General features: G+C 51.8%; 57 protein-coding genes and 9 tRNA genes (2 of these 66 only partly in view). 50 read left to right on the forward strand and 16 right to left on the reverse strand.

The genetic code is table 11. The features are described from left to right. Window positions 1-241, forward strand: partial view of a two-component system sensor histidine kinase KdpD gene (gene kdpD / locus FDW88_RS09125; RefSeq protein ID WP_137362425.1) — the final stretch only. 2,444 nt of this gene lie to the left of the window's left edge; only the last 241 of its 2,685 coding nucleotides appear in the window; the start codon falls outside the window, past its left edge; it ends in the stop codon at window positions 239-241. Continuing rightward, window positions 238-915, forward strand: coding sequence for a two-component system response regulator KdpE (kdpE, locus tag FDW88_RS09130; RefSeq protein WP_115259071.1), 678 nt, complete (start codon window positions 238-240; stop codon window positions 913-915). Before kdpD ends, kdpE begins: the two co-directional genes overlap by 4 nt. A 98-nt stretch (window positions 916-1,013) precedes the next feature. Here kdpE and pgm read toward each other — a convergent pair whose 3' ends face one another. Next, a complete protein-coding gene (gene pgm, locus FDW88_RS09135) occupies window positions 1,014-2,654 on the reverse strand; it encodes a phosphoglucomutase (alpha-D-glucose-1,6-bisphosphate-dependent) (RefSeq protein ID WP_115259072.1) in 1,641 nt (546 codons plus the stop codon). A gap of 24 nt (window positions 2,655-2,678) precedes the next feature. Continuing rightward, complete coding sequence (seqA, locus tag FDW88_RS09140) at window positions 2,679-3,221, reverse strand: replication initiation negative regulator SeqA (protein WP_096757864.1); 543 nt, start codon at window positions 3,219-3,221, stop codon at window positions 2,679-2,681. A gap of 195 nt (window positions 3,222-3,416) precedes the next feature. Between seqA and ybfF the strand changes: the two genes are divergently transcribed. From ybfF to fur, 5 genes are all read left to right on the forward strand, one after another. After that, window positions 3,417-4,190 carry an esterase gene (gene ybfF / locus FDW88_RS09145; protein WP_117342239.1) on the forward strand — a complete coding sequence of 258 codons (774 nt, stop codon included), beginning with the start codon at window positions 3,417-3,419 and terminating at the stop codon, window positions 4,188-4,190. 128 nt (window positions 4,191-4,318) lie between these two features. Beyond that, window positions 4,319-4,606, forward strand: a complete 288-nt coding sequence (gene ybfE / locus FDW88_RS09150; RefSeq protein WP_096757867.1) for a LexA regulated protein — start codon at window positions 4,319-4,321, stop codon at window positions 4,604-4,606. A gap of 280 nt (window positions 4,607-4,886) precedes the next feature. After that, window positions 4,887-5,417: a flavodoxin FldA gene (fldA, locus tag FDW88_RS09155; RefSeq protein ID WP_167456047.1), complete on the forward strand. Its 531-nt coding sequence runs from the start codon at window positions 4,887-4,889 to the stop codon at window positions 5,415-5,417. Between the two features lie 210 nt (window positions 5,418-5,627). Next, the gene (locus FDW88_RS09160) at window positions 5,628-5,714 is read left to right on the forward strand and encodes a ryhB-regulated fur leader peptide (RefSeq protein WP_117342237.1); all 87 of its coding nucleotides are present in this window, start codon (window positions 5,628-5,630) and stop codon (window positions 5,712-5,714) included. Then, complete coding sequence (gene fur / locus FDW88_RS09165) at window positions 5,707-6,153, forward strand: ferric iron uptake transcriptional regulator (protein ID WP_096757870.1); 447 nt, start codon at window positions 5,707-5,709, stop codon at window positions 6,151-6,153. The genes FDW88_RS09160 and fur overlap by 8 nt, the downstream gene beginning before the upstream one ends. Window positions 6,154-6,255: 102 nt before the next feature. Here the strand turns inward: fur and chiQ are convergent, their stop codons facing one another. The 4 genes from chiQ to nagE form a co-directional block, all read right to left on the reverse strand. After that, window positions 6,256-6,588, reverse strand: coding sequence for a ChiQ/YbfN family lipoprotein (gene chiQ, locus FDW88_RS09170; RefSeq protein ID WP_096757871.1), 333 nt, complete (start codon window positions 6,586-6,588; stop codon window positions 6,256-6,258). Window positions 6,589-6,637: 49 nt separating this feature from the next. Continuing rightward, window positions 6,638-8,044 (reverse strand): chitoporin, encoded by a 1,407-nt coding sequence (chiP, locus tag FDW88_RS09175; RefSeq protein WP_135912391.1) that lies wholly within the window; start codon window positions 8,042-8,044, stop codon window positions 6,638-6,640. A gap of 560 nt (window positions 8,045-8,604) precedes the next feature. Next, the gene (gene glnS, locus FDW88_RS09180) at window positions 8,605-10,272 is read right to left on the reverse strand and encodes a glutamine--tRNA ligase (RefSeq protein ID WP_117342232.1); all 1,668 of its coding nucleotides are present in this window, start codon (window positions 10,270-10,272) and stop codon (window positions 8,605-8,607) included. 212 nt (window positions 10,273-10,484) lie between these two features. After that, window positions 10,485-12,431 carry a PTS N-acetyl glucosamine transporter subunit IIABC gene (gene nagE / locus FDW88_RS09185; protein ID WP_115259089.1) on the reverse strand — a complete coding sequence of 649 codons (1,947 nt, stop codon included), beginning with the start codon at window positions 12,429-12,431 and terminating at the stop codon, window positions 10,485-10,487. A gap of 344 nt (window positions 12,432-12,775) precedes the next feature. On the opposite strand from nagE, the gene nagB reads away from it, so the two are divergent. The 14 genes from nagB to FDW88_RS09255 all read left to right on the forward strand — a co-directional run bounded on the left by nagB (window position 12,776) and on the right by FDW88_RS09255 (window position 19,936). Then, complete coding sequence (gene nagB / locus FDW88_RS09190; RefSeq protein ID WP_003022803.1) at window positions 12,776-13,576, forward strand: glucosamine-6-phosphate deaminase; 801 nt, start codon at window positions 12,776-12,778, stop codon at window positions 13,574-13,576. Between the two features lie 61 nt (window positions 13,577-13,637). Continuing rightward, the gene (nagA, locus tag FDW88_RS09195) at window positions 13,638-14,786 is read left to right on the forward strand and encodes an N-acetylglucosamine-6-phosphate deacetylase (protein WP_117342230.1); all 1,149 of its coding nucleotides are present in this window, start codon (window positions 13,638-13,640) and stop codon (window positions 14,784-14,786) included. Between the two features lie 8 nt (window positions 14,787-14,794). After that, a complete protein-coding gene (locus FDW88_RS09200) occupies window positions 14,795-16,015 on the forward strand; it encodes an N-acetylglucosamine repressor (RefSeq protein WP_115259091.1) in 1,221 nt (406 codons plus the stop codon). Window positions 16,016-16,118: 103 nt separating this feature from the next. Next, complete coding sequence (gene nagD, locus FDW88_RS09205) at window positions 16,119-16,871, forward strand: ribonucleotide monophosphatase NagD (RefSeq protein ID WP_096757877.1); 753 nt, start codon at window positions 16,119-16,121, stop codon at window positions 16,869-16,871. Window positions 16,872-17,124: 253 nt separating this feature from the next. Next, the gene (gene asnB / locus FDW88_RS09210; RefSeq protein WP_096757878.1) at window positions 17,125-18,789 is read left to right on the forward strand and encodes an asparagine synthase B; all 1,665 of its coding nucleotides are present in this window, start codon (window positions 17,125-17,127) and stop codon (window positions 18,787-18,789) included. Window positions 18,790-19,012: 223 nt separating this feature from the next. Continuing rightward, a tRNA-Met gene (locus FDW88_RS09215) sits at window positions 19,013-19,089 on the forward strand. An 8-nt stretch (window positions 19,090-19,097) separates the two neighbouring features. Continuing rightward, window positions 19,098-19,182, forward strand: a tRNA-Leu gene (locus FDW88_RS09220). Between the two features lie 23 nt (window positions 19,183-19,205). Continuing rightward, a tRNA-Gln gene (locus tag FDW88_RS09225) sits at window positions 19,206-19,280 on the forward strand. Between the two features lie 36 nt (window positions 19,281-19,316). Then, a tRNA-Gln gene (locus tag FDW88_RS09230) sits at window positions 19,317-19,391 on the forward strand. 21 nt (window positions 19,392-19,412) lie between these two features. Beyond that, window positions 19,413-19,489: transfer RNA gene (locus FDW88_RS09235), tRNA-Met, on the forward strand. Between the two features lie 44 nt (window positions 19,490-19,533). Further along, window positions 19,534-19,608: transfer RNA gene (locus tag FDW88_RS09240), tRNA-Gln, on the forward strand. Window positions 19,609-19,644: 36 nt separating this feature from the next. After that, window positions 19,645-19,719, forward strand: a tRNA-Gln gene (locus FDW88_RS09245). A 21-nt stretch (window positions 19,720-19,740) separates the two neighbouring features. Beyond that, window positions 19,741-19,817 (forward strand) — tRNA-Met (locus FDW88_RS09250). A 44-nt stretch (window positions 19,818-19,861) separates the two neighbouring features. Next, window positions 19,862-19,936, forward strand: a tRNA-Gln gene (locus FDW88_RS09255). Between the two features lie 120 nt (window positions 19,937-20,056). Here the strand turns inward: FDW88_RS09255 and ubiF are convergent. Further along, window positions 20,057-21,232 carry a 3-demethoxyubiquinol 3-hydroxylase gene (gene ubiF / locus FDW88_RS09260; RefSeq protein ID WP_115259092.1) on the reverse strand — a complete coding sequence of 392 codons (1,176 nt, stop codon included), beginning with the start codon at window positions 21,230-21,232 and terminating at the stop codon, window positions 20,057-20,059. A gap of 145 nt (window positions 21,233-21,377) precedes the next feature. Between ubiF and miaB the strand changes: the two genes are divergently transcribed. From miaB to lnt, 5 genes are all read left to right on the forward strand, one after another. Next, the gene (gene miaB, locus FDW88_RS09265) at window positions 21,378-22,808 is read left to right on the forward strand and encodes a tRNA (N6-isopentenyl adenosine(37)-C2)-methylthiotransferase MiaB (protein WP_096757880.1); all 1,431 of its coding nucleotides are present in this window, start codon (window positions 21,378-21,380) and stop codon (window positions 22,806-22,808) included. 254 nt (window positions 22,809-23,062) lie between these two features. After that, complete coding sequence (locus tag FDW88_RS09270; protein WP_167456046.1) at window positions 23,063-24,109, forward strand: PhoH family protein; 1,047 nt, start codon at window positions 23,063-23,065, stop codon at window positions 24,107-24,109. Next, complete coding sequence (gene ybeY / locus FDW88_RS09275) at window positions 24,106-24,573, forward strand: rRNA maturation RNase YbeY (RefSeq protein ID WP_137362426.1); 468 nt, start codon at window positions 24,106-24,108, stop codon at window positions 24,571-24,573. The genes FDW88_RS09270 and ybeY overlap by 4 nt, the downstream gene beginning before the upstream one ends. Before the next feature lie 98 nt (window positions 24,574-24,671). After that, the gene (corC, locus tag FDW88_RS09280) at window positions 24,672-25,550 is read left to right on the forward strand and encodes a CNNM family magnesium/cobalt transport protein CorC (RefSeq protein ID WP_096757884.1); all 879 of its coding nucleotides are present in this window, start codon (window positions 24,672-24,674) and stop codon (window positions 25,548-25,550) included. Window positions 25,551-25,574: 24 nt separating this feature from the next. Further along, complete coding sequence (lnt, locus tag FDW88_RS09285) at window positions 25,575-27,113, forward strand: apolipoprotein N-acyltransferase (RefSeq protein ID WP_137362427.1); 1,539 nt, start codon at window positions 25,575-25,577, stop codon at window positions 27,111-27,113. Between the two features lie 34 nt (window positions 27,114-27,147). Here lnt and FDW88_RS22445 read toward each other — a convergent pair whose 3' ends face one another. Continuing rightward, a complete protein-coding gene (locus FDW88_RS22445; RefSeq protein WP_170974161.1) occupies window positions 27,148-27,489 on the reverse strand; it encodes a hypothetical protein in 342 nt (113 codons plus the stop codon). Here FDW88_RS22445 and gltI point away from each other — a divergent pair. From gltI to rihA, 5 genes are all read left to right on the forward strand, one after another. Then, window positions 27,484-28,392: a glutamate/aspartate ABC transporter substrate-binding protein GltI gene (gene gltI, locus FDW88_RS09290; RefSeq protein ID WP_096757887.1), complete on the forward strand. Its 909-nt coding sequence runs from the start codon at window positions 27,484-27,486 to the stop codon at window positions 28,390-28,392. The genes FDW88_RS22445 and gltI overlap by 6 nt on opposite strands. Before the next feature lie 158 nt (window positions 28,393-28,550). Continuing rightward, a complete protein-coding gene (gene gltJ, locus FDW88_RS09295) occupies window positions 28,551-29,291 on the forward strand; it encodes a glutamate/aspartate ABC transporter permease GltJ (RefSeq protein ID WP_096757888.1) in 741 nt (246 codons plus the stop codon). After that, a complete protein-coding gene (gene gltK / locus FDW88_RS09300; RefSeq protein WP_137362428.1) occupies window positions 29,291-29,965 on the forward strand; it encodes a glutamate/aspartate ABC transporter permease GltK in 675 nt (224 codons plus the stop codon). The genes gltJ and gltK overlap by 1 nt, the downstream gene beginning before the upstream one ends. Further along, entirely contained in the window at window positions 29,965-30,690 is a 726-nt protein-coding gene (gltL, locus tag FDW88_RS09305) for a glutamate/aspartate ABC transporter ATP-binding protein GltL (RefSeq protein ID WP_096757890.1), read from the forward strand. Before gltK ends, gltL begins: the two co-directional genes overlap by 1 nt. 116 nt (window positions 30,691-30,806) lie before the next feature. Continuing rightward, window positions 30,807-31,742 (forward strand): pyrimidine-specific ribonucleoside hydrolase RihA, encoded by a 936-nt coding sequence (gene rihA / locus FDW88_RS09310; protein WP_137362429.1) that lies wholly within the window; start codon window positions 30,807-30,809, stop codon window positions 31,740-31,742. 60 nt (window positions 31,743-31,802) lie between these two features. On the opposite strand, the gene FDW88_RS09315 is transcribed toward rihA, so the two are convergent. After that, on the reverse strand, window positions 31,803-32,285 hold the full coding sequence (locus FDW88_RS09315; RefSeq protein WP_115259097.1) for a zinc ribbon-containing protein: 483 nt from the start codon (window positions 32,283-32,285) through the stop codon (window positions 31,803-31,805). Window positions 32,286-32,520: 235 nt separating this feature from the next. Between FDW88_RS09315 and leuS the strand changes: the two genes are divergently transcribed. From leuS to nadD, 4 genes are read left to right on the forward strand one after another with little or no spacing between them, the layout of a single operon-like run. Continuing rightward, entirely contained in the window at window positions 32,521-35,103 is a 2,583-nt protein-coding gene (leuS, locus tag FDW88_RS09320; RefSeq protein WP_115259098.1) for a leucine--tRNA ligase, read from the forward strand. A gap of 14 nt (window positions 35,104-35,117) precedes the next feature. Then, a complete protein-coding gene (gene lptE / locus FDW88_RS09325) occupies window positions 35,118-35,711 on the forward strand; it encodes an LPS assembly lipoprotein LptE (RefSeq protein WP_135912395.1) in 594 nt (197 codons plus the stop codon). Then, window positions 35,711-36,742 (forward strand): DNA polymerase III subunit delta, encoded by a 1,032-nt coding sequence (holA, locus tag FDW88_RS09330; protein WP_137362430.1) that lies wholly within the window; start codon window positions 35,711-35,713, stop codon window positions 36,740-36,742. Before lptE ends, holA begins: the two co-directional genes overlap by 1 nt. A 1-nt stretch (window position 36,743) precedes the next feature. After that, a complete protein-coding gene (gene nadD / locus FDW88_RS09335; RefSeq protein WP_115259978.1) occupies window positions 36,744-37,385 on the forward strand; it encodes a nicotinate-nucleotide adenylyltransferase in 642 nt (213 codons plus the stop codon). Here nadD and cobD read toward each other — a convergent pair. Then, entirely contained in the window at window positions 37,360-38,454 is a 1,095-nt protein-coding gene (gene cobD / locus FDW88_RS09340; RefSeq protein ID WP_137362431.1) for a threonine-phosphate decarboxylase CobD, read from the reverse strand. The two genes, nadD and cobD, sit on opposite strands and share 26 nt — an antisense overlap. A gap of 96 nt (window positions 38,455-38,550) precedes the next feature. On the opposite strand from cobD, the gene FDW88_RS09345 reads away from it, so the two are divergent. The 10 genes from FDW88_RS09345 to lipA all read left to right on the forward strand — a co-directional run bounded on the left by FDW88_RS09345 (window position 38,551) and on the right by lipA (window position 48,007). Next, window positions 38,551-39,162 (forward strand): adenosylcobalamin/alpha-ribazole phosphatase, encoded by a 612-nt coding sequence (locus tag FDW88_RS09345; RefSeq protein WP_117342222.1) that lies wholly within the window; start codon window positions 38,551-38,553, stop codon window positions 39,160-39,162. A gap of 254 nt (window positions 39,163-39,416) precedes the next feature. Further along, a complete protein-coding gene (gene rsfS, locus FDW88_RS09350) occupies window positions 39,417-39,734 on the forward strand; it encodes a ribosome silencing factor (RefSeq protein ID WP_096757898.1) in 318 nt (105 codons plus the stop codon). A 3-nt stretch (window positions 39,735-39,737) separates the two neighbouring features. Continuing rightward, window positions 39,738-40,205, forward strand: a complete 468-nt coding sequence (gene rlmH / locus FDW88_RS09355) for a 23S rRNA (pseudouridine(1915)-N(3))-methyltransferase RlmH (protein WP_003022725.1) — start codon at window positions 39,738-39,740, stop codon at window positions 40,203-40,205. Window positions 40,206-40,235: 30 nt separating this feature from the next. Beyond that, window positions 40,236-42,137, forward strand: coding sequence for a peptidoglycan DD-transpeptidase MrdA (gene mrdA / locus FDW88_RS09360; protein WP_135912397.1), 1,902 nt, complete (start codon window positions 40,236-40,238; stop codon window positions 42,135-42,137). A gap of 2 nt (window positions 42,138-42,139) precedes the next feature. Further along, on the forward strand, window positions 42,140-43,252 hold the full coding sequence (gene mrdB / locus FDW88_RS09365) for a peptidoglycan glycosyltransferase MrdB (protein WP_096757900.1): 1,113 nt from the start codon (window positions 42,140-42,142) through the stop codon (window positions 43,250-43,252). A 10-nt stretch (window positions 43,253-43,262) separates the two neighbouring features. Next, a complete protein-coding gene (gene rlpA / locus FDW88_RS09370) occupies window positions 43,263-44,354 on the forward strand; it encodes an endolytic peptidoglycan transglycosylase RlpA (RefSeq protein ID WP_137362432.1) in 1,092 nt (363 codons plus the stop codon). 142 nt (window positions 44,355-44,496) lie between these two features. Further along, entirely contained in the window at window positions 44,497-45,708 is a 1,212-nt protein-coding gene (gene dacA, locus FDW88_RS09375; protein WP_096757902.1) for a D-alanyl-D-alanine carboxypeptidase DacA, read from the forward strand. 106 nt (window positions 45,709-45,814) lie between these two features. Beyond that, window positions 45,815-46,078, forward strand: coding sequence for a DUF493 family protein YbeD (gene ybeD / locus FDW88_RS09380; RefSeq protein WP_003022706.1), 264 nt, complete (start codon window positions 45,815-45,817; stop codon window positions 46,076-46,078). Window positions 46,079-46,194: 116 nt separating this feature from the next. Continuing rightward, window positions 46,195-46,836 carry a lipoyl(octanoyl) transferase LipB gene (lipB, locus tag FDW88_RS09385; RefSeq protein WP_137362433.1) on the forward strand — a complete coding sequence of 214 codons (642 nt, stop codon included), beginning with the start codon at window positions 46,195-46,197 and terminating at the stop codon, window positions 46,834-46,836. A gap of 205 nt (window positions 46,837-47,041) precedes the next feature. Continuing rightward, window positions 47,042-48,007: a lipoyl synthase gene (gene lipA / locus FDW88_RS09390; protein ID WP_049269752.1), complete on the forward strand. Its 966-nt coding sequence runs from the start codon at window positions 47,042-47,044 to the stop codon at window positions 48,005-48,007. Between the two features lie 97 nt (window positions 48,008-48,104). Here lipA and tatE read toward each other — a convergent pair whose 3' ends face one another. Both tatE and FDW88_RS09400 read right to left on the reverse strand, forming a co-directional pair. After that, window positions 48,105-48,308: a twin-arginine translocase subunit TatE gene (gene tatE / locus FDW88_RS09395; protein WP_045441030.1), complete on the reverse strand. Its 204-nt coding sequence runs from the start codon at window positions 48,306-48,308 to the stop codon at window positions 48,105-48,107. Window positions 48,309-48,436: 128 nt separating this feature from the next. After that, a complete protein-coding gene (locus FDW88_RS09400) occupies window positions 48,437-49,225 on the reverse strand; it encodes a deaminated glutathione amidase (protein ID WP_135912399.1) in 789 nt (262 codons plus the stop codon). A 90-nt stretch (window positions 49,226-49,315) separates the two neighbouring features. Between FDW88_RS09400 and crcB the strand changes: the two genes are divergently transcribed. After that, entirely contained in the window at window positions 49,316-49,699 is a 384-nt protein-coding gene (gene crcB / locus FDW88_RS09405; protein WP_096757905.1) for a fluoride efflux transporter CrcB, read from the forward strand. Window positions 49,700-49,750: 51 nt separating this feature from the next. Here crcB and cspE read toward each other — a convergent pair whose 3' ends face one another. Both cspE and pagP read right to left on the reverse strand, forming a co-directional pair. Continuing rightward, window positions 49,751-49,960, reverse strand: a complete 210-nt coding sequence (gene cspE, locus FDW88_RS09410) for a transcription antiterminator/RNA stability regulator CspE (protein WP_000034826.1) — start codon at window positions 49,958-49,960, stop codon at window positions 49,751-49,753. A 188-nt stretch (window positions 49,961-50,148) separates the two neighbouring features. Continuing rightward, window positions 50,149-50,712, reverse strand: coding sequence for a lipid IV(A) palmitoyltransferase PagP (gene pagP, locus FDW88_RS09415; protein WP_117342216.1), 564 nt, complete (start codon window positions 50,710-50,712; stop codon window positions 50,149-50,151). Between the two features lie 461 nt (window positions 50,713-51,173). Here pagP and dcuC point away from each other — a divergent pair, with 461 nt between their 5' ends. Next, a complete protein-coding gene (gene dcuC, locus FDW88_RS09420) occupies window positions 51,174-52,556 on the forward strand; it encodes an anaerobic C4-dicarboxylate transporter DcuC (protein ID WP_137362434.1) in 1,383 nt (460 codons plus the stop codon). A 148-nt stretch (window positions 52,557-52,704) separates the two neighbouring features. Here dcuC and dpiA read toward each other — a convergent pair whose 3' ends face one another. Both dpiA and dpiB read right to left on the reverse strand, forming a co-directional pair. Then, window positions 52,705-53,385: a two-component response regulator DpiA gene (gene dpiA / locus FDW88_RS09425; protein WP_096757908.1), complete on the reverse strand. Its 681-nt coding sequence runs from the start codon at window positions 53,383-53,385 to the stop codon at window positions 52,705-52,707. Then, window positions 53,354-55,015: a sensor histidine kinase DpiB gene (gene dpiB / locus FDW88_RS09430; RefSeq protein WP_137362435.1), complete on the reverse strand. Its 1,662-nt coding sequence runs from the start codon at window positions 55,013-55,015 to the stop codon at window positions 53,354-53,356. Before dpiB ends, dpiA begins: the two co-directional genes overlap by 32 nt. A 387-nt stretch (window positions 55,016-55,402) precedes the next feature. Between dpiB and citC the strand changes: the two genes are divergently transcribed. The 3 genes in view from citC to FDW88_RS09445 are tightly spaced (each overlapping or abutting the next) and all read left to right on the forward strand, a layout consistent with a single transcriptional unit that may run on beyond the window. Further along, window positions 55,403-56,479 carry a [citrate (pro-3S)-lyase] ligase gene (gene citC, locus FDW88_RS09435; protein ID WP_115259108.1) on the forward strand — a complete coding sequence of 359 codons (1,077 nt, stop codon included), beginning with the start codon at window positions 55,403-55,405 and terminating at the stop codon, window positions 56,477-56,479. After that, a complete protein-coding gene (gene citD / locus FDW88_RS09440) occupies window positions 56,476-56,772 on the forward strand; it encodes a citrate lyase acyl carrier protein (protein WP_096757911.1) in 297 nt (98 codons plus the stop codon). Before citC ends, citD begins: the two co-directional genes overlap by 4 nt. Further along, window positions 56,769-57,478, forward strand: partial view of an aldolase/citrate lyase family protein gene (locus tag FDW88_RS09445; RefSeq protein WP_096757912.1) — the 5' portion only. 199 nt of this gene lie beyond the right edge of the window; the window shows 710 of its 909 coding nt (coding positions 1-710); it begins with the start codon at window positions 56,769-56,771; its stop codon lies off the right edge, out of view. Before citD ends, FDW88_RS09445 begins: the two co-directional genes overlap by 4 nt.

The raw sequence follows: 57,478 nt of genomic DNA on the forward strand, positions 1-57,478 counted from the left end.
GGATAACGGCCCCGGCATTCCAGCGGGCCTGGAGCACGCTATTTTCGACAAGTTCTCCCGGGGAAACAAAGAATCCTCTGTACCGGGCGTAGGGCTGGGACTGGCTATTTGTCAGGCGATTGTGAACGTACACGGCGGGACGATTACCGCCCACAATCGACCGCAGGGTGGTGCATGCTTCCGTGTTACACTCCCGCAGGAAACGCCCCCTGAACTTGAAGATTTTCATGAGGATATGTGACAAACGTACTGATTGTTGAAGATGAACAGGCCATTCGCCGCTTTCTGCGCACCGCGCTGGAAGCCGATGGCCTGCGCGTTTACGAAGCAGAAACGCTGCAACGTGGCCTGCTGGAAGCGGCCACGCGAAAACCCGATCTCATCATTCTCGATCTCGGCCTGCCGGACGGTGACGGCATCGATTTTATTCGCGACCTGCGACAATGGAGTGCCATCCCGGTGATTGTGCTTTCTGCCCGCAGTGAGGAGAGCGACAAAATCGCCGCGCTGGACGCCGGCGCCGATGATTATCTCAGCAAACCGTTTGGTATTGGCGAGCTGCAGGCGCGTTTACGCGTGGCCTTACGCCGCCACGCAACCGGGCAAACGCCCGAACCGGTGGTTCAATTCTCAAACATTAAAGTGGATATTGCCGCGCGGCTGGTACACCGTGGTGAAGAGGAAATACATCTGACGCCGATTGAGTTTCGTCTGCTGGCGGTCCTGCTGAACAACGCGGGTAAAGTGCTCACCCAACGCCAGTTGTTAAACCAGGTATGGGGACCCAATGCCGTCGAACACAGCCACTACCTGCGAATCTATATGGGGCACTTGCGCCAGAAGCTCGAGCTGGACCCGGCCCGTCCACGTCACTTTATTACCGAAACCGGGATTGGTTATCGGTTTATGCCGTGAACAGATGCTGAATAAAAAAGCCGGATCAGCATATAAGCTATCCGGCTTTTATAATTCATGCCGGATGGCGACGCGAGCATCGTCATCCGGTCTACGCCTTATGCGTTTTTCAGCACTTCGCTGACAATCTCAACCGCTTCTTTCTCAATCTGCTGGCGATGCTCAGCGCCGAGGAAGCTTTCACAGTAAATCTTGTAGGCATCCTCGGTACCGGACGGGCGTGCGGCAAACCAGCCGTTGTCGGTCATCACCTTCAGACCGCCAATGGAGGCACCGTTACCTGGTGCAGCGGTCAGACGTGCAGTGATCGGGTCACCGGCAAGCGTACTGGCGCTAACCATTTCCGGAGACAGTTTAGACAGCGCAGCTTTCTGCGCAGACGTCGCGGGAGCCTGTAAACGGTTGTAGCTTGGCGCACCAAAGCGCGCGGCCAGTTCATTATAGTGTTCCTGAGGATTTTTACCGGTAACCGCGGTAATTTCCGCCGCCAGCAGGCACATGATGATCCCGTCTTTGTCCGTCGACCATGGCGTACCGTCGAAACGCAGGAATGACGCGCCCGCGCTCTCTTCACCGCCAAAGCCAAAGCTGCCGTCAAACAGACCGTCAACGAACCATTTAAAGCCAACCGGCACTTCCACCAGCTTGCGACCCAGGTCATTCACCACGCGGTCAATCATCGCGGAGGACACCAGCGTTTTACCGACAGCAACCTCTTTGCCCCACTGCGGACGATGCTGGAACAGGTAGTTGATTGCCACCGCCAGATAATGGTTCGGGTTCATCAACCCAGCCGGGGTAACAATGCCGTGACGGTCGTAGTCCGGATCGTTGGCAAACGCCAGATCGAACTTATCACGCAGCGCCAACAGACCCGCCATGGCACACTCAGAGGAGCAGTCCATACGGATGGCGCCATCTTTGTCGAGATGCATAAAGCGGAAGGTCTGATCAACCTGATCGTTAACGATGGTCAGATTCAGTTTGTAGTGCTCAGCAATACGCTTCCAGTATTCGATACCGGAGCCACCCAGCGGATCAACACCCAGCGTCAGGCCCGCTTTCTGGATCGCGGCCATATCGACGATGTCTGCCAATCCTTCAACGAACGGTTGCACCAGATCCTGTTCTTTCACGTGACCCGACGCCAGCGCCGCATCCAGTGAAATACGTTTCACGCCGTTAAGGCCATCGGCCAGTAGTGCATTGGCCCTGTCTTCCACCACTTTAGTGACGTTAGTATCTGCCGGACCACCGTTTGGCGGGTTGTATTTAATCCCGCCATCTTCCGGCGGGTTATGGGACGGTGTGATCACAATACCGTCAGCCAACGGGCCGCCTTTTTTGTTGTGGACCAGGATAGCGTTAGACACGGCGGGCGTTGGCGTATAGCCGTTATTTTCCTGCACGATGACATCAACACCGTTTGCCGCCAGCACTTCCAGTACAGAGATAAATGCCGGTTCAGACAGCGCGTGAGTGTCCTTGCCCACATAACAAGGGCCAGTAATTCCGTTTTTCGCACGTTCTTCAGCAATCGCTTGAGCGATAGCCAGAATGTGCGGTTCGTTAAAACTGTGACGACCTGCACTGCCGCGATGCCCGGACGTACCGAACTTAACGGCGTGCTCTGCATTCCCTGCTTCTGGTTTCAGTACATAGTACTGTGCCGTCAGTTGGGCGACGTTAATCAAATCACTCTGTTGTGCAGGTTGACCTGCACGATTGTGGATTGCCATTGCCTGGTCCTTCTAATGCAAGGATTAAATTGTTCCGCAAACCTTTTCAATCAATTCCGCAGGGAATTGCATTGACTGCATGATGTGTTCAACCATGCTGCATTTACGGCCGGTATTCGTGTTGGTGATCACCCAATACGGCGTGCCTGGCACGTGTTTCGGCTTGGTTTGATTACCATTTTTCAGCAGCGTCTGTTCATCCGCTGCAAAATACACGCGCGTGCGACCATGCAACGATTCTGTTGCCTCGGCAAACGCGTGTTGATCCAGTGAATAGAGTGTAGACAGCACCAGCATAAAGCGATTCACTGCTTTTTTCTGTTCCGCATATTCATCGGAAAGCAGCAGTTCACGCATGGCGCGCACTTTGTCTTTTACAGGGTTGACCGGCTTGGCTTCCACGACAGGTTGCACGGCGCGGACGTCTTTCACCACCGGCGTGGCAGGCTGTGATGCGGCGGAAAACTTCAACATACGCCGTAAAATGTCGGATGCGCTCTCGCCGATATGCTTGGTATGGCTGGCAATATAGCTATAGAGTTCATCATCAACTTCAATCGTTTTCATCTTAATCCAGTGCGGTGTTTAGCTGAATACAAGTTGTTGGGACTGTACACGCGTAGTGTAAAGGCAAATCCCAACAGCGGATAGCGTCAAGCCCGATGGCCGGAAAAACTCGGAGTAACCGTAGTTGTTGCAGCCGTGTGGCAGAATGGTCAACATGATACCCTAACCCGCTAGCGTGAAAAAAAGAACTTTGCCATGAAATTGAATATCCGAGCGCAATCTGCACAAAACCTGCACAATAATTCTCCCATCGTCCTGGTGCACGGGCTGTTTGGCAGCCTGGACAATCTGGGCATACTGGCCCGCTCTCTGGTTGTCGATCACAATATCATCCAGGTTGATATGCGAAATCATGGCCTCTCACCCCGTTCTCCGGAGATGAACTACCCGGCGATGGCGCAAGATCTGCTGGATACGTTGGATGCCCAACAGATAGAAAAAGCCACCTTTATTGGCCATTCAATGGGGGGCAAAGCCGTGATGGCGCTAACCGCCCTGGCACCGGAACGTATCGATAAGCTGGTGGCTATCGATATTGCCCCGGTTGATTACCAGGTCCGCCGTCACGATGAGATATTTGCGGCGATTAATGCGGTGACGGATACAGAAGCCGCGTCGCGCCAGCAGGCGGCTAGCGTGATGCGCCAACATCTTAAAGAAGAAGGCGTGATCCAGTTTCTGCTGAAATCATTTATAGACGGTGAATGGCGCTTTAACGTCCCGGTATTGTGGGATCAGTATCCGCATATTGTCGGCTGGGAAACCATTCCGGCCTGGGATCACCCGGCGCTGTTCATCCCTGGGGGGAACTCACCGTACGTTACTGAAGCGTATCGAGCCCCATTGCTGGCGCAATTTCCCCAGGCACGGGCACATGTCATTGCCGGCGCGGGCCATTGGGTGCATGCAGAAAAACCCGAAGCCGTGCTGCGCGCCATCCGTCGTTATCTGACAGAACAGGCTAACTGATTAAAAACTCAGCGTCCGCGCGCGATTACGTGCGTGGGCGTTGGCGCGCCTCCCCTGCTGATGTATGATGGCGCGCTATCCATCCGGGCAGACGCCTGGCTGATTGTTTCCCCGAAGTCACCAAGATCATGGCCAAAGAACAAACGGACCGTACGACATTAGATCTGTTCGCGCAGGAGCGTCGCCCGGGACGACCCAAAACCAATCCGCTTTCGCGTGATGAACAGTTACGTATTAACAAACGTAATCAGCTTAAACGCGACAAAGTTCGTGGGCTTAAGCGTGTCGAACTGAAACTGAACGCCGACGCCGTTGACGCGCTGAATGAGCTGGCTGATGCGCGTAATATGAGCCGCAGTGAACTCATTGAAGAGATGCTGATGATCCAACTCGCCACATTGCGTGGTCAGGCATAGTCTGAAATTCTGCTCTATACCCTAAATAATTCGAGTTGCATCAAGGCGGCGACGCAGCGAATCTCCAGGAGTGTACATAAGTACGTGACTGGGGTGAGCGAGGAAAGCCAACGCACATGCAGCTTGAAGTATGACGGGTATAAATCATAAATCGTGTAGCACAGAGTGCAGTCCAGCGTGTTTGCTGTTTCCGCATGCCTGACTGTTCTGCTATGATTGCCCTTATCCGTGGGCAATGCGCCACCACCATTTCAATAAGTTTCAAGAGGTTATTTTACTCATGGCAATCACTGGCATCTTTTTCGGCAGCGACACCGGTAATACCGAAAACATCGCAAAAATGATTCAAAAACAGCTTGGTAAAGACGTTGCCGATGTACATGACATTGCAAAAAGCAGCAAAGAAGACCTGGAAGGGTATGACATTCTGCTGCTCGGCATCCCGACCTGGTACTACGGCGAAGCGCAGTGTGACTGGGACGACTTCTTCCCGACCCTCGAAGACATTGATTTTAACGGTAAACTGGTTGCTTTGTTTGGCTGTGGCGATCAGGAAGATTACGCAGAATATTTCTGCGATGCGTTAGGCACGATTCGCGACATCATCGAACCGCGCGGCGCAACCATCGTCGGTCACTGGCCAACGGCGGGTTACCACTTTGAAGCATCCAAAGGTTTGGCTGACGACGACCACTTTGTCGGCCTGGCTATCGATGAAGATCGCCAGCCTGAACTGACCGCAGAACGCGTTGAAAAATGGGTTAAGCAGATTTCAGCGGAACTGCATCTCGACGAGATTATTAACGCCTAATTTTGTGCGGCGCAGATCTTCATCTGTGCCGCATCAATAGATAAAACCAATCAAAATAATTGCTACAAATTTGTAACTTTCTCGCCTGACCCTGTACAATGGCTGGATGCCAATCGGGTATTGCACAGTGTGTTTGTTGGCGATACCACGTTTTGATTAACAATATTTGCCAGAGGCTTGCAGTTTTCATTTAGGCGTGGCAGTTCTATAATGATACGCATTATCTCAAGTGCATTTTCTGTCACTTCTTTTAATGAAGTGAACCGTTTAGCTACAGGACAGATTCCGCATGACTGACAACAATACCGCATTAAAGAAGGCTGGCCTGAAAGTAACGCTTCCTCGTTTAAAAATTCTGGAAGTTCTTCAGGGACCGGATAACCATCACGTCAGTGCGGAAGACTTATATAAACGCCTGATCGACATGGGTGAAGAGATTGGTCTGGCGACCGTGTATCGCGTACTGAACCAGTTTGATGATGCCGGTATCGTGACCCGCCATAATTTCGAAGGGGGCAAATCCGTCTTCGAACTGACTCAACAGCATCATCACGATCACCTGATTTGCCTCGACTGTGGCAAAGTGGTCGAATTCAGCGATGACTCTATCGAAGCGCGCCAGCGTGAGATTGCCACTAAACATGGTATTCGTTTAACGAACCATAGCCTCTATCTTTACGGCCACTGCGCTGAAGGCGATTGCCGCGAAGATGAGCATGCGCACGACGGCAAATAATGTGACGCTTTCTGAAAAGCCAACCTTGAGGTTGGCTTTTTTTATGCTCATAAAAAAGACCCGCTGTACTTGCGAGTCCTTTTACCTAACGATGTTGAAATTTTACTGCGCTGTGTTCTTGCTGCGGATTTCCTGCCATACCTTGTCGCAATCGGCCGAAACGGCCTGATCGTTGCCCGTACGCGTCGCCTGGATACACTGCTGATAATCCAGTACGCGAACACTTTCTTCATTGGCAAACTGCTGGTGCTGCTTTTCTTTCTTCAGCACGTTTAACACGCTTTGGCAGGCCTCGATTTTCTCTGGCGATCCCTGTGCGGTGTTGATGCAGGCGCTGTAGGCTTCTTTCAAACGGCTGTCTTCTTTTGGCGCCGGAGATTGTGCGCAGGCCACCAGCCCAGATGCCATGACGGCGATGAGTATCAGTTTTTTCATAGAACAGTCCTCAACGTTGCGGCAGGCACCTGGCCTGCTGCGGTTGGCATTAGAAGATGGTGAATGGTGCAATCACGATGAACTTCACGTCGCGCTCATCCTGGAAGATGTTGCCGTAACCACCACTCCAGCTTGGGATGTCTGAATGGTTGTCGTATTGGGTGAAGTGCAGTTTAAACATCGTGCCTTTCGCACGACCGTCCTGCAGGGTGTAGACCGCATCCAGGCTGTAAGACGATTCTTCGATGGTACGATTTTTGTCGTAGTATGCATCCGGGTTAGTCTGCCAGGTCGATGGCTTAGCATCCCAGGCGTAAACATAGGAGGCACCCACAGCCCAACCCGGCAGGTTCCAGTTTTTCAGGTCATACATTGCGCCAAAGAAAACCGCTTTTTCGCCGTTGGCGTTGAAGTCAGAGCGGTTATCCCACCACACGTCCAGACGACCGTTTGAGGAGGCATAAGTTGGCGTCATACGCTGCAGGAAATAGCCCTGCTGTCCGTCCGCTTTCACCCAGGTACCTTCCAGACGCAGATCAACCACTTCTGCCACTTTGTAGCCAAAGGTCAGCGCCTGCAGCCAGGCGGTACCGTCATAAATGTTGTTAACGGTACGGTCATCAACCTTATCGCGTGCGCCGTAGAACTGATAGCTGGTGGTGAATGGATTGCCGCCTAAATCAAATTTGTAACTGGCTTTCGCGAAGTATTGATCGACATAGCCTTCGGACTGACCAAATGCCGCTTCCAGCAACAGGTTGTTTTTGAAGTCATATTTCGCGCCGACCGAATGAAGGTAATCTACCTTGGTCTTTTTATCGGCCTGATAGAATTTATCGACTTCGATGTGCCACGGTGCTTTATATTCGTTAGCCCACATGTAGGAGAAGCTCAGCGCACCGGCATCACCATAGTCAAAGTTAGCACCGGCTTCAGCACCCTGATAAGTACCCGGCATAAAGCTCCAGTGCGGAGCCAGCAACGTCTGCCCGGTGGGTTGAATATAACCAGCGCGCGCCCAGGTTGGGCCGTATTTGAATTTAGCTGCTGCTTTATAAAGGCTAATCCCGCTCTTATCGCCGGAGTAATCTTCGTCATAGCCTTTATTTTTGGAAGAGAATGCGATTTCGTTTGGATGACCGCTTTCGCTACTTTCGTTCATTTCAATAGCGGTAAATGCAGCGATATCAATACCAAACATATCAGCCGCGTAACCGGACTGGAAGTCGAGGTTGGCGTTCCAGGTGGAGTGCGAAAGGTTGGTTTTGTATTTGTCATGATCGGTCACATCTTTACGGTCACGCTCACGCTGCCAGTAATAGATGCCGCCGGTTAAGGTTGAGTCATCAATAAATCCTTCGGCATGTACCTGGGGAGCGACAACAAAACCCGACATTGCTGTGATACCGGCGATAGCCAGCGCCAGCGTACTACGTTTGCCACTAAACGTACGCATATGTTAATCCTCTTTGACGTATAACCCTTCGTCTTTCAAGCCGCATCTGCGTTGGCGTTCCTCGCTCATCCCAGTCACGTACTGATGTACGCTCTTGGGAATTCGCTGCGTCGCCGCCTTGATGCAACTCGAAATCCATTGGGTATAAAATGCTGCCGGTAAAAGCGGTCAGCGAAAAAACAAAAAGTAAAAAAAGTAGCGCTGAGAAAACCTCATTGACTACAATGAATAGACTATTTTTCGCGACGCGAATTATCAATCTCTTTTTGTAACCAGTATGTAAGAATATGAGCAACCGCACATATTTGATTGCTTTCTGTTACATTTTCATGTGCAGATATAAAAACGTTGAAAAATGAAAAAAATGCTTGTTTTCCATATGGATGAAAGCGGTTACAGTCAGAGTCGTCCTCGGGCATAAGGTTTTGATAGGTAATTAACTAATTCTCAGGACACGACGTAATAATAATTAATTCGCTCTGCAAACAGAGCCAGTAATGCAGGATGTCGAGATAAAAAAAACGCCGCAGAGCGCGGCGTTTGACAGGGGGTATTGCAGCTTACTCGCCCACTTTAGCCCACGTATCACGCAGACCCACAGTACGGTTAAACACCAGCTTATCCGCCGTTGTATAGCGGCTATCGAGGCAGAAGTACCCTTCACGTTCAAACTGGAAGGCTTTACCCGCAACGGCAGCCTGCAGCGATGGTTCGCCATAGCCCTGTTTGATAACCAGTGAATCCGGGTTAATAACGGACAGGAAGTCATCCGCCGCCCCTGGGTTCGGCACGCTGAACAGACGATCGTACAGACGGATTTCAATTGGCAGTGCATGTGCCGCACTGACCCAATGAATAACGCCTTTGACTTTACGCCCATCGGCCGGATCTTTGCTCAGCGTGTCAGCGTCATAGGTGCAGAAAATAGTGGTGATATTGCCTTCTGCGTCTTTCTCAACACGCTCGGCTTTAACAACATACGCGTTGCGCAGACGCACTTCTTTGCCCATCACCAGACGCTTGTACTGCTTGTTGGCTTCTTCGCGGAAATCTGCGCGATCGATCCAAATCTCACCGCTGAACGGCACTTCACGGCTGCCCATTTCCGGTTTATTCGGATGGTTCGGCATAGTAACCAGTTCGCTTTCACCCTGCGGATAGTTTTCGATAACCAGTTTCACTGGATCGATAACCGCCATCGCGCGCGGTGCGTTTTCGTTGAGATCTTCACGAATACAGGATTCCAGAGAGGCGATCTCAATGGTGTTATCCTGCTTGGTCACGCCAATACGTTTACAGAACTCACGGATAGCGGCAGCAGTATAACCACGGCGACGCAGGCCAGAGATAGTCGGCATACGCGGATCGTCCCAGCCTTCAACGTGCTTGTCGGTGACCAGCAGGTTCAGCTTACGCTTGGACATCACGGTATATTCCAGATTCAGGCGCGAGAATTCGTACTGGCGCGGGTGAACCGGAATGGTGATGTTGTCCAGTACCCAATCGTACAGACGACGGTTGTCCTGGAACTCCAGCGTACACAGGGAATGCGTGATGCCTTCCAGCGCATCGCTGATGCAGTGGGTAAAGTCGTACATCGGGTAGATGCACCACTTATTACCGGTCTGGTGGTGCTCGGCAAATTTAATGCGGTACAGCACCGGGTCGCGCATGACGATAAACGGCGAGGCCATATCGATTTTCGCGCGCAGGCAGGCTTTCCCTTCTTCAAAACCACCGGTACGCATTTTTTCGAACAGCGCGAGGTTCTCTTCAACGCTACGATCGCGGTACGGGCTGTTTTTACCAGGCTGCGTCAAGGTGCCACGGTATTCACGGATCTCGTCAGCTGACAGTTCGTCGACGTACGCCAGGCCTTTGTTGATAAGCTCTACCGCATAGGCATGCAGCTGGTCGAAGTAATCCGACGAGTAGCGAATATCGCCAGTCCAGTGGAAACCTAACCATTCAACGTCATTTTTGATGGATTCAACGTACTCGATGTCTTCTTTAACCGGGTTCGTATCATCAAAACGCAGGTTGCACTGGCCCTGGTAATCTTGCGCAATACCAAAGTTCAGACAAATGGATTTCGCGTGGCCAATGTGCAGATAGCCATTTGGCTCCGGCGGAAAACGGGTATGGATAGTGGTGTGCTTACCACTGGCCAGATCTTCATCGATGATCTGACGAATAAAGTTACTCGGGCGGGCTTCAGCCTCACTCATCGTGGATTCCTCAAAGCGTAAACAACGTATAACGGCGTATGATCTTATAAGCAGGACTGACTGACAACCTTTAGTTACGCAAAATACGTATCAGACAGTCATTATGCGGGCATTTGCTGCAAAAAAAAGCGGCGGAGATTGCTCCCCGCCGCTGGTGACGCATTTCATGTTGCCGGATGGCAGCGCTTACGCCTTCTCCGGCCTACGCGCGATTACTTACTTTTAATCTCGTACAGTGGCGTTTGACCGGCAACCACATGGCCTTCGGCTTTAATCACCAGGCCACCGAAGTCATCGCTGTTACTGCAGACAACCGGGCTAATCATTGAACGAGCATTGGCGTTCAGGTATTCCAGATCCATTTCCAGGATTGGCTGACCTGCTTTGACTTCTGCACCTTCTTCCACCAGACGCGTAAAGCCTTTACCTTCCAGCGCCACGGTATCGATACCCATGTGGACCACGATCTCCGCGCCTTTCAGCGTTTCCAGGCAGAACGCATGGTTGGTATTGAAGATTTTCACAATGGTACCCGCTGCCGGAGAAACCACGATTTTGTCGGTTGGTTTCACCGCCACGCCGTCGCCGACCGCTTTGCTGGCGAAGGCTTCATCAGGCACCTGCTCCAGCGCAACCACGTCACCGGTAATCGGAGAAACCAGCGCTTCAACGGTGACAGCATTCGCCACAGCCTGCGGTTTTGCAACCGGGGCTGCTGCAGGCGCGCTGTCAGCAGACGCTGCGGCAACTGGACCACGTGCGACAACTTTCTTCATTTCGTCGCCAATAGATTCCGCTTTCGCACCGACGATAACCTGAATAGTCTGCTTGTTCAGCTTAACCACACCGGAAGCACCCAGGCGTTTACACATTGCATCGCTCACTTTCGCGGAGTCGACAACGGTCAGACGCAGGCGAGTGATACAGGCATCAATGGCTTTCAGGTTATCGGTACCGCCAACCGCAGCAATGTAGCTGGTGGCCAGTTGTGCTAAACCTTCTTCGGTGTTGCTGTTGGCTTCGTCAGTAACAATTTCATCGTCTTTATCTTCGCGGCCCGGCGTTTTCAGGTTAAACATACGAATAACCGCGCTGAACAACACAAAATAGATGACGAAGAACACCAGCCCCATCGCGACCAGCATCCAGACGTTCTTACTTGCAGCCGGCAAGTTGTACATCAACACGTAGTCGATAGCACCTGCTGAGAAGGAGAAGCCCGCGTGGATCCCCAGTAATGTCGCAACGAACAGGCTGATACCCGTTAACAATGCGTGCAGGAGATACAGCAATGGTGCCAGGAACATGAACAGGAATTCCAGCGGCTCGGTCACACCGGTCAGGAACGCGGTGATGGCCACGGACAACAGCATACCGCCAACCATCGGACGACGCGCTTTCGGAGCGGCAAAGTACATTGCCAGTGCCGCACCCGGCAGACCAAACATCATGATCGGGAAGAAGCCGGACATGAACATACCTGCAGTGCCGTCACCCGCGTAGAAGCGGTTGATGTCACCGTGGAAGACCGCACCTGCCGCGTTGGTGAATTCACCAATCTGGAACCAGGCGATGGTGTTCAGAACCTGATGCAGACCGGTTGGGATCAGCAGACGGTTGATGAAACCAAAAATACCGGAACCCAGCGCGCCAGCGCCCACGATCCACTCACCACCCGCATGGATGGCATTTTGTACCGGCGGCCATACGTAGCCGAAGATAGCCGCCAGAACCAGACAGAAGAAACCGGTGGCGATTGGCACAAAGCGTTTACCGCCGAAGAAGCTCAGGAAGTCAGGCAGTTTGATGCCAGACCAGCGGTTATACACGGCACCGCCGACCAGACCGGTAATGATACCTGCCAGCACACCCATATTGATCGCCGGGTTAATGGTAACCATTGCTTTGGTCAATATGAAATAACCCACTGCACCTGCCAACGCTGCCGCACCCGCACTGTCTTTAGACCAGCTGGATGCCACACCGATGGCAAATATTAACGCGAGGTTATCAAAGATGGCCCCACCCGCTTGCGCGATGAAGGCGACGTTAAGCAAATCTGGTTGGCCAAATCGCAGCAACAGTGCCGCGACAGGCAGCACAGCGATGGGGAGCTGTAACGCCCTACCCAGCCGCTGGAAAAAACCTAAAATATTCATTTTATTCCCCCTACGAGACCCCGATTAGGCTCCTTTGAAGCCATATTTTTATTGTGCGACCAATTCTGACAGCAAGATATTCTGGAACAACGATATTAACCATTCATCTACATTCAGAGTGTGTGGAAAATTAATTCGTATCGCAAATTAAAAGCGTGTTTTTTGTGATTACAGTCACCAAATATCGTTATTAACCCTCCCTTCCACTGGCTAACTACGAAAACTTATTTTATCATTCAAAAAATCGAAACGGATTGATCCTTACCGATGCAAAACCAGGTTACGCTTAATACTGCATAGCGACTCAATCCGCCAACTGCTTACATTGACTACTGAGGTGAAGAATGAGACTGATCCCCCTGAATACCGCTGAACAAGTCGGCAAATGGGCTGCTCGCCATATCGTTAACCGTATCAACGCGTTCAAACCAACGGCAGATCGTCCGTTCGTTCTGGGCCTGCCGACTGGCGGCACCCCACTGACAGCCTATAAAGCATTAGTCGAAATGCACAAAGCGGGCCAGGTTAGCTTCAAACATGTTGTCACATTTAATATGGACGAGTATGTTGGCCTGCCGAAAGAGCATCCAGAAAGCTACCACAGCTTCATGCATCGCAACTTCTTTGATCATGTTGATATTCCAGCAGAAAACATCAACCTCCTCAATGGTAACGCACCAGATATCGATGCAGAATGCCGTCAGTATGAAGAAAAAATCCGTTCCTACGGTAAAATCCACCTGTTTATGGGGGGTGTAGGCAACGACGGGCACATCGCATTTAACGAACCGGCGTCGTCTTTAGCCTCTCGTACGCGTATCAAAACGCTGACCCACGACACACGCGTGGCGAACTCTCGTTTCTTTGACGGTGACGTAAGCCAGGTGCCGAAATATGCGCTGACCGTTGGCGTGGGTACACTGCTTGATGCCGAAGAAGTGATGATTCTGGTGCTGGGCCACCAAAAAGCGCAGGCTCTGCAGGCTGCCGTTGAAGGTAACGTCAACCATATGTGGACCATCAGCTGCCTGCAGCTGCATCCAAAAGCCGTTGTGGTTTGCGATGAACCTTCCACAATGGAACTGAAAGTGAAGACGCTGAAATACTTTAACGAGTTAGAAGCCGAAAATATTAAAGGTCTGTAATGCTGTTTCCGCCCAGCCGAAAGCGTTGCAGGGCGGCATTTTTTTGAAATCGGGGGTCGGAATGTATGCTTTAACCCAGGGCCGGATCTTTACCGGTCACGAAATTCTTGATGACCATGCGATTGTCGTCGCTGATGGCCTGATAGCCAGCGTTTGCCCACTGGCTGAATTACCGCCGGAGATTGAACAACGCTCATTGAATGGGGCCATTCTTTCCCCCGGTTTTATTGATGTGCAGTTAAACGGCTGCGGCGGCGTGCAGTTCAACGATACGGCAGAAGCTGTGACCGTTGAAACACTGGAAATCATGCAGAAAGCCAACGAGAAATCGGGCTGCACTAACTACCTGCCTACGCTTATCACCACCAGCGATGAGTTGATGAAACAAGGCGTTCGCGTGATGCGTGAATACCTGGCAAAACACCCGAATCAGGCATTAGGACTTCACCTTGAAGGCCCATGGCTGAATCTGGTGAAAAAAGGTACCCATAACCCAAGTTTTGTTCGTCAGCCTGACGCTGCGCTGGTCGACTTCCTGTGCGATAATGCCGATGTGATCACCAAAGTCACGCTGGCACCAGAAATGGTTCCTGCTGACGTGATCATCCGACTGGTCAATGCCGGTATTGTCGTTTCAGCGGGTCACTCAAACGCGACGGTAAAAGAAGCCAAAATCGGTTTCCGTGCGGGCATTACCTTTGCAACACACCTGTTCAACGCCATGCCTTACATTACTGGCCGCGAACCGGGTCTGGCTGGTGCCATCCTTGATGAAGCCGATATTTATTGCGGTATCATCGCCGATGGTCTGCACGTCGATTACGTTAACATCCGTAACGCTAAACGCCTGAAAGGTGACAAGCTGTGCCTGGTGACCGACGCCACCGCGCCGGCGGGTGCAAATATTGAACAGTTCATTTTCGCTGGTAAAACAATATACTACCGCAATGGACTGTGTGTGGATGAGAATGGCACCCTGAGCGGCTCGTCATTAACCATGATTGAAGGTGTACGTAATCTGGTTGAACATTGCGGCATTGCGCTGGATGAAGTGCTGCGTATGGCAACACTTTACCCCGCTCGCGCCATCGGCGTGGACAAGCAACTCGGCAGTATCGCCCCAGGCAAAGTCGCCAACCTGACCGCGTTCACACACGACTTTAAAATCATCAAGACCATCGTTAATGGCAACGAGGTCATTACAGAGTAAGAGAAAGAATGACACCAGGCGGACAAGCTCAAATAGGTAATGTTGATCTCGTAAAACAGCTTAACAGCGCGGCAGTTTATCGCCTGATTGACCAGCATGGGCCAATCTCGCGCATCCAGATTGCCGAACAGAGCCAGCTTGCTCCCGCCAGCGTAACTAAAATTACGCGCCAGCTTATTGAACGCGGGCTGATCAAAGAAGTGGATCAGCAGGCCTCCACCGGGGGCCGCCGCGCTATCTCTATCGTCACTGAAACACGCAACTTCCACGCCATTGGCGTACGTCTTGGCCGTCATGACACTACGCTAACGCTGTACGATATGAGCAGCAAAGCCGTCGCTGAGGAGCACTACCCCTTGCCCGAGCGCACCCAGGAAACGCTGGAACATGCGCTACTCAATACCATTGCCACCTTTATGGACAGCTGCCAACGGAAAGTCCGTGAGCTAATTGCCATCTCCGTTATTCTACCAGGCCTGGTTGACCCGGAAAGTGGCGTCATTCGCTATATGCCGCATATTCAGGTCGAAAACTGGGGGCTGGTCGAGGCGCTGGAAAAACGGTTCCAGGTGACCTGCTTTGTTGGTCACGATATCCGTAGTCTGGCACTTGCCGAGCACTATTTCGGGGCAAGTCAGGACTGCGAAGACTCCATTCTGGTGCGAGTGCATCGCGGAACCGGTGCCGGGATCATCTCCAATGGCCGCATTTTTATTGGCCGTAACGGCAACGTTGGCGAGATTGGCCATATTCAGGTAGAGCCGTTGGGCGAGCGCTGCCACTGCGGTAACTTTGGTTGTCTGGAAACTATCGCGGCCAACGCGTCCATCGAGCATCGCGTGCAAAACTTACTCAAGCAAGGTTATCCAAGTCGGCTAACGCTTGATGATTGCAGTATCAAATCGATCTGTAAGGCTGCCAACAAAGGCGATAACCTGGCATCGGAAGTGATTGAGCACGTGGGCCGCCACCTGGGTAAAACTATCGCTATAGCCATCAACCTGTTTAACCCACAAAAAATCGTTATTGCTGGTGAGATTACAGAGGCAGATAAGGTCCTGCTGCCAGCGATCGAAAGCTGCATTAATGCTCAAGCGTTGAAGGCATTTCGCCACAATTTGCCCGTGGTTCGCTCCACGCTGGACCACCGTTCCGCCATTGGCGCATTTGCGCTGGTGAAACGCGCCATGCTCAACGGAACGTTGCTACAACGTTTGCTGGAAAGCTAATACACCTCACTCTTCAAGCTGCCTCTGTATCGCTGAGGCAACTCGAATAATTGAGTGTATTTTATGTATAGTAACGCCTTCTTATTTTGATGTCGGATTGTCCATGGCCATTAAGAATGTAATTTGTGATATCGACGGCGTGCTGATGCACGACAATGTTGCCGTACCGGGTGCGGCAGAATTTTTGACCGGCGTGATGGAGAAAGGCTTGCCGTTAGTCCTGTTGACTAACTACCCTTCGCAGACCGGACAGGATCTGGCAAACCGCTTTGCCACCGCAGGTGTCAATGTTCCTGACAGCGTGTTTTATACCTCCGCCATGGCTACCGCCGATTTCCTGCGTCGCCAGGAAGGAAAAAAAGCCTATGTTGTCGGTGAAGGCGCACTGATCCACGAACTGTACAAAGCGGGCTTTACCATTACCGACGTTAACCCCGATTTTGTGATCGTCGGTGAGACGCGTTCCTACAACTGGGACATGATGCATAAAGCGGCATACTTTGTGGCCAATGGCGCACGTTTCATTGCCACCAACCCGGATACGCACGGTCGCGGTTTTTATCCTGCCTGTGGTGCGCTGTGCGCCGGTATTGAGAAGATTTCAGGCCGTGAGCCCTTCTACGTAGGTAAACCCAGCCCGTGGATTATCCGCGCGGCACTCAACAAAATGCAGGCGCACTCGGAAGAGACCGTCATTGTTGGCGACAACCTGCGTACCGATATTCTGGCTGGCTTCCAGGCCGGTCTTGAAACTATCCTGGTGCTGTCTGGCATTTCCACCCTTGATGATATCGACAGCATGCCGTTCCGACCAAGCTGGATCTACCCGTCCGTTGCCGAGATAGATGTTATTTAAGCAACGCTGTGCCGGATAACCCTAAGAACACGTTAACCGGCACACTAAATAACCCCATCTAATGAAACCGCCATTTTTCTGACGATTCATCAATAAATACGCTCATTACATACTCTTTTTTCACTATTCAACAATCATCATTGAGTTTTTTCTTTTCTCCTCACCAAACTCCTTGCGCCCCCTGCGGCTTTACGGCATTTTCTTTATTAAGCAAACATAAAAAGCATCACGCAACGGGTTAACGGAGAAGGTTATGTGTTCTATTTTTGGCGTATTTGATATTAAAACCGACGCAGTTGAGCTGCGTAAAAAAGCCCTCGAGCTGTCTCGTCTGATGCGCCACCGCGGCCCGGACTGGTCGGGTATTTACGCCAGTGATAACGCGATCCTGGCACATGAACGTCTGTCCATTGTCGACGTTAACGCCGGTGCTCAACCGCTTTACAACGTGAAAAAGACGCATATCCTGGCGGTAAACGGCGAGATTTATAACCATCAGGCGTTACGTGCTGAATACGGCGATCGCTATCAGTTCCAGACCGGTTCCGACTGCGAAGTTATCCTCGCGCTGTACCAGGAGAAAGGGCCTGAATTCCTTGACGACCTGCAGGGCATGTTCGCCTTCGCACTGTACGACAGCGAGCAGGATGCGTATCTGATCGGCCGCGATCACATTGGGATTATCCCTCTGTACATGGGTCATGATGAACACGGCAACTTGTACGTGGCGTCTGAGATGAAAGCGCTGGTTCCTGTTTGCCGCACCATTAAAGAATTCCCGGCCGGTAGCTACCTGTGGAGCAAAGACGGGGAAATCCGTCAGTACTATCAGCGCGACTGGTTCGAATACGATGCCGTAAAAGACAATGTGACGGATAAAGACGAACTGCGTCAGGCGCTGGAAGATGCGGTTAAAAGCCATCTGATGTCAGATGTGCCTTATGGTGTGCTGCTATCTGGTGGCCTGGATTCGTCCGTGATTTCCGCTATCACCAAAAAATATGCAGCGCGCCGTGTTGAAGATCAAGAGCGCAGTGAAGCCTGGTGGCCGCAACTGCACTCCTTCGCCGTGGGCCTGAAAGGCGCACCGGATCTGAAAGCCGCTCAGGAAGTCGCCAACCACCTGGGGACCGTACACCACGAGATCCATTTCACCGTACAGGAAGGCCTGGATGCCATCCGCGATGTGATTTATCACATTGAAACCTATGACGTCACCACCATTCGCGCCTCAACACCGATGTACTTAATGTCAAGAAAAATCAAAGCGATGGGCATTAAAATGGTGCTGTCAGGCGAAGGTTCTGATGAAGTATTTGGCGGCTATCTTTATTTTCACAAAGCGCCGGACGCAAAAGAACTGCACGAAGAAACGGTACGTAAACTGCAGGCACTGCATATGTTCGACTGCGCCCGAGCCAACAAAGCCATGTCGGCCTGGGGCGTTGAAGCCCGCGTACCGTTCCTCGACAAGAAATTCCTCGATGTCGCGATGCGCATCAACCCACAGGATAAAATGTGCGGTAACGGAAAGATGGAAAAACATGTCCTGCGTGAATGTTTTGAATCCTACCTGCCAGCCAGCATTGCATGGCGTCAGAAGGAGCAGTTCTCTGACGGCGTCGGTTATAGCTGGATTGACACGCTGAAAGAAGTGGCGGCAGAGCACGTTTCCGATCAACAACTGGAAACCGCCAGCTTCCGCTTCCCGTACAACACACCATCGTCTAAAGAAGCGTATTTGTACCGTGAGATTTTTGAAGAGCTGTTCCCGGTAGCCAGCGCCGCCGAGTGTGTGCCTGGTGGCCCGTCCGTCGCCTGTTCTTCTGCCAAAGCCATCGAATGGGACGAAGCGTTCAAAACCATGAACGATCCATCAGGCCGTGCGGTTGGCGTGCACCAGTCGGCTTATAAGTAAGCCCATCATCCACTAAGAGCCCTGAGGGGCTCTTTTTTTATGTCGGTTTTACGTGCGGAAAAACAATTAATAACGAATAATTGCCGAATATTGCGTCACGCTGTTCGCAACCTAACCAAACAGTCACATTCCAGCTATTTTCAATGAAAAAGGGGTTGACGCTTCAAGGCTCAATACGCATAATGCGCCCCGCAACGCCGATAAGGTAACGCGAAAAAAAGATGGCTACGTAGCTCAGCTGGTTAGAGCACATCACTCATAATGATGGGGTCACAGGTTCGAATCCCGTCGTAGCCACCATCTTTTTTGCGGGAGTGGCGAAATTGGTAGACGCACCAGATTTAGGTTCTGGCGCCGCAAGGTGTGCGAGTTCAAGTCTCGCCTCCCGCACCATTCACCCGTAAGCGTTGCACGGATGGGGTATCGCCAAGCGGTAAGGCACCGGTTTTTGATACCGGCATTCCCTGGTTCGAATCCAGGTACCCCAGCCACTTTTCTTCGATATAGCGGTTCACCGCAACGGTCATTGGGGTATCGCCAAGCGGTAAGGCACCGGTTTTTGATACCGGCATTCCCTGGTTCGAATCCAGGTACCCCAGCCATCGAAGAATATGATAGTATTTGGCTACGTAGCTCAGTTGGTTAGAGCACATCACTCATAATGATGGGGTCACAGGTTCGAATCCCGTCGTAGCCACCATATTAAGGGCGTATCGATTTAATTCGGTAAATCCAAAAAATTGTTGGGGTATCGCCAAGCGGTAAGGCTCTGGTTTCTGATACCAGCATTCCGAGGTTCGAATCCTCGTACCCCAGCCAATTTCAAAAAGTCGTCCACTTTGTGGGTGCACCCGTTGGGGTATCGCCAAGCGGTAAGGCTCTGGTTTTTGATACCGGCATTCCCTGGTTCGAATCCAGGTACCCCAGCCATCGAAGAATATGATAGTATTTGGCTACGTAGCTCAGTTGGTTAGAGCACATCACTCATAATGATGGGGTCACAGGTTCGAATCCCGTCGTAGCCACCATATTAAGGGCGTATCGATTTAATTCGGTAAATCCAAAAAATTGTTGGGGTATCGCCAAGCGGTAAGGCTCTGGTTTCTGATACCAGCATTCCGAGGTTCGAATCCTCGTACCCCAGCCATTTTAGAAAAGCTCGCTTCGGCGAGCTTTTTGCTTTTCTAACGCCGGGTGACGGCAAGCCTTACCCGGCCTACATGACGCGTAGGCCTGATAAGCGCAGCGCCATCAGGCACCACTTGAGCTACAACCCTAACGCATACTTCAGCGCCTGACGTTTTAACACGCCTGCACGCTCGGCGGCCATTAGACCAAGATTGCGCATAATACGCAGCGGCTGCAGGTTGTTGCTGAATCCGGCGTAAAACAGATCCATACCACTTTGCATGATGAAGTTATCGGTCATACGACGCGTTTGGTAGCGCTTCAGTACCCGCTGACTGGCCCACTGCTCACCATAGCTACGGGCGTTCACCAGCACATCAATTAACGCATCGACATCACGGTACCCCAGATTCACCCCCTGCCCGGCAAGCGGATGAATGGTGTGCGCGGCATCGCCCACCAGCGCAAGTCCTGGCTGTACATACTGCAACGCGTGGCGACGAGTAAGTGGAAACGCCCCTGCGGCAACAGGCGTAACGTCACCCAGACGTGAAGGGAAATATTTTGCGATTTCCGCCTGGAGCTGCGCCATATCGAGACTCTGCAACTGGCGGATGCGGGCCGGAGAGTCATACCACACCAGCGAAGCCCAGTTATCGAACAGCGGTAAAAACGCCCGCGGTCCGTCAGGGGTAAACTGCTGCCAGGTACTGTCTCCCGGTGAATTCTCACATTGCACGGTAATCAGCATGCAGGATTGCGCGTACTGCCAGGCATGGATGCCAATCCCGGCCATTTGACGTACCTGAGAATTCGCGCCATCGGCACCAATCACCAGTTTTGCCGTTATCTTTTCACCGCCAGTCAGTTCAAGCTCATGCCGATCGTTATGTTGATGCAGAGAAATCAGTGATGCCGGCACGCGCAGGGTCACGTTGGGATGCGCCTCCATCGCCTGCCACAACGCCTGTTGCAGGACGTTGTTTTCGACCATATAGCCCAGCAATGGGAGTTTTAGCTCTGCCGCATCAAACACCACATGGGCATTCTCCCACTCCCAGGTTTCCAGACGACGATATGGATGAGTGCGCATGCCCTGCACCGCATCCCAGACACCCAACCCTTTCAGCAACGATGCAGACGCGGAGCTAATGGCTGAAATACGGATATCGGGCTGACTGTCAGCCACAAACGGCACGGGCGCGGCGTGCTCTATTACCGTCACCCTGAATCCATGCTGCGCCAGTCCCAGCGCCAGCGCGCCGCCGACCATCCCCCCGCCGACAATGGCAATTTCCGTTGGTTGATTTGTCATGGTCAATCATCCTGTTACATGTATTGTGTAAGTTTACAGGATTTTTTACCCCTTGAGGCTGACATCCGTCATACTGGTCACAACCGCGCCAACGCAGTACACTATGCGCCCTGCATTTCAGCCACAATTTCGCAAGAGCAAGTCGATGACTAAAAAACTCCATATTAAAACCTGGGGCTGTCAGATGAACGAATACGATTCATCGAAGATGGCCGATCTGCTGGATGCCACTCACGGGTATCAACTGACCGACGTGGCGGAGGAAGCGGATGTGCTGCTGCTGAATACCTGCTCAATTCGCGAGAAGGCTCAGGAAAAAGTTTTCCATCAGTTAGGTCGCTGGAAACTCTTAAAAGAGAAAAACCCGAATCTGATTATCGGCGTGGGTGGCTGTGTCGCCTCCCAGGAAGGCGACCATATTCGTCAACGTGCACACTACGTCGACATTATTTTTGGGCCACAAACCCTGCACCGCCTGCCGGAAATGATCAACAAAGTGCGCGGTAGCACCAGCCGTAGTCCAGTGGTGGATATCAGCTTCCCGGAAATCGAAAAGTTCGACCGCCTGCCGGAACCGCGTGCTGAAGGTCCAAGCGCGTTTGTGTCCATCATGGAAGGCTGTAACAAATACTGCACTTACTGCGTGGTGCCCTACACCCGTGGTGAAGAAGTCAGCCGTCCGGCGGACGATATCCTGCTTGAAATTGCCCAACTTGCGGCGCAGGGCGTACGTGAAGTCAACCTGCTGGGGCAAAACGTTAACGCCTGGCGCGGTGAGAACTACGACGGCACGACCGGCTCATTCGCAGATTTACTGCGTCTGGTAGCGGCGATCGACGGCATTGACCGTATCCGTTTCACTACCAGTCATCCAATTGAGTTCACCGACGATATCGTTGAAGTCTATCGCGACACCCCGGAGCTGGTAAGCTTCCTGCACCTGCCGGTACAGAGTGGCTCAGATCGCGTACTAAACCTGATGGGACGTACCCATACCGCGCTGGAATACAAGGCGATCATCCGCAAACTGCGCGCTGCACGCCCGGATATTCAGATTAGCTCCGACTTCATCGTGGGCTTCCCTGGCGAAACCACACAAGATTTCGAGCAGACCATGAAGCTGATTGCCGACGTTAACTTCGACATGAGCTACAGCTTTATCTTCTCAGCTCGTCCTGGCACGCCTGCCGCCGATATGGTTGACGACGTCCCGGAAGAAGAGAAAAAGCAACGTCTGTATATCCTGCAGGATCGCATCAACCAGCAGGCCATGGCCTGGAGCCGCCGTATGCTCGGCACCACCCAGCGTATTCTGGTCGAAGGCACGTCGCGTAAAAGCGTAATGGAGCTATCGGGTCGTACTGAAAATAACCGTGTGGTGAATTTTGAAGGCACCCCGGATATGGTCGGTAAGTTTGTGGATGTTGAAATTACCGACGTCTGGACTAACTCCCTGCGCGGTAAAGTCGTGCGTACCGAGGACGAAATGGGCCTGCGCATCGCAGAAAGTCCGGAGTCGGTCATTGCGCGTACCCGCAAGGAGAACGATCTGGGTGTCGGCATTTATCAGCCGTAATTACCATACCCCCTCCTCTATCCCCTAAAGCGACAAACGAGCAAATCCCCAGGAGCATAGATAACTATGTGACTGGGGTGCGCGAGTGCAGGCAACGCCTCTGCGGCTTGAAGTATGACGGGGAGGGTCTTGTATTTCCTCTCTACGCCCCCATCTTCATTGCAATGCTTGCGCCTTTTCCCTGTGGCGTGAATAATTTCCCTACATGCCGGTAAATGTTCGACGTCCGGCGATATCTGCATAAGAGGAACGGTTTGAACATAGACACTCGCGAAATTACCCTTGAGCCCGCAGACAATGCCCGTCTGTTGAGCCTGTGCGGTCCTTTTGATGACAACATCAAACAGCTGGAACGTCGCCTTGGTATCGAAATTAACCGCCGCGACAACCACTTTAAGCTGACCGGTCGCCCGATTTGCGTTACCGCTGCGGCAGATATTTTACACAGCCTGTACGTCGATACCGCGCCAATGCGCGGCAAGACGCAGGACATCGAGCCGGAACAAATTCACCTGGCAATCAAAGAAGCGCGTGTCCTTGAGCAGAGCGCAGACAGCGTGCCGGAGTTTGGCAAAGCGGTGAATATCAAAACCAAGCGTGGCGTGATCAAACCGCGTACGCCGAATCAGGCGCAGTACATCGCCAATATTCTCGACCACGACATCACCTTCGGCGTCGGTCCTGCAGGGACAGGTAAAACCTACCTGGCGGTAGCCGCCGCGGTCGATGCGCTCGAGCGTCAGGAAATTCGCCGTATTCTGCTGACCCGTCCGGCGGTTGAAGCCGGTGAAAAACTGGGCTTCCTGCCGGGCGATCTCAGCCAGAAAGTCGATCCTTATTTACGTCCGCTGTATGATGCGCTGTTCGAAATGCTCGGTTTTGAGAAGGTGGAGAAGCTTATCGAGCGTAACGTCATTGAAGTCGCCCCGCTGGCTTATATGCGCGGTCGTACGCTGAACGATGCGTTCATTATCCTTGATGAGAGCCAGAACACGACTATCGAACAGATGAAAATGTTCCTGACCCGTATTGGCTTCAACTCCAAAGCGGTGATCACCGGCGACATTACCCAAATTGACCTGCCGCGCAGCACCAAATCCGGTCTGCGTCATGCCATCGAAGTGTTGGCTGAGGTCGATGAGATTAGCTTTAATTTCTTCCATAGCGAAGACGTGGTACGCCACCCGGTGGTTGCCCGTATCGTGACGGCGTATGAAGCCTGGGAAGAAGCAGAACAAAAACGTAAAGCCGAACAGGCAGCGGAACGCAAGCGTGAAGCCCAGGAACAGGAACAAAAATGAGTCAGGTTATTCTCGATTTACAGCTGGCATGTGAAGATAACGCCGGTTTACCGGATGAGCGCCAGTTTCAGGCATGGCTGGATGCGGTGATCCCGCAGTTTCAGGAAGAGTCAGAGGTCACCATTCGCCTGGTCGATGACGCTGAAAGCCACGAACTGAATCTGACCTATCGCGGGAAAGACAAGTCAACCAACGTGCTGTCCTTCCCGTTTGAGGCCCCACCGGGCATCGAACTGCCGCTGCTGGGCGATCTGGTCATCTGTCGTCAGGTGGTCGAAAAAGAAGCGCAGGAGCAAGGTAAGCCTCGTGAATCCCACTGGGCACACATGGTTATACACGGTAGCCTGCATCTCTTAGGCTACGACCATATCGAAGACGACGAAGCGGAAGAAATGGAATCCCTCGAAACAGAGATTATGCTTGCTCTGGGCTATGAGGATCCGTACATTGCCGAGAAGGAATAACCTGCTACCGGTCAAGCCGGTGACAGGTCACCACGCCGGGCACTGAGTTTACGTGCCTTGAGCAATCTATTAACTAACATGAGAACCCATACGACGCCATGAGCGACGACAATTCACACAGTAGTGACACCTTACACAGCAAAAAGGGATTCTTTTCCCTGTTACTGAGCCAACTTTTCCACGGTGAACCAAAAAACCGCGACGAACTGTTGGAGCTGATCCGTGATTCCGGGCAAAACGACCTTATCGATGAAGATACGCGCGATATGCTCGAAGGGGTGATGGACATTGCGGACCAACGTGTTCGCGACATCATGATCCCCCGGTCCCAGATGATCACACTGAAACGCAACCAGACTCTGGATGAGTGTCTTGATGTCATCATCGAGTCCGCCCACTCGCGTTTCCCGGTGATCAGCGAAGACAAAGATCACATTGAAGGGATTCTGATGGCGAAAGACTTGCTGCCGTTTATGCGCAGTGATGCCGAAGCTTTCAGCATGGAAAAAGTGTTACGCCCGGCGGTTGTCGTACCTGAGAGCAAGCGTGTTGACCGCATGCTGAAAGAGTTCCGCTCTCAGCGGTACCATATGGCTATCGTTATCGACGAGTTCGGCGGTGTCTCGGGTCTGGTGACCATTGAGGACATTCTTGAACTGATCGTCGGTGAAATCGAAGATGAATACGACGAAGAAGACGATATCGATTTCCGTCAGCTCAGTCGCCACACCTGGACCATTCGTGCGCTGGCCCCGATCGAAGACTTCAACGAAGCCTTCGGCACCCACTTTAGCGACGAAGAAGTCGATACTATTGGCGGTTTGGTGATGCAGGCCTTTGGTCATCTGCCCGCACGTGGAGAGACTATCGACATTGATGGCTACCAGTTCAAAGTTGCCATGGCCGACAGCCGTCGTATTATTCAGGTTCATGTCAGAATTCCGGACGACTCACCCCAGCCAAAACTGGACGAATAAACCCGAAACTGGATCAAAGACTACATGGCATTTGCCCCCTTAATTGAACGCCAGCGCATTCGCCTGCTGCTGGCGTTATTATTCGGTGCCTGCGGGACGCTGGCGTTCTCTCCGTATGACATCTGGCCTGCGGCGATTATTTCGCTGATGGGTCTGCAGGCCTTAACTCTCAACCGTCGCCCACTCCAGTCTGCCGCTATCGGCTATGTCTGGGGAATGGGTCTTTTTGGCTCCGGCATCAACTGGGTCTATGTCAGCATTGCGCAATTTGGCGGTATGCCAGGCCCGGTTAACGTATTCCTTGTGGTATTGCTTGCGGCATACCTCTCGCTGTACACAGGTTTGTTTGCGGGCGTTCTGTCGCGCCTGTGGCCAAAAACCAGCTGGCTGCGGGTGGCGATTGCTGCCCCGGTAGTCTGGCAGATAACCGAATTCCTGCGCGGCTGGGTGCTGACCGGCTTCCCATGGCTACAGTTTGGCTACAGCCAGATTGACGGCCCGCTGAAAGGCCTGGCGCCGGTAATGGGCGTCGAGGCGATTAACTTCCTGCTGATGATGGTCAGCGGCCTGCTGGCGCTGGCGTTAGTCACACGTAACTGGCGTCCTCTGGTTGCTGCCGTGGTATTGTTCGCTCTGCCCTTCCCGCTGCGCTACATCCAGTGGTATACGCTGGAGCCAGAAAAAACCACCCAAGTTTCGATGGTGCAAGGTGACATTCCGCAGTCGCTGAAGTGGGATGAAGGTCAGCTCATCAACACGTTGAAGATTTACCTTGATGCCACACAGCCTGAAATGGGCAAATCACAGCTAATCATCTGGCCAGAGTCCGCTATTCCTGATCTGGAGATCAATCAGCAGCGTTTCCTCGGCATGATGGATGACCTGCTAAAATCTAAAAACAGCACGCTAATCACCGGTATTGTTGACGCGCGCCTTAACAAGCAAAACCGCTACGATACCTACAACACCATCATCACGCTGGGTAAAGACAGTCCGTACAGCTATGACTCCAGCAATCGTTACAACAAAAATCACCTTGTCCCGTTTGGTGAGTTTGTGCCGCTGGAATCGATTCTACGCCCACTGGCGCCGTTCTTTGACTTACCCATGTCATCCTTCAGCCGAGGGCCGTATGTGCAGCCACAGCTGCAGGCGCACGGCTTTAAGCTGACGGCGGCAATCTGCTACGAAATTATTCTTGGCGAACAGGTACGGGATAACTTCCGCCCGGATACGGACTACTTGCTGACCATCTCCAATGATGCCTGGTTTGGTAAATCCATCGGTCCATGGCAGCACTTCCAGATGGCACGCATGCGGTCACTGGAGCTAGCGCGTCCGCTGTTGCGTAGCACTAATAATGGCATCACGGCGGTGATTGGCCCGCAAGGTGAAGTGCAGGCCATGATCCCGCAGTTTACCCGACAGGTACTGACCACCAGCGTTACCCCGACAACGGGTCTCACGCCGTATGCGCGTACCGGAAACTGGCCGTTATGGCTGATTACCGCGTTGTTAGGCTTTGGCGCGATCGTCATGAGTCTGCGCCAGCGTCGTAAATAATCTCTGCTCTCGTCATATTGCCGGATGTTGGCGCTCACGCGCCTTGTCCGGCTAACACATCTCCTCTCCTCTCCCATTCTGGCACGCCTATTGCTTTGTTATACAAGGCAAACGCTGTTTTGGTTGAATGTGCAACCTGGTCGCACCAAATTTGAGCACAGGTAGCACCTGAAATGTGCAACAAGATATTTTTGCCCTCAAACGGTGCGGCGCACTTCGCAAAAATAAACAATAACACAGCAAATTCTTTACATTCATCCAAACTAAATGTTAACAAACACATACAAGACTGCACTTTTAAGTAGCAAACAATAACAACATCACAATGGGTATCAATGCGTCCCTGACGCAGACGATAAAGGAGTTGGATATGCAATTACGTAAGCTCGCCACTGCCATGCTGGTCGTGGGAATGTCTGCCGGTCTGGCGCACGCGGAAGATGCCGCCCCTGCGGCAAGCAGCACCCTGGACAAGATCGCTAAAAATGGCGTCATCGTCGTCGGACACCGTGAATCCTCGGTCCCGTTTTCCTACTACGATAATCAGCAGAAAGTGGTCGGTTATTCACAGGATTACTCCAACGCAATTGTTGAGGCCGTGAAGAAAAAGCTGAACAAACCTGACCTGCAGGTGAAGCTGATTCCGATTACCTCCCAGAACCGCATTCCGCTGCTGCAAAACGGCACCTTCGACTTTGAATGTGGTTCCACCACCAACAACGTTGAACGCCAGAAACAAGCGGCATTTTCTGACACCATTTTCGTTGTCGGCACCCGCCTGCTGGCGAAAAAAGGCGGCGACATCAAAGATTTCGCTGACTTGAAAGGCAAAGCGGTGGTTGTGACTTCCGGTACCACCTCGGAAGTGCTGCTGCATAAGCTGAACGAAGAACAAAAAATGGATATGCGCATCATCAGTGCGAAAGACCACGGTGACTCTTTCCGTACCCTCGAAAGCGGTCGCGCCGTCGCCTTTATGATGGATGACGCCCTGCTGGCTGGTGAACGCGCGAAGGCGAAGAAACCGGACAACTGGGAGATCGTCGGCAAGCCACAATCTCAGGAAGCGTACGGCTGTATGCTGCGTAAAGACGACGTCGCGTTCAAAAAGCTGATGGATGACACCATTGCACAGGCACAAACTTCAGGTGAAGCTGAGAAGTGGTTTGATAAATGGTTTAAAAACCCTATTCCGCCAAAGAACCTGAATATGAATTTCGAACTGTCGAGCGAGATGAAGGCCCTGTTCAAAGAACCAAATGATAAAGCACTCAACTAACTAAAATAAATGGGGCGAGTTCACCTGGCCCTCACGATTGTCGGGAAGCATGGACAGACTATACGCTGAGTGGCCGTTCCCCACTCAGCGCGAAAAATGAGCTTCTCAACAATCTTCGAGGGTAGCGCTGCTACCCTTTTTTTTTCTGGAGTAGATTTATGTCTATAGACTGGAACTGGGGGATTTTTTTACAAGAAGCCCCGTTCGGCAACACCACCTATCTCGGCTGGCTCTGGAGTGGTTTCCAGGTCACCGTCGCGCTTTCAATCACCGCCTGGATTATTGCTTTCCTGATAGGTTCCCTATTCGGCATCTTACGCACCGTTCCCAACCGTTTCCTTTCCGGGATAGGCACGTTGTATGTTGAACTGTTTCGTAACGTTCCGCTGATCGTACAATTTTTTACCTGGTATCTGGTAATCCCGGAACTGCTCCCAGAAAACATTGGCATGTGGTTCAAGGCTGAGTTGGATCCCAACATCCAGTTTTTCCTCTCCTCAATGCTCTGCCTGGGGCTGTTTACCGCCGCCCGCGTTTGTGAGCAGGTGCGCGCCGCGATTCAGTCTTTGCCTCGCGGACAAAAAAACGCCGCGCTGGCGATGGGGCTGACGCTACCGCAGGCCTATCGCTATGTTCTGCTGCCCAACGCCTACCGCGTGATCGTACCGCCGATGACATCAGAAATGATGAACCTGGTGAAAAACTCCGCCATCGCCTCAACCATCGGTCTGGTCGATATGGCAGCACAGGCAGGCAAGCTGCTGGATTACTCTGCCCACGCCTGGGAGTCGTTTACGGCTATCACCCTTGCCTACGTCTTGATTAACGCCTTTATTATGCTGGTGATGAATCTGGTTGAACGTAAAACTCGCCTGCCTGGCAATTTGGGAGGCAAATAATGTACGAATTTGACTGGAGTTCCATTGTCCCCTCCCTGCCGTATCTGCTGGATGGGCTGATGATCACGCTGAAAATTACCGTTACGGCGGTCATTATTGGCATCGTTTGGGGAACTATCCTTGCGGTAATGCGTCTGTCCAGCTTCGCGCCCATTGCCTGGTTTGCGAAGATCTACGTGAACGTATTCCGCTCTATTCCGCTGGTCATGGTACTGCTGTGGTTCTATCTGATTGTACCGGGGTTCTTACAGAACGTATTAGGCCTGTCACCGAAAACCGATATTCGTCTGATCTCAGCGATGGTGGCGTTTTCGATGTTTGAAGCGGCGTACTACTCAGAGATTATCCGTGCCGGGATCCAGAGTATTTCTCGTGGACAGTCCAGCGCCGCGCTGGCGTTAGGGATGACCCACTGGCAGTCGATGAAGCTCATTATTCTGCCGCTGGCATTTCGCGCGATGGTGCCGTTGCTGCTGACCCAGGGCATCGTTCTATTCCAGGACACCTCGCTGGTCTACGTATTAAGTCTTGCAGATTTCTTCCGTACCGCCTCCACCATTGGCGAGCGTGACGGCACACAGGTCGAGATGATCCTGTTCGCTGGCGCCGTCTATTTTGTATTCAGTCTGAGCGCATCGTTGTTGGTCAGCTATTTGAAGAAAAGGACAGTTTAATGATTACCCTGAAAAATGTTTCTAAATGGTATGGTCACTTTCAGGTTCTGACCGACTGCTCCACGGAAGTTAAAAAAGGTGAAGTGGTGGTAGTTTGCGGTCCGTCAGGCTCCGGTAAATCGACGCTGATCAAAACGGTAAACGGCCTGGAGCCAGTGCAGCAGGGTGTGATCACCGTTGACGGTACCGTCGTGAATGACAAAAAAACCGATCTGGCCAAACTGCGTTCTCGCGTGGGCATGGTCTTCCAGCACTTTGAACTGTTCCCACATTTGTCGATCATCGAAAACTTGACCCTGGCCCAGGTAAAAGTACTTAAACGCGATAAAAAGCCTGCTCGCGACAAAGCACAAAAACTGCTTGAGCGCGTAGGACTGTCGGCCCATGCCGATAAGTTTCCGGCCCAGCTTTCTGGTGGACAGCAGCAGCGCGTGGCCATTGCCCGTGCGCTGTGTATGGATCCTATCGCCATGTTGTTTGATGAACCCACCTCAGCGCTCGATCCAGAAATGATCAACGAGGTGCTGGACGTCATGGTCGAGCTGGCTCATGAAGGGATGACCATGATGGTGGTCACCCACGAAATGGGCTTCGCTCGGAAAGTGGCGAACCGGGTAATCTTTATGGATGAGGGTAAGATTGTGGAAGACTCGCCGAAAGAAGAGTTCTTTGCCAATCCAAAATCAGATCGCGCCAAAGACTTCCTCGCCAAAATATTGCATTAATCTTTCCGGCGCGCACATCAAAGTGCGCGCCAAATCACGCTTTCTTTCTTCGCATCTCGAATCACATACAGCCCGGCGTTAACCTTGTCACGAAGTCCCACCCACAAGGAGTCACAATGGCACTTCCGATCCTTTTTGATTGCGATCCAGGTCATGACGACGCTATCGCAATGGTTCTCGCCCTCGCCTCACCGGAACTTGATGTTAAAGCCATAACATCCTCAGCGGGCAACCAGACGCCTGATAAAACCCTGCGTAATGTGTTGCGTATGTTAACGCTGCTCAACCGCTCGGATATTCCCGTTGCCGGAGGCGCGTTAAAGCCCCTGATGCGCGAGTTGATAATTGCCGATAACGTTCACGGAGAAAGTGGCCTGGACGGCCCCGTACTGCCGGAGCCGGCATTTGCCCCGCAAAGTTGTACAGCCGTGGAGTTAATGGCGAAAACCCTGCGCGAAAGTCCGGAACCGGTCACGATTGTATCAACTGGCCCCCAAACTAACGTAGCACTGCTGCTGAACAGCCACCCCGACTTGCATAAGAAAATCGCCCGTATTGTGATTATGGGCGGCGCGATGGGACTCGGAAATTGGACACCGGCTGCTGAGTTCAATATTTATGTTGATCCCGAAGCGGCAGAGATGGTGTTTCAATCAGGTATTCCGGTAGTGATGGCCGGGCTGGACGTCACACATAAAGCACAAATTCATCGTGAAGACACCGAGCGATTGCGCGCGATTGGCAATCCTGTGGCGAGCATTGTCGCTGAGTTACTGGATTTTTTCTTCGAATATCACAAAGACGAGAAATGGGGATTCAAAGGCGCACCGCTACATGATCCATGCACCATTGCCTGGTTACTGAAGCCCGAACTGTTTACCACCGTTGAACGCTGGGTCGGCGTAGAGACGCAGGGAAAATACACGCAGGGCATGACCGTAGTGGATTACTATTTCCTGAGCGGAAATAAACCCAACGCCACGGTTATGGTTGACGTTGACCGGCAAGGTTTTGTCGATCTGCTGGCCGAACGGCTCAGGTTTTACGCCTGACATTTATCATTAAGTGCGTAGGCCGGATAAGACGCGTCGCGTCGCATCCGGCACAAAAAATCACGGCTCAAATGGTCTGCGCTGGAACTGATCGTGACCACATTTCGGGCATAGCGGCAGCACGTCTGGCGTGTAAACGGCTAAATGGAAGTGGCATTTCTCACAGACCAGATTCCCCAACCCGACCACCTCACCACTGTGATAAACCCCGTGATGACTCAGGTCCTGGAATACTTCGCGCCATTCAAGCTGGGTTTTATCGGTAATATCCGCCAGTTCTTGCCAGATACTCTCTTTGATGACCCGCATAAAAACGCTGTCAGTCTCCTCATCAAGACTCTCTTCATAACTGATCGCGAACTCTTCAAGGTCGCGTCTGACGGCCCTGGTGAGTTCTTCTACCTCGGTTCGCGTTAACTCCCCGGTCTGCATAACTCGCTGACGAGCCTGGTCCACCAGCGCATCGATATCGCGTTCACCATTGCGTAGACGTTCGCTAAGTGACGTCACCAGTTCACGGTAATATTGAGCAACCTTGTTCATCGCTTCGCCTCCTGGGTCGTTAACTGTCTATAATAATAGACGTTATTTACACTACGCTTTGCAAGACTGTCCACAGAGTATGTAAATTCGTGCAATATTTATCCTTGCGGGAATTCAATGCTGAATGCGCGAAAGGCTGTTTTGACGCGGACGTTTGGGCTATGCTATGCGGATCTGAAACACCACATCTAAAGCTACGTTTGTAGCTGTATTGAAAACAGGACCACTGGCTGCCATGCAAGAGCAATACCGCCCGGAAGAGATAGAATCCAAAGTACAGCTTCACTGGGATGAGAAGCGCACATTTGAAGTTACCGAAGACGAGAGCAAAGAGAAGTATTACTGCCTGTCTATGCTTCCCTATCCTTCTGGTCGACTACACATGGGCCACGTACGTAACTACACTATCGGTGATGTGATCGCCCGCTATCAGCGTATGCTGGGCAAAAACGTTCTGCAGCCGATTGGCTGGGATGCATTCGGCCTGCCAGCTGAAGGCGCGGCGGTGAAAAACAATACCGCGCCTGCTCCGTGGACGTACGACAACATCGCTTACATGAAGAACCAGCTCAAAATGCTGGGCTTCGGCTATGACTGGAGCCGTGAGTTGGCGACCTGCACCCCGGAATATTACCGTTGGGAGCAAAAGTTCTTCACTGAACTGTACAAAAAAGGTCTGGTGTACAAGAAAACCTCTGCGGTCAACTGGTGCCCTAACGACCAGACAGTACTGGCGAACGAACAGGTTATTGACGGCTGCTGCTGGCGTTGTGATACCAAAGTTGAGCGAAAAGAGATCCCGCAGTGGTTCATCAAAATCACCGCATACGCTGACGAACTGCTGCGCGACCTGGACCGTCTGGATCACTGGCCTGACACCGTAAAAACGATGCAGCGCAACTGGATTGGCCGCTCTGAAGGCGTGGAGATCACCTTTGATGTCAACGGTTATGACAACACGCTGACCGTTTACACCACCCGCCCGGACACCTTTATGGGTGCCACTTATCTGGCCGTTGCCGCAGGTCACCCGTTGGCGCAGAAAGCCGCGGCGAATAACCCGGAACTGGCGGCGTTTGTTGACGAATGCCGCAACACCAAGGTTGCCGAGGCTGAAATGGCGACCATGGAGAAGAAAGGCGTCGACACTGGCTTTAAAGCGATTCATCCGCTGACCGGTGAAGAGATCCCGGTTTGGGCTGCAAACTTCGTGCTGATGGAATACGGTACAGGTGCCGTGATGGCCGTGCCGGGTCACGATCAGCGCGACTACGAGTTCGCAACCAAATATGGTCTGAGCATCAAGCCAGTTATCCTGGCGGCGGACGGTTCAGAACCGGATCTGTCTGAGAAGGCACTGACCGAGAAAGGCGTGCTGTTTAACTCTGGTGAGTTTAACGGTCTCGATTTCGAAGCGGCTTTCAACGCCATTGCCGACAAGCTTGTTGAAAAAGGTGTGGGTGAACGTAAAGTTAACTACCGTCTGCGTGACTGGGGCGTTTCCCGTCAGCGTTACTGGGGCGCTCCAATCCCAATGGTCACGCTGGAAGATGGCACCGTGTTGCCAACCCCAGAAGATCAGCTGCCGGTTATTCTGCCGGAAGATGTGGTGATGGACGGTATCACCAGCCCGATTAAAGCCGACCCAGAGTGGGCAAAAACCACCGTTAACGGTATGCCGGCTCTGCGTGAAACCGACACCTTTGATACCTTTATGGAATCATCCTGGTACTATGCGCGCTACACCTGCCCGCAGTATCAGGAAGGCATGCTGGACTCTAAGGCTGCCAACTACTGGCTGCCGGTTGATATCTACATTGGCGGTATCGAACACGCCATCATGCACCTGCTCTATTTCCGTTTCTTCCACAAGCTGATGCGTGACGCGGGCATGGTGAACTCTGACGAACCGGCTAAACAGCTGCTGTGTCAGGGCATGGTACTGGCGGATGCCTTCTACTACGTCGGTGCCAACGGCGAGCGTAACTGGGTTTCTCCGGTTGATGCTATCGTTGAGCGCGATGAAAAAGGCCGTATCGTGAAGGCGCAGGACGCAGAAGGTCATGAACTGGTCTATACCGGCATGAGCAAGATGTCCAAGTCAAAAAACAACGGTATCGACCCGCAGGTGATGGTTGAGCGTTACGGCGCAGACACCGTGCGTCTGTTCATGATGTTCGCCTCTCCGGCTGATATGACGCTTGAATGGCAGGAATCCGGTGTTGAAGGAGCTAACCGCTTCCTGAAACGTGTCTGGAAACTGGTTTACGAACACACCAGCAAAGGTGATGTTGCGGCCCTGAACGTTGACGCATTGAGCGACGATCAGAAAGCGCTACGTCGCGATGTTCACAAAACTATTGCGAAAGTGACCGATGATATCGGCCGTCGTCAGACCTTTAACACCGCAATTGCAGCGGTTATGGAACTGATGAACAAGCTGGCGAAAGCACCGCAGGAAGACGAGCAGGACAGAGCCCTGATGCAGGAAGCGTTGCTGGCCGTTGTGCGTATGCTCAACCCGTTCACCCCGCACGTATGCTTCACCTTGTGGCATGCGCTGAAGGGCGAAGGCGATATCGACAACGCACCGTGGCCGGTTGCTGACGACAGCGCAATGGTCGAAGACTCAACGCTGGTTGTGGTGCAGGTGAACGGTAAAGTACGTGGCAAAATCACCGTTCCAGTCAACGCCACCGAAGAGCAAGTTCGTGAGCGTGCTGGCCAGGAGCATCTGGTAGCAAAATATCTTGATGGCGTTACCGTACGTAAAGTGATTTATGTACCGGGTAAACTCCTCAATCTGGTCGTTGGCTAAGCGCGGGAGGAAGCGTGCGACATCTGACAACTCTGTTGTTATCCCTGGTGGTGCTGGTCACCGCTGGGTGTGGTTGGCATTTGCGTAGTACTACGCAGGTACCGCCCACAATGAAAACTATGATCCTGGACTCTGGCGATCCGAACGGCCCGTTAAGCCGCGCGGTACGCAACCAGTTACGTCTGAACGACATCGAACTGCTCGAAAGCGGTTCTATGCGTAAAGACGTGCCGTCCCTGCGTCTGGGCGGCGTGAGTATCTCGAAAGACACGGCATCGGTATTCCAAAACGGTCAAACCGCCGAATACCAGATGGTGATGACTGTCAAAGCTTCCGTTCTGATTCCGGGTCACGACATTTATCCGATTAGTGCCAAGGTCTATCGTTCGTTCTTTGATAACTCACAGGCTGCACTGGCGAAGGATAACGAGCAGGATATGATCATCAAAGAAATGTATGACAAAGCGGCCGAACAGTTGATTCGTAAGCTGCCAAGCATACATATTGCTGATACTCAGTCATCCAGTGATGACGTACAGCCTGCTGAGAATGAAACAGCCGCGCCAACGTCTTCTCCGGCACGTGTTTCCACCACGCTGGGTAACTGATGCTCAAGTTGTACCCTGAACAACTCCGCGCACAGCTCAAAGAAGGGCTGCGCGCGGCATACTTATTACTGGGCAACGATCCCCTCTTGTTGCAGGAAAGCCAGGATGCCGTCCGTCTGGCCGCCACTGTGCAAGGATTCGAAGAACACCACACGTTCACCCTTGATACCAGCACTGACTGGGGGGCTATTTTTTCCCTCTGCCAGGCCATGAGCCTATTTGCCAGCCGGCAGACATTACTTCTACAACTGCCTGAAAACGGCCCTAATGCCGCCATTAACGAACAACTCGCCACGCTGGTTACCCTGCTGCATGACGATCTGCTGCTGATTGTTCGCGGCAACAAGCTGACCAAAGCACAGGAAAATGCCACGTGGTATACCAGTCTGGCGAGCCATGCTGTTCAGGTGAGCTGCCAGACGCCAGAGCAGGCGCAGCTCCCTCGCTGGGTTGCCGCCAGAGCGAAACAAAGCAACCTGCAACTGGACGAAGCCGCCAATCAGCTATTATGTTATTGCTATGAAGGTAACCTATTAGCCCTGGCGCAGGCGCTGGAGCGGTTATCATTGCTGTGGCCTGATGGAAAACTCACGTTGCCTCGTGTGGAGCAAGCGGTTAACGATGCGGCGCACTTTACCCCCTTCCATTGGGTCGATGCGCTGTTGATGGGCAAAAGTAAACGCGCGCTACATATCCTGCAGCAACTGCGCCTTGAAGGCAGTGAGCCGGTTATTCTGCTGCGCACGATACAGCGTGAATTACTGTTACTGGTCAACCTGAAAAGGCAATCAGCCCACACACCATTACGCGCCTTGTTTGATAAGCATCGGGTATGGCAAAACCGCCGCGGCATGATGGGTGATGCGCTAAACCGGCTGTCATCTGAGCAATTACGCCAGGCGGTACAGTTGTTAACGCGCACGGAAATTACGCTTAAACAAGATTATGGTCAGTCAGTATGGGCCGAGCTTGAGGGACTTTCTCTTCTGCTCTGCCATAAATCACTGGCAGATGTTTTTATTGATGGTTGATATGAAATCATTACAGGCTTTGTTCGGTGGCACCTTTGATCCGGTGCATTATGGTCATCTTAAACCCGTGGAAATTCTGGCTAATCTGATTGGCCTATCACGGGTGATTATCATGCCTAATAATGTGCCGCCGCATCGTGCGCAACCCGAAGCCTCCAGCGCACAGCGTAAACAGATGCTTGAGCTGGCAATTGCTGACAAGCCTTTGTTTATCCTGGATGAACGTGAGCTAAAACGAGATACGGCCTCTTACACCGCCCAAACTCTCAAGGAGTGGCGCGAGGAACAAGGGCCACTCGCGCCGCTGGCGTTTATTATTGGTCAGGACTCACTGCTCACCTTTCCTTCCTGGCACGATTCCGACACCATTCTGGACAATACCCATCTCATCGTCTGCCGACGACCGGGGTATCCGCTGGAGATGGCGCAGGCGCAGCACCAGCAGTGGCTCGAACGTCATCTGACTCATTCGCCAGATGACCTGCACCAGCTTCCTGCCGGGAAAATTTACCTGGCAGAAACCCCCTGGTTCAATATTTCCGCTACCCTTATCCGCGAACGACTGGAACACGGTGAGCCGTGTGACGATTTAATGCCAGACTCCGTGCTGGACTATATCAATCAGCAAGGGTTGTACCGCTAAGCGTGTAGCGCAATGCCGCCAGCAGACGGTTGTTCTCTTCAGCGCCACGGACAGCCACCCGGTAGTAACGCGCATCCAGCCCCGGATAGTTAGCGCAACTGCGGATCAACACATGCTGTTCCAGCAATGATTTTTGCAAATCTAAACCCGGTCGATCGCAGCGTAACAAGCGATAATTTGCCCGTCCGGGATACACCGTCAGGCCAGGCAGATTTTGCAGTTGTTGATCGAATCGGCTCCCCTCATGCGCCAGCCATTCCCATGTCGCCTGCTGATAGACGCTATCGTGGAGAATCATTTCGCCCGCCAGTGCGGCAAAGGCATTGATTGACCAGGGCATTTGCCGGCTGCGCAGGTGTGCTACCGCCTGCTCGTTGCTGTTAACCAGATATCCCAGGCGCAGGCCGGGTATCGCATAAAATTTGGTGAGTGAACGCAAAACCCAGATGTGCGGATTCTCTTGCAACAGCGGAATAAACCCCTGTTCCCCGGCGATAAAATCGATAAACGCTTCATCAAGGATCAATGCGATCCCGAGCTGTTTACAACGCCGTGCTATCTCCTGCAACAGGTGATGTTCGGGCAACAGCCCGGTGGGATTGTTAGGTGTACACAGGAACAGGCAATCCAGCTCCGGGGTAAGGGCATCGAGAATCTCTCCGGTCAACTGCCAATCGTCCTCTTCGCGCAGCGCAAACTCGTGTATTGCGCATTCGCCCCATTGCAGTGCCCGACGATATTCCGCAAATCCGGGAATGACGATCATCGCATGACGCGGCTTAAGACCATCAACCAACGTAAAGATCGACTCCGTCTCCCCGTTACCGGCGAGGATCCACGACGCAGGAACATGATGGTGCTCCGCCAGCGCGGCATGCAAATGGGCGTAATCCACATCCGGATAGCGCTCAGCGCGGTCCAAATTGTCGATTAGTGCGCGTTTTAAGCTTGCCGGCATACCCAGCGGGTTAATATTCGCGCTAAAATCCAGCAATTGCTCAGGTGAGATGCCCAATAATGCGGCGGCTTCCCGGGTATTACCGCCATGCGCGCTCTTTAATAAAGACATCGTGCCGCTCCAGTTTTAAAAGGGTATTTTATTGAAAAGTCACTGCGCAATCAGGGCAAATATCATGTTTTGTGCGAATAGCCTCACGAGGGAAAAATGAGACTCTGGTTAGTACGTCATGGAGAAACCGACGCCAACGTTGCCGGGTTATACAGCGGTCATGCCCCTACATCGCTCACTCAGCGGGGAATAACCCAAGCTGAAACACTGGCCGCACTATTACACAACGTTCCTTTCGACCACGTCCTCTGCAGCGAGCTTGAACGCGCGCGCCATACCACGCAGTTGCTCTTAGCAGGGCGCGACGTTCCACTGCGGATCATGCCCGAGCTTAATGAAATGTTCTTTGGCGACTGGGAAATGCGCCACCATCGCGATCTGGCGCGTGAGGACGCAGAAAACTATGCGCTGTGGTGTAACGACTGGCAGAATGCGACCCCCACCAACGGCGAAGGTTTTCAGGCATTTTCACAGCGAGTTGAGCGCTTCATTGCCCAACTTGCTGATTATAAAAATTCGCAGAACCTTCTGGTGGTCAGCCATCAGGGCGTACTCAGCGTGCTGATCGCCCGGCTCATGTCAATGCCCGCGGCATCAATGTGGCATTTCCGCGTTGAACAGGGGTGCTGGAGCGCAATTGATTTCTGCGACGATTTTGCGGTGCTGAAAGTGTTAAACAGCCGAGCCATCTGGCGCGAGGGGGAGTGAATACACGGTTTTTTCTGTCGAAGGGGCTCGCGCCCATTGACACCCCATGACAGGCTGCTATTCTCCGCAGCCTGACTTTTCCCGCCTTTCAGAGCTTTGCAGAAATTGTTTTACAAAAATGGCGATGCATTCTGTTGTGTGGGGTGGGATGATAGCGCACCTCAAAAGCGCTTTCGGAGACATTTGTCCCGATATCGCCTCTGGTTCAGGTATACTAACAAGCCTTTTTAACTCTTTTCACCCAGGGGGAACACTTGCAGGGTAAAGCACTTCAGGATTTTGTAATCGACAAAATTGATGACCTTAAAGGTCAAGACATCATCGCCTTAGACGTTCAGGGCAAATCCAGCATCACTGACTGCATGATTATCTGCACCGGCACATCCAGCCGCCATGTCATGTCTATCGCTGACCACGTTGTTCAGGAATCTCGCGCCGCTGGCCTGCTGCCGCTTGGCGTTGAAGGTGAGAACGTGGCCGACTGGATCGTCGTCGATCTCGGCGAGGTGATTGTCCACGTTTTACAGGAAGAAAGCCGTCGCCTGTATGAACTGGAAAAACTCTGGAGTTAATGCGTGAAGCTGCAACTTGTCGCTGTGGGTACGAAAATGCCTGACTGGGTGCAAACCGGTTTTACGGAGTATCTCCGTCGGTTTCCAAAAGACATGCCTTTTGAGCTTATCGAGATCCCGGCAGGAAAACGCGGCAAGAACGCGGATATTAAACGCATACTCGATAAAGAGGGTGAACAGATGCTGGCTGCCGCTGGCAAAAATCGCATCGTCACCCTTGATATCCCAGGAAAACCCTGGGACACGCCGCAACTGGCAACCGAGCTGGAACGCTGGAAACTGGATGGTCGTGACGTCAGTCTGCTGATTGGCGGACCGGAAGGATTGTCTCCAGCCTGTAAGGCTGCCGCGGAGCAAAGCTGGTCACTCTCTGCATTAACCCTTCCCCACCCTCTTGTTCGGGTTCTGGTGGCAGAGAGTCTGTACAGAGCGTGGAGCATTACCACCAACCACCCTTATCACCGTGAGTGATCATTGAGTCTTGAGTAGATTAAGCAGCGGATGAAACTACAGAATTCTTTTCGCGACTATACGGCTGAGTCCGCGCTGTTTGTGCGTCGGGCGCTGGTTGCTTTTTTGGGGATTTTGCTGCTCACTGGCGTGCTGATCGCCAACCTGTATAACCTGCAAATCGTTCGTTTCACCGATTATCAGACCCGTTCAAACGAAAACCGCATCAAACTGGTGCCGATCGCCCCCAGTCGCGGCATCATTTATGACCGTAACGGCATCCCCCTGGCCCTCAACCGCACCATTTACCAGATAGAAATGATGCCTGAGAAGGTCGATAACGTTCAGCAAACGCTGGATGCGCTGCGGGAAGTGGTTGATCTCAATGACGACGATATTGCCGCCTTTAAAAAAGAACGAGCACGTTCCCACCGCTTTACGTCCATTCCGGTGAAAACCAATCTGACGGAAGTGCAGGTAGCACGTTTTGCCGTCAATCAATATCGTTTTCCCGGTGTGGAAGTCAAAGGCTATAAGCGCCGTTACTATCCCTACGGCTCTGCGCTAACTCACGTCATTGGTTACGTCTCAAAAATTAACGATAAAGACGTTGAACGCCTGGACAAAGACGGCAAGCTCGCCAACTACGCCGCTACCCACGATATCGGCAAGCTGGGTATTGAACGTTATTACGAAGACGTTCTGCATGGTCAGACCGGTTACGAAGAAGTTGAAGTCAACAACCGTGGTCGCGTGATTCGCCAATTGAAAGAAGTGGCGCCTCAGGCCGGGCACGATATCTATTTAACGCTGGATTTAAAGCTCCAGCAGTATATTGAAACCCTGCTGGCCGGCAGTCGTGCCGCCGTGGTGGTCACAGACCCGCGTACCGGCGGCGTGCTGGCGCTGGTTTCTATGCCCAGCTACGATCCCAACCTGTTTGTAGACGGTATCTCCAGCAAAGATTATGCAGGGTTGCTCAATGACCCCAATACCCCACTGGTTAACCGCGCGACGCAAGGTGTTTACCCCCCTGCCTCAACCGTTAAGCCTTACGTGGCGGTATCCGCACTAAGCGCGGGCGTGATTACCCGTAATACCGGGCTGTTCGATCCAGGCTGGTGGCAGTTGCCCGGTTCTGAAAAACGTTATCGCGACTGGAAAAAGTGGGGGCATGGTCATCTGAACATAACCCGCTCACTGGAGGAATCTGCGGATACGTTTTTCTACCAAATCGCCTATGATATGGGGATAGACCGTCTTTCAGAGTGGATGAGTAAATTCGGCTATGGCCATTATACGGGGATCGATCTGGCCGAAGAGCGAGCCGGTAATATGCCAACGCGTGAATGGAAGCAAAAACGGTTTAAAAAGCCATGGTACCAGGGTGATACTATTCCGGTGGGCATCGGTCAGGGGTACTGGACAGCAACCCCTATTCAGATGAGCAAATCGCTGATGATTCTTATCAACGACGGCGTGGTAAAAGTCCCGCATCTGCTGATGAGCACCACGGAAAACGGCAAGCAGGTGCCATGGGTTCAGCCGCATGAGCCGCCGGTGGGTGACATTCATTCCGGTTACTGGGAAATTGCCAAAGACGGTATGTACGGTGTTGCAAACCGTCCTAACGGTACCGCGCATAAATATTTTGCCGGTGCACCGTATAAAATTGCGGCAAAATCCGGTACCGCTCAGGTCTTCGGTCTGAAAGCCAATGAAACCTATAATGCGCATAAAATTGCCGAACGTTTACGCGACCATAAGCTGATGATCGCATTTGCGCCCTACGATAAACCCGAGGTCTCTGTCGCGATTATCCTCGAAAACGGCGGGGCCGGTGCGCCTGTAGGTACCATCATGCGCCAGATCCTTGACCATATTATGTTGGGCGACAACAACACCAATCTGCCTGCGGAAAACCCGGTGGCTGCCGCAGCTGAGGACCAATAATCGTGACGGATAATCCGAACAAAAAAACGTTCTGGGATAAAATTCACATCGATCCCACGATGTTGCTTATTTTGCTGGCACTGCTGGTTTACAGCTCGCTGGTTATCTGGAGCGCCAGCGGCCAGGATATTGGCATGATGGAGCGTAAGGTCGGCCAAATAGCCATGGGTCTGGTCATCATGGTGGTGATGGCGCAGATCCCTCCCAGGGTCTACGAAGGCTGGGCCCCCTATCTCTATATTGTCTGTATTATTCTGCTGGTAGCGGTAGATGCCTTTGGGGCCATTTCTAAAGGCGCACAGCGCTGGCTGGACCTCGGCATTGTGCGTTTTCAGCCGTCTGAAATTGCTAAAATTGCAGTCCCGCTGATGGTAGCACGCTTTATCAACCGTGATGTTTGTCCGCCGTCGCTGAAGAATACCGCTATCGCGCTGGTGTTGATTTTCATGCCGACGCTGCTGGTCGCCGCGCAACCTGACCTCGGGACCTCTATCCTTGTTGCCCTTTCCGGCCTGTTTGTGCTGTTCCTGTCGGGCTTAAGCTGGCGCTTAATCGGCGTGGCTGTGGTTCTGGTCGCCGCGTTTATCCCGATACTGTGGTTCTTCTTGATGCATGATTACCAGCGTCAGCGCGTGATGATGCTTCTCGACCCTGAAACCGACCCACTGGGCGCGGGATATCACATTATTCAGTCTAAAATTGCTATTGGTTCCGGCGGTCTGAGCGGCAAAGGCTGGCTGCACGGTACGCAGTCACAGCTTGAATTTTTACCCGAACGCCACACCGACTTTATCTTTGCGGTGTTAGCCGAAGAGCTTGGGCTAGTAGGGATCTTAATTCTGCTGGCGCTGTACATTTTGCTGATTATGCGTGGGCTATGGATTGCCGCCCGAGCGCAAACCACTTTTGGTCGCGTCATGGCCGGTGGTTTAATGTTGATATTATTCGTTTATGTCTTCGTAAATATTGGTATGGTGAGCGGTATTCTGCCCGTAGTAGGGGTTCCACTCCCGCTGGTCAGTTACGGAGGCTCTGCACTGATTGTGCTGATGGCCGGGTTCGGGATTGTGATGTCGATCCACACCCATAGAAAAATGTTGTCGAAAAGCGTGTAAGGGGTACGCAATGCGTAAGCAGTGGCTTGGAATCTGCATCGCAGCAGGAATGCTCGCGGCGTGTTCGAATGATGATGGTCAGCAACAGGGTGCTGTCGCGCCGCAACCAGCGGTGTGTAATGGTCCGATTGTTGAAATCAGCGGAGCCGATCCGCGTTTTGAACCCCTGAACCCAACGGCTAATCAGGATTACCAGCGTGATGGTAAAAGCTATAAAATTGTTCAGGATCCCTCTCGCTTTAGCCAGGCCGGATTGGCCGCAATCTATGATGCGGAACCCGGCAGCAATTTAACCGCATCCGGTGAGGCATTTGATCCCATGCAGCTCACCGCTGCGCATCCGACATTACCGGTTCCCAGCTACGCCCGAATTACCAACCTGGCAAACGGCAGGATGATCGTCGTACGGATTAACGATCGTGGTCCTTATGGCAACGATCGCGTGATTTCACTTTCACGCGCTGCGGCCGATCGTCTGAACACCTCGAACAATACGAAAGTGCGTATTGATCCGATAATCGTCGCGCAAGACGGTTCGTTGTCAGGCCCTGGTATGGCGTGTACGACGGTCGCAAAACAGACTTACGCCCTGCCGTCTCGTCCTGATTTAAGCGGGGGTAACACTATGCCTTCTGCACCGGACGCAGACCAGCCGCAAGGCGATATTCGTCCTATCAGTAATTCAACGCTGAAAAGCGATGACGCTACCGGTGCGCCAGTTAACAGCAATGGTTTCCTTGGTGCGCCAACTACGCTCGCCGCAGGCGTGCTCGAAGGCAGCGAACCCACACCGGCTCCACAGCCCGTAACAACAGCGCCTGCAACAGTGTCAGCACCGGTATCTGCTCCGGCCGCTGCTACACCCGTTGCTGCAACCAATGGCCGTTATGTCGTTCAGGTGGGTGCCGTCAGCGAGCAGGCCCGTGCGCAGCAGTACCAAAAACGACTGAGCCAGCAGTTTGGCGTGCCGGGCCGCGTGGTACAAAACGGTGCCGTATGGCGTATCCAGATGGGGCCGTTCACCAGCAAAGCGGAAGCCAGTACATTGCAGCAGCGCCTGCAATCCGAAGCGCAATTACAGTCCTTCATCACCGGCGTGTAGTAACGTAAAGCAGGCACCCGTTCTGTCAATTTCTGTCAATGACATTAACAAAGTCATGTGGAAAGTCGGATGCCTGTAAGTTACGCATTTGCTATAGTAGGGCACTTTTTTTACTTTCATCACGGACGTCGTAGTTCAGACCATGAAGACCACTTTTTCCGCTCGTTTCGTGCAGCGCATCGCGCTCACCGCGGCTCTCTGCGCAGCCTCTCTCTCTGCTGCCCATGCCGATGACCTGAATATTAAAACCATGATCCCGGGCGTTCCGCAGATCGACGCGGAGTCCTATATCCTGATTGATTACAATTCAGGAAAGGTTCTGGCCGAACAGAATGCGGACACTCGCCGCGACCCCGCCAGCCTGACCAAAATGATGACCAGCTATGTCATCGGTCAGGCCATGAAAGCCGGGAAATTCAAAGAAACCGATTTGGTCACCGTGGGCAATGACGCGTGGGCTACCGGTAACCCGGTGTTTAAAGGTTCATCGCTGATGTTCCTGAAACCGGGAATGCAGGTTCCCGTTTCACAATTGATCCGTGGTATTAACCTGCAATCCGGCAACGACGCTTGCGTGGCAATGGCTGACTTTGCTGCCGGTAGTCAGGATGCTTTCGTCGGCCTGATGAACAGCTATGTGAATGCGCTGGGACTGAAAAACACCCACTTCCAGACCGTCCACGGTCTGGATGCTGAAGGTCAGTACAGCTCAGCACGTGACATGGCGTTGATTGGTCAGGCGCTGATTCGCGACGTGCCTAACGAATACTCTATCTACCGAGAAAAAGAGTTCACTTTCAACGGCATTCGTCAGTTAAACCGTAACGGCCTGCTGTGGGATAACAGCCTGAATGTTGACGGGATTAAAACCGGTCACACCGATAAAGCGGGCTATAACCTGGTGGCATCCGCAACCGAAGGTCAGATGCGTCTGATCTCTGCCGTCATGGGCGGTCGTACCTATAAAGGTCGTGAAACCGAAAGCAAAAAGCTGCTGACCTGGGGCTTCCGTTTCTTTGAAACCGTGAACCCACTGAAGGTCGGCAAAGAATTTGCCTCTGAACCGGCTTGGTTTGGTAATACCGATCGTGCCTCGTTAGGTGTTGATAAAGATGTCTACCTGACCATTCCGCGCGGCCGTATGAAAGATCTGAAAGCGAGCTATGTGCTGAACACCACTGAACTGCACGCGCCGCTGCAGAAAAACCAGGTTGTCGGCACCATCAATTTCCAGCTCGACGGCAAAACCATTGAACAGCGCCCGCTGGTGGTCCTGCAGGAAATCCCTGAAGGCAACTTCTTTGGTAAAATCATTGATTACATTAAATTAATGTTTCATCATTGGTTTGGCTAAAAATTGAGCACTTGAAAGTGTGATTTACGTCCCCATATACTAGGTATCCAGATAACTCCCACTCAGCGTGGGAGTTATTATTTTTTGATGTAACGCCGGAGCTGACATGAAAACCAAACTTAACGAACTGCTTGAATTCCCTACTCCATTTACTTACAAAGTAATGGGGCAGGCGTTGCCGGAGTTGGTTGATCAGGTGGTTGAAGTGGTACAGCGCCATGCGCCAGGTGATTACTCTCCAACAGTAAAACCGAGCAGCAAAGGCAACTACCACTCGGTCTCTATCACCATCACTGCTACGCACATTGAGCAGGTTGAAACCCTGTACGAAGAATTAGGCAACATCGACATCGTACGTATGGTGCTGTAACAGCCTGTCGGTTACCCGTTGCATTCTGCTCGGGTAACCTCTCTCTCCTTCCCCTGTGATATACTTTCCCCTCTTTATATTCTCTACTCGATGTGAGTATCTACGGAGATACCGTTTTGTATCAGGATAAAATTCTTGTCCGCCAGCTCGGTCTTCAGCCTTACGAGCCAATCTCTCAGGCCATGCACGAATTCACCGATACCCGCGATGAAAACAGTCATGATGAAATCTGGCTGGTAGAGCATTATCCGGTCTTCACTCAGGGGCAGGCAGGTAAAGCAGAACACGTTCTGGTGCCGGGTGATATCCCCGTTATTCAGAGCGATCGTGGCGGTCAGGTAACGTACCACGGCCCAGGCCAACAGGTGATGTATGTCCTGTTGAACCTCAAACGCCGAAAACTGGGCGTTCGCGAACTGGTCACGCTGCTGGAACAAACCGTGGTAAACACGCTTGCGGAAATGGGTATCGATGCACACCCACGAGCCGATGCGCCAGGCGTTTACGTCGGTGAAAAGAAAATCTGTTCGTTAGGGTTACGGATTCGTAGAGGATGTTCATTCCATGGCTTAGCGCTTAACGTGGATATGGATTTGTCGCCTTTCCTGCGCATCAACCCTTGCGGCTACGCCGGAATGGAGATGGCGAAAGTTTCACAGTGGGATAGTCATGCCACCACCGAAAGCGTTCGTCCTCGTTTGCTGGCAAACATATTAGCGCTACTCGGTAACCCACCACACGAGTACGTCGCAGACTAAAAACGGGGCAGACATTGCCGCAGCATATGTTGTGGCAAATGGCACAAAACAACAACTATTTTACATTTTGCCAGCCTGTCAGGCTGCTTTCTGGCCCGTTTCAATGATATACTGCGTATCACTAATTCAAAAATAGTTGATAAATACAACATTCCCTTGAATTGAAACGCTTTCCTTCGTTATTCGCAACTGGAACACGCAAGCTATGAGTAAACCCATTGTGATGGAACGCGGTGTTAAATACCGCGATGCCGATAAGATGGCTCTTATCCCGGTAAAAAATGTGGCAACAGAGCGTGAAGCCCTGCTGCGTAAACCGGAATGGATGAAAATAAAACTGCCAGCGGACTCCACTCGCATCCAGGGCATCAAAGCGGCAATGCGCAAAAATGGCCTGCACTCTGTCTGCGAAGAAGCGTCCTGCCCTAACCTGGCTGAATGTTTCAATCACGGCACCGCAACCTTTATGATCCTCGGCGCGATTTGTACCCGCCGCTGCCCATTCTGTGACGTTGCCCACGGCCGTCCGGTTGCCCCGGATGCCAACGAACCGTTAAAACTGGCTCAAACTATTGCGGACATGGCGCTGCGCTATGTCGTCATCACCTCCGTCGATCGCGACGATCTGCGCGATGGCGGTGCTCAACACTTTGCGGACTGCATCACAGCTATCCGTGAGAAAAGCCCGTCGATTAAAATCGAAACGCTGGTACCTGACTTCCGTGGTCGAATGGACCGCGCGCTGGATATCCTCACCGCAACGCCGCCAGACGTGTTTAACCACAACCTTGAAAACGTACCGCGTATTTACCGCAATGTACGTCCGGGTGCAGATTACAACTGGTCACTGAAGCTTCTGGAGCGTTTCAAAGAAGCCCATCCGGAGATCCCAACCAAATCAGGTCTGATGGTGGGTCTGGGTGAAACCAACGCGGAAATCATTGAGGTCATGCGTGACCTGCGTCGTCATGGCGTTACCATGCTAACGCTGGGGCAGTATTTACAGCCAAGCCGTCACCATCTGCCGGTTCAGCGCTATGTTAGCCCGGATGAGTTCGATGAAATGAAAGCGGAAGCCATGGCGATGGGCTTTACCCATGCAGCTTGCGGTCCATTTGTACGTTCTTCATATCATGCAGACATGCAGGCAAAAGGGCTGGAAGTGAAGTGATCGCGTAATACTCACTTACATTTCAGCAATAAAAAAACCGGCAAATTGCCGGTTTTTTTCATGCAGAGTTTGCAGTATGAGCATCATGCTCCTGACATCACTCTTTATGAGAAAGCTTCTCAGCCTGAACGCTACCATCAGCATCTTTCTTCGCATCGGCATTTTCATCGTTCATCGCTTTCTTGAAGCCTTTAATTGCCGTTCCCAGGTCTCCACCCAGAGTACGTAACTTCTTGGTACCAAACAGCAGAACGACCAGTGCGGCAACCACCAGCAGTTTGGTAATACTAATCTCACCCATAGATACCTTCTTCACTTAAACCAGGCTGCATAAAGCGCCATATTAACCTGAGAATTTTAACGGCCTTTCGACGCGGGCACACAATAGCAATCTGTAACAAGGTGAATCAAGTCTTGTTTAAAAAAACGTCATAATAATTGCGGTGGCGCAAAGCGTCGGTTGCGTAACACCGGAAGTTGCGCCCTGACCTGTCGCACTCGCTCGGCAGAAACCTCAGTAACAATCAGCGCGGGTGTTTCTGCGGCAGCGGCAATCGTCACGCCAAACGGATCGATTATCCGGCTTTGACCAATATTCTTATTGCCACACTCACCGGCAGCAATCAGATAGCAGGTCGCATCCAACGCTCTGGCCGCCAGCAGCGTAGCCCAGTGATGTTCTTTTAGCGCGCCGCGTACCCAGGCCGCAGGGAGTACCAGAATATCTGCCCCCTGCAAAGCATGTGCTAATGCCAGCTCAGGGAAGCGTAAATCGTAACAGGTCATCAAACCGACTTTAAGACCTTCCACGTCCAACAGCGGCGGTACGACATCGCCTGCATCAACATTACGCGACTCCTGAATCGAAAAAGCATCATAGAGATGTAATTTGGCGTAATGAGCCACAACCTGACCTCTTCGTAGCGCCACCAGCATGTTAAACGCCCGTCCCGGCAGCGAGGGAACATGAATAGTCAGGATCGTTGTCATCTCATTCTGCACGCTTTCTCGCAGTAATCGCGTCAGATATCCCCCTTCCAGCCATTGAGCAGATTTCACTGACAGGTCAGGGTCAAGATCGTCACGGGCCAGCAACGCTTCGGGTAAGACCAACAATGAGACGCCCTCGCCCGCGGCCTGGGACATCAATGATACGCACGTTTCGGCATTTTTCTCCCATGAGGGACCCACGGCGAATTGCCCTGCAGCAACGAACATACTCCCTCCTGAAAAAACGGTTAGGCTCGCCAATAATGATTATTCAGCGTTACACTCACACTATATACAATCAAATAGCAGGATTATGCAGTGTCACAACTCCTTTTAGCGGTTTTTATTGGCGGTGGTACAGGTAGCGTAGCCAGATGGCTGTTGAGTATGCGATTTAACCCCCTTCATCAAGCGATTCCCTTCGGCACGCTGGCTGCAAACTTAATTGGGGCGTTTATCATTGGCATGGGGCTGGCGTGGTTCAATCGCATGACCCACATTGACCCTATGTGGAAGGTATTGATTACGACAGGCTTTTGCGGCGGGCTGACCACCTTCTCAACATTCTCAGCAGAGGTGGTGTTTTTACTGCAAGACGGACGTTTTGGCTGGGCAATGGTGAACGTACTGATCAATCTGTTGGGGTCTTTTGCGATGACCGCCCTGGCGTTCTGGCTGGTTTCCGCTTCTTCGGCACACTGAAGATAAAAAAACCCGCAATTAAGCGGGTTTTGAATTCTTGCTGTCGTATGCTTACAGAGCGGTTACGTTTGCAGCAGAAGGGCCTTTGGCACCGTTAGTGATTTCGAACTCTACACGCTGACCTTCAGCCAGAGTTTTAAAACCATTGGTCTGGATTGCAGAGAAGTGTACGAACACATCTTTGCTGCCATCTTCCGGAGTAATGAAACCGAATCCTTTGGACTCATTAAACCACTTAACGTTACCTTTAATCTTAGACATCAAAATTACCTTTACATGAAAAATAGACACAAATGCTGTGTCGGGTATCAGTACAACAATTGTGGTGGACTTTGTCCAGTCGAACTTTGCCAAAAAGTGATAAATGTCGCGTTATTTTTGCAGTAAAGTTCGTAACTAATTGTTTTTTAATGGTTTATGCTTAGTTACATAACAATACGCATCGTTCATCAAAACTGGAAACGCATCCAGGCAAAATAGACATTCCCGTTATTATACGTACCGGGTATGTAGGTCATCTGAAATGTTGCCGGACCATAACCTATCGATGCCAGTGGCAGTATTACCGGCACAGGAATGTAGTTCCAGTTATCACGCGCGGTGAAACCGGCGGTAAAGCCCAGACCAGTATGGAAGTTATCATCGGCCAGCGGGCGCCAGGTTTTTTCCCAACCATATCCTCCGATGGGCTCCCACTTATTGTAGGAATCCTTAAAGGCCATAATATACAGCCCGTGCCAGTTGCCTTTATCATCCCAACGGGACTGACCAAATCCCGCTCCCCAGGGGCGTTCATTGTAACGATCTGTTTTATCTTTATCGTAGGCAAATCGCGCATGCCAGGTAATGGCGGGCACGTACAGGTCATAATGCTCCGGCTGCTGCCAGGTTTCACTGACATTATCTGTGAAGGTATCAAACCAACCTTTATCTTCAGCTGTGGCCTGTGGAATAACAGCCAACTGAATAAAAACAAATGAAATAAACAGGAAATAGCGCTTCGCGACAATCACAACGTAATTACCATTCTGGGGTTCTGCATTAATTGTAGCAAAGCCATCCTTAATGTTAACTTAACGAAAATGCTTAGGGTTAAAAATCAGAATATTCCCTTCGTATGCGCGTAGTTTATTTCCCTTATATTTCCCGAGCCTTATCTGAAACGGTCATTACTCTATTAATATCAATAAATTGTTCATTTTACATGCAAAAGTTAAATAAATTAACAATTAGAAAACAAAACAAGATCAATTCAATGTCAAATCCCACACAACCACAGACGACTTCACACTTTTTGATTGCAGCATTCCCGGTTCATCCGCTATGTTGAAAAAATGGCTCAGCCATTGGTTTAATCCGTATTTTTATTGATTTCAATCAGCGAGGGTTATCCGTTTATTAGGCACATTCTCTCACCGTTTTATGCTTTTTTTAGTTTTTTTACTTTCTGGGCGTCAATGTGACAGGGGAAATAATGTTGACATTTATAGAACTCCTTATCGGAGTTATGGTTATTGTGGGTGTAGCGCGCTACATCATTAAAGGTTATTCCGCGACCGGCGTACTGTTTGTCGGTGGCCTGGTTTTACTGATTATCAGCGCCCTGATGGGTCATAAAGTTTTGCCCGGTAGTGCCGAAAGCACAGGCTACACAGCAACAGACATCGTTGAATACATTAAAATTTTGCTGATGAGCCGCGGTGGCGATCTCGGCATGATGATCATGATGCTGTGTGGTTTTGCCGCCTACATGACGCATATTGGTGCAAACGATATGGTGGTTAAACTGGCTTCCAAACCACTGCAATATATCAACTCACCCTATGTGTTAATGATTGCCGCCTACTTTGTCGCCTGCCTGATGTCACTGGCGGTTTCTTCAGCGACGGGGCTGGGCGTACTGCTGATGGCAACCCTCTTTCCGGTCATGGTTAACGTGGGTATCAGCCGTGGTGCTGCGGCGGCCATTTGCGCCTCCCCTGCCGCCATCATTCTATCCCCCACTTCTGGTGATGTGGTTCTCGCCGCCAAAGCCGCAGAAATGCCGTTGATCGACTTCGCATTTAAAACCACGCTGCCGATTTCCATTGCCGCCATTATCGGCATGGCGATTGCCCACTTTTTCTGGCAGCGCTATCTGGACAAAAAAGAGAACGTTTCTCACGAAATGTTAGACGTGGCCGAAATCACCACCACCGCGCCATCGTTTTACGCCATCCTGCCGTTTACTCCGATTGTCGGGGTTCTCATTTTTGATGGTAAGTGGGGACCGCAACTGCACATCATTACCATTCTGGTGCTGTGCATGCTTATTGCCGCAGTGTTGGAGTTTGTCCGCGGGTTCAATACCCAGAAGGTTTTCTCAGGTCTGGAAGTGGCCTACCGCGGCATGGCTGATGCCTTTGCTAACGTGGTAATGCTGTTAGTTGCCGCCGGAGTTTTCGCCCAGGGTCTGAGCACTATCGGCTTTATTCAGAGCCTGATCTCGATCGCCACCTCGTTTGGCTCCGCAAGCATTATTCTGATGCTGGTGCTGGTTATTCTGACCATGCTGGCAGCAATGACCACCGGCTCCGGTAATGCCCCGTTCTATGCCTTCGTTGAGATGATCCCAAAACTAGCGCACTCTTCAGGCATTAACCCCGCTTACCTCTCCATCCCGATGCTGCAAGCGTCGAACCTGGGGCGTACGATCTCCCCGGTCTCTGGTGTGGTCGTTGCCGTTGCGGGTATGGCGAAGATTTCACCGTTTGAAGTGGTCAAGCGCACGTCTGTGCCGGTGATGGTCGGGCTACTGATTGTCATTATCGCCACGGAAGTGATGGTGCCCGCTACAACTGCCGTAATGGGTGGCTAACGCTACCCGCCAATAACTGAGTTGATACACAAAATCATTTCAGCTGCATCGAGGCGGCAAGTGGAGACATCCCCAGGAGCATAGACAACTATGTGACTGGGGTTTCTTCACGCAGCCAACAAAGAGGCAGCTTAAAGGATGATGTGTATTAGCCGCCGTGGTAAATACGCTGCGGCCGCCCAACTTTCCCGTGAATAATCTCCGCAATAATCAAATGCCGGCTGGCACAGTACTCCAGATAACGCCTGGAGGTTGTGCGGCTGATGGTCAACGCCTGTGCAATGGTCTCAGCGGTATGGTGTACCGTCGGATCAGCGAATAATTTCAGCACCGCATTCAGCGTTAGCGCATCAATACCCGTAGGCAAATCCCCTTTTGGTTCACCCCGCGCATAAGCGTTAAACATTTCATCAATCTGCTTTTGACTGGCACTGTCGTTACCCGCCAGCATGCGTCTGCGCTGCTGATAGCGCGTTAGCGTCTGCCCCAGTCGCTCGTAGGCAATCGGTTTGACCAGATAATCAAACGCCCCGCCGCGCACCGCCTCTGACACCGTATCCATGTCACTGGCAGCCGTAGTAAACACCACGCCGCCAGGGTAGCGTGCCTGAGTCAACTCATGTAGAAGGGTAATGCCCTTACCGTCCGGTAAATAGTTATCGAGAAGAATCAGACCGGGCTTAAAACGCGCGATCATCATCCGCGCCTGCTCCAGGTTCCCCGCCAACCAGATCTGGCTGAAACCGGGTATATGGCGGATATATTCAGCATGCATCTCCGCCAGCAGCGTTTCATCCTCAACGATCAATAGCGTTAATGGTTCCGTCATCGTTTTTTTTCACTTTCGGAAGAAATAGAGAAAATAAAGTGCCGCAGGGGGTGTTATCTTCAAGCGTAATAACCCCATCACAGCGCCTCACATAACTTGCAATCAGATACAAACCGATGCCATGTTCACCTGGTTCATCGGTACGGGTGCTCACACCCTGTTCAAATATTTTTTCACGTAACGCTTCCGGTACGCCGCACCCTTGGTCGGCAACTTCAATGATGACCTCATCCCCTTCATCACTCAGAAACAGTTCAACAACCTTATTCCCTTGTTGGGTACGTAAGCTGGCCTCAAATGCATTATCAAGCAGATTGCCAACAATTGCTGCAAACTCTGTGCTATCCAGCCCTTCGGGAAGTTGATGAAGTTGACTTCCGGGAACAATCGTCATTTTGAGCCCCAATTCCCGCGCACGCTGGACTTTACCAAACAGCAGACCGGCAACCTGGCGATCGGCAAAGGCACCGCGCAGGTCATCAATCAGCTGCTGCTGGGCCTGGGATTCCCCCTGCACCATCTCAAGCACGCGATCGTATTCTTTCATTTGCAGCAGGCCATTAATGGTCGACATCCAGTTCAGATGTTCATGACGCAGTGTTCTCAGGCTCTCAACATATTGTTTGATTTGTGTCAGCTGGGCATTGAGGGTGGCTATTTCATCTTTGCTACGAAAACTGATAATCGCCCCGAGTAATTCATCGCCGGAACGGATAGCCTCACGGTTGGCGATAACACTTAGCCCGTTAAAATTCACCATCGCATCCTGACGTTGCTCCGCAATCTGCTGGGTGAAAAAGTCCGACGGATTAACAACCTCATCAATGGGTTTCCCCAACCACTGCCGCCCTGGCGACGGAAGCCCCAGCATTTTTCGCGCACTGCGATTGATAGCAGTTATGCACCCGTCCAGGTCAACGGCAATCAAGCCTTCGTATACCGAGCTAAATAACGCGTCCTGTTGGCGCACCACACGGGCAATTTGTTTGGGCTCCATTCCCAGCATCTGGCGGCGAATATGGGCGGCAAAAAACCAGGAGAGCAGCATCAGTAACAACAGCAGCAGAAGAAACACACCCGCCATCGGCAGTAAAAAATCCGATCGCCAACTGTCGATTTTACTGATCAAATAACCTATCGAAACCACGCCAATAATCTTGCCATCATCATCAAAAATGGGCGTTTTAGCGCGCATTGCCAACCCAATAGATCCCATCCCGGTAATAAAGTAGCTTTCCCCATTTGCCAACGCACCGGGCTTGGTGAACTGCATTGGGTAGCCAATTTTTTGCGGATTCGGATGGTAGAGACGAATAGAGTTCTCATCACCGATCACCACATAATCGAAATCAGTCCCGCTCTGAAGCTTGTCGGCAATGGTCGCCAGACGCGTGTAATCGCGATGCTTCACCGCAGTGATGATACTGTCGTTAGAGGCGATGATTTTCGCCTGGTTCATTGCCATATCACGGACGTGCGTTGTCAGGTAGTCTTCAAAACTGGCGGTGAAGTATTTCGCCAGCGCGGCGATGATAAAAATGGAAACGACCAGGATCAGCAGGAAAATACGCAATGGAAACGCCAGTCTGCGGAAAAAAGAAAACCGTGTTTTATTTTTATGTTGTGACATAATTTTTCCTCAACGACGTTAACCGCAACTTATTTTTTTGTATTTGTAATGAAAATGTTTTATTTACAAGTCACGGCATAAAATAGGATCGTTACAGATTCCCCACCTTAAATCAATTAAACAAATTAAAACCACGCGCTATTTCAGAGTTAAATTAATTAAAAAACTTAAAACCATAAAACACATAAAAACCTTCTAACGTATTGTGAAATAAATCAAAATTTACCTCTAAAATACCCCTTACGATGTATGCAGTAGGGAAAAAAAGAAATACTCCGTAATAAAAAAACCTTCCCTTCATTTGCAAACAAAACGTTATCAGGTTGCTAACCCTGGCAACAAAACCTAAAAGCCAGTAACAAATATACCATCAGGACACTTTTTACTATGTTCGGTAATAATATATTCTCGCACGTGAAGCGCTCAGAAAATAAAAAGATGGCGGCTATCGCTCAATTTCTGAAAGAGAATGATTTGAGCGTGGATACGACCGTTGAAATATTTATCACCGTCACCCGTGATGACCGCCTGATTGCCTGCGGCGGTATTGCCGGAAATATCATTAAATGCGTGGCTATCAGCGAAACCGTGCGCGGCGAAGGCTTAGCCCTGACGCTCGCCACTGAGCTGATCAATCTCGCGTATGAACGCCACTGTACGCACCTCTTCATCTATACCAAAACCGAATACGAAGCGCTGTTTAAGCAGTGTGGCTTCTCTACGCTGACCAGCGTACCGGGCATTATGGTGCTGATGGAAAACAGCACCACGCGTCTGAAGCGTTACGCCGAATCGCTGACAAAACAGCGTCGCGAAGGAAAAAAAATTGGCTGTATCGTCATGAACGCCAACCCTTTTACCAACGGTCATCGTTTTCTGATCCAACAGGCAGCGGCACAGTGCGACTGGCTACATCTGTTTCTGGTAAAAGAAGACACCTCACGCTTTCCGTATGAAGACCGTCTGGATCTGGTACTTAAGGGAACAAAAGATATTCCGCATTTAACCGTGCATCGCGGATCGGAATACATCATTTCTCGCGCCACGTTCCCGTGCTACTTCATTAAAGAGCAGAGCGTCATTAACCACTGCTACACCGAAATAGACCTGAAAATCTTCCGCCAGTATCTGGCCCCGGCACTTGGCGTCACGCACCGCTTCGTCGGTACCGAACCGTATTGCACCGTCACCTCCCAGTACAACAACGACATGCGCTACTGGCTGGAGACCCCAACGCTCCCCGCCCCACCGATTGAACTGGTGGAAATTGAGCGGCTGTGCTTCCAGGAGATGCCGATTTCCGCCTCCTGGGTACGCAAGCTGCTGGTTAAAAAAGATCTCACGGCTATCGCCCCTCTGGTTCCTGAAGCCACGTTGCACTACCTGCAAAACATGCTTGAGAGAACCTCGCCAGGTGCGGTAGTCCGCCAAAATACCCCCGCATTAGCAACAGGTGAAAAATGAAAATAAAGCAGGCAGCCGTCGCAGGCACTCTCGAGTCCGGTGATGTGATGATTCGCATCGCCCCGCTCGATACGCAGGATATCGACCTGCAGGTTAACAGTAGCGTTGAAAAACAATTTGGTGATGCCATTCGCACCACCATCCTCGACGTTCTGTCCCGCTACAACGTACGCGGCGTGCAATTAAATGTTGATGATAAAGGCGCACTGGACTGCATTTTACGTGCGCGACTGGAAGCATTACTGGCCCGCGCCAGCGGCATTCCGGCACTGCCATGGGAGGATTGCCAGTGATTTCTGAATCTTTGCAACAACGTAAATCCCGCACACGCCGTAGCATGTTGTTCGTACCGGGCGCCAATGCCGCAATGATCAGCAACTCGTTTATCTACCCGGCAGATGCGCTGATGTTCGACCTGGAAGACTCCGTCGCACTGCGCGAGAAAGATACCGCGCGTCGTCTGGTGTACCACGCGCTGCAGCACCCGCTGTATCACGACGTTGAAACCATTGTTCGCGTAAATGCCCTCGATTCTGAATGGGGTATCAATGACCTCGAAGCGGTCGTTCGCGGTGGCGCTGACATCGTGCGTTTACCTAAAACGGATACTGCACAGGATGTTATCGACATCGAAAGCGAAATTCTGCGTATCGAAAACGCCTGCGGTCGCGAACCTGGCAGCACCGGTCTGCTCGCTGCTATTGAATCACCGCTGGGCATCACCCGCGCCGTTGAAATCGCTCACGCCTCTGAACGTCTGATCGGTATTGCCCTGGGTGCAGAAGATTACGTGCGTAACCTGCGCACCGAGCGTTCGCCGGAAGGCACCGAACTGCTGTTTGCCCGCTGCTCTATTTTGCAGGCGGCACGCTCTGCGGGCATTCAGGCATTTGACACCGTTTATTCCGATGCCAATAACGAAGCCGGTTTCCTGCATGAAGCCGCACACATCAAGCAACTGGGTTTTGACGGTAAATCGCTCATCAACCCGCGCCAGAT

The sequence above is a fragment of the Citrobacter sp. wls829 genome (assembly GCF_005280825.1).
GTDB classification, from domain to species: Bacteria; Pseudomonadota; Gammaproteobacteria; order Enterobacterales; family Enterobacteriaceae; genus Citrobacter; species Citrobacter gillenii.

Excerpts from the sequence above, each read along its gene's own strand:
- pgm (WP_115259072.1), bottom strand. The coding sequence starts at position 2,654 with ATGGCAATCCACAATCGTGCAGGTCAACCTGCACAACAGAGTGATTTG.
- seqA (WP_096757864.1), bottom strand. The coding sequence starts at position 3,221 with ATGAAAACGATTGAAGTTGATGATGAACTCTATAGCTATATTGCCAGC.
- ybfF (WP_117342239.1), top strand. The coding sequence starts at position 3,417 with ATGAAATTGAATATCCGAGCGCAATCTGCACAAAACCTGCACAATAAT.
- ybfE (WP_096757867.1), top strand. The coding sequence starts at position 4,319 with ATGGCCAAAGAACAAACGGACCGTACGACATTAGATCTGTTCGCGCAG.
- fldA (WP_167456047.1), top strand. The coding sequence starts at position 4,887 with ATGGCAATCACTGGCATCTTTTTCGGCAGCGACACCGGTAATACCGAA.
- FDW88_RS09160 (WP_117342237.1), top strand. The coding sequence starts at position 5,628 with ATGATACGCATTATCTCAAGTGCATTTTCTGTCACTTCTTTTAATGAA.
- fur (WP_096757870.1), top strand. The coding sequence starts at position 5,707 with ATGACTGACAACAATACCGCATTAAAGAAGGCTGGCCTGAAAGTAACG.
- chiQ (WP_096757871.1), bottom strand. The coding sequence starts at position 6,588 with ATGAAAAAACTGATACTCATCGCCGTCATGGCATCTGGGCTGGTGGCC.
- chiP (WP_135912391.1), bottom strand. The coding sequence starts at position 8,044 with ATGCGTACGTTTAGTGGCAAACGTAGTACGCTGGCGCTGGCTATCGCC.
- glnS (WP_117342232.1), bottom strand. The coding sequence starts at position 10,272 with ATGAGTGAGGCTGAAGCCCGCCCGAGTAACTTTATTCGTCAGATCATC.
- nagE (WP_115259089.1), bottom strand. The coding sequence starts at position 12,431 with ATGAATATTTTAGGTTTTTTCCAGCGGCTGGGTAGGGCGTTACAGCTC.
- nagB (WP_003022803.1), top strand. The coding sequence starts at position 12,776 with ATGAGACTGATCCCCCTGAATACCGCTGAACAAGTCGGCAAATGGGCT.
- nagA (WP_117342230.1), top strand. The coding sequence starts at position 13,638 with ATGTATGCTTTAACCCAGGGCCGGATCTTTACCGGTCACGAAATTCTT.
- FDW88_RS09200 (WP_115259091.1), top strand. The coding sequence starts at position 14,795 with ATGACACCAGGCGGACAAGCTCAAATAGGTAATGTTGATCTCGTAAAA.
- nagD (WP_096757877.1), top strand. The coding sequence starts at position 16,119 with ATGGCCATTAAGAATGTAATTTGTGATATCGACGGCGTGCTGATGCAC.
- asnB (WP_096757878.1), top strand. The coding sequence starts at position 17,125 with ATGTGTTCTATTTTTGGCGTATTTGATATTAAAACCGACGCAGTTGAG.
- ubiF (WP_115259092.1), bottom strand. The coding sequence starts at position 21,232 with ATGACAAATCAACCAACGGAAATTGCCATTGTCGGCGGGGGGATGGTC.
- miaB (WP_096757880.1), top strand. The coding sequence starts at position 21,378 with ATGACTAAAAAACTCCATATTAAAACCTGGGGCTGTCAGATGAACGAA.
- ybeY (WP_137362426.1), top strand. The coding sequence starts at position 24,106 with ATGAGTCAGGTTATTCTCGATTTACAGCTGGCATGTGAAGATAACGCC.
- corC (WP_096757884.1), top strand. The coding sequence starts at position 24,672 with ATGAGCGACGACAATTCACACAGTAGTGACACCTTACACAGCAAAAAG.
- lnt (WP_137362427.1), top strand. The coding sequence starts at position 25,575 with ATGGCATTTGCCCCCTTAATTGAACGCCAGCGCATTCGCCTGCTGCTG.
- gltI (WP_096757887.1), top strand. The coding sequence starts at position 27,484 with ATGCAATTACGTAAGCTCGCCACTGCCATGCTGGTCGTGGGAATGTCT.
- gltJ (WP_096757888.1), top strand. The coding sequence starts at position 28,551 with ATGTCTATAGACTGGAACTGGGGGATTTTTTTACAAGAAGCCCCGTTC.
- gltK (WP_137362428.1), top strand. The coding sequence starts at position 29,291 with ATGTACGAATTTGACTGGAGTTCCATTGTCCCCTCCCTGCCGTATCTG.
- gltL (WP_096757890.1), top strand. The coding sequence starts at position 29,965 with ATGATTACCCTGAAAAATGTTTCTAAATGGTATGGTCACTTTCAGGTT.
- rihA (WP_137362429.1), top strand. The coding sequence starts at position 30,807 with ATGGCACTTCCGATCCTTTTTGATTGCGATCCAGGTCATGACGACGCT.
- FDW88_RS09315 (WP_115259097.1), bottom strand. The coding sequence starts at position 32,285 with ATGAACAAGGTTGCTCAATATTACCGTGAACTGGTGACGTCACTTAGC.
- leuS (WP_115259098.1), top strand. The coding sequence starts at position 32,521 with ATGCAAGAGCAATACCGCCCGGAAGAGATAGAATCCAAAGTACAGCTT.
- holA (WP_137362430.1), top strand. The coding sequence starts at position 35,711 with ATGCTCAAGTTGTACCCTGAACAACTCCGCGCACAGCTCAAAGAAGGG.
- nadD (WP_115259978.1), top strand. The coding sequence starts at position 36,744 with ATGAAATCATTACAGGCTTTGTTCGGTGGCACCTTTGATCCGGTGCAT.
- cobD (WP_137362431.1), bottom strand. The coding sequence starts at position 38,454 with ATGTCTTTATTAAAGAGCGCGCATGGCGGTAATACCCGGGAAGCCGCC.
- FDW88_RS09345 (WP_117342222.1), top strand. The coding sequence starts at position 38,551 with ATGAGACTCTGGTTAGTACGTCATGGAGAAACCGACGCCAACGTTGCC.
- mrdA (WP_135912397.1), top strand. The coding sequence starts at position 40,236 with ATGAAACTACAGAATTCTTTTCGCGACTATACGGCTGAGTCCGCGCTG.
- rlpA (WP_137362432.1), top strand. The coding sequence starts at position 43,263 with ATGCGTAAGCAGTGGCTTGGAATCTGCATCGCAGCAGGAATGCTCGCG.
- dacA (WP_096757902.1), top strand. The coding sequence starts at position 44,497 with ATGAAGACCACTTTTTCCGCTCGTTTCGTGCAGCGCATCGCGCTCACC.
- ybeD (WP_003022706.1), top strand. The coding sequence starts at position 45,815 with ATGAAAACCAAACTTAACGAACTGCTTGAATTCCCTACTCCATTTACT.
- lipA (WP_049269752.1), top strand. The coding sequence starts at position 47,042 with ATGAGTAAACCCATTGTGATGGAACGCGGTGTTAAATACCGCGATGCC.
- tatE (WP_045441030.1), bottom strand. The coding sequence starts at position 48,308 with ATGGGTGAGATTAGTATTACCAAACTGCTGGTGGTTGCCGCACTGGTC.
- FDW88_RS09400 (WP_135912399.1), bottom strand. The coding sequence starts at position 49,225 with ATGTTCGTTGCTGCAGGGCAATTCGCCGTGGGTCCCTCATGGGAGAAA.
- cspE (WP_000034826.1), bottom strand. The coding sequence starts at position 49,960 with ATGTCTAAGATTAAAGGTAACGTTAAGTGGTTTAATGAGTCCAAAGGA.
- dcuC (WP_137362434.1), top strand. The coding sequence starts at position 51,174 with ATGTTGACATTTATAGAACTCCTTATCGGAGTTATGGTTATTGTGGGT.
- dpiA (WP_096757908.1), bottom strand. The coding sequence starts at position 53,385 with ATGACGGAACCATTAACGCTATTGATCGTTGAGGATGAAACGCTGCTG.
- dpiB (WP_137362435.1), bottom strand. The coding sequence starts at position 55,015 with ATGTCACAACATAAAAATAAAACACGGTTTTCTTTTTTCCGCAGACTG.
- citC (WP_115259108.1), top strand. The coding sequence starts at position 55,403 with ATGTTCGGTAATAATATATTCTCGCACGTGAAGCGCTCAGAAAATAAA.
- citD (WP_096757911.1), top strand. The coding sequence starts at position 56,476 with ATGAAAATAAAGCAGGCAGCCGTCGCAGGCACTCTCGAGTCCGGTGAT.